Source organism: Magnetospira thiophila (assembly GCF_054657015.1).
In genome coordinates, this window is sequence record NZ_BAAHXF010000001.1 from 907,501 (window position 1) to 963,911 (window position 56,411).

Sequence of the window (56,411 nt, forward strand, 5' to 3'; positions counted from 1 at the left end):
AAATCCTTTACCCAGTTCCCCGATATTCCGGTCCCGACCCGGTCGGACATGGATGTGGAGCGCACCTTGGTGTTTGGCAGTGATGGCGGCTGGTTCGGACGGCTGGTGATGACTTCCCGCCACGGCGTTTCGGCGGCCTTCGATTTCTACAAACAGGAAATGCCCGGCTTTGGCTGGGAAGCGGTGACCATGGTGCGCTCGGCGCAGAGCGTTTTGACTTATTCCCGAGAGGGACGGATCGCCACCATTCAGATTAGCGACGCCACCCTCACCGGCTCGGATATCAGCATCACCGTATCGCCGCGCCAATCCTCCGCCAAACCCGCGCCCCTGGTGACCGATCGTCCCTGAATCCCGTCATCAGGGCGATTCGTGCCGTCGAATCCAGGCCGCTTCGTCCTCTCCGTCGAGCACCGCAACCACCGCCCCGTGCAGTTCCACATGGGCGGTCGGATCGGCTTGATGAATCGTCCGCGCCGCCGCCTGAGCCAGCGCCTGACGCAGGATATTCGCCCGCGCCACCCGTTCCAGATCGGCCGGGATGGGGGCCGCATGGTCCCGGGTTTCGGTGGAGACCTCACAGGCCCGCAAGTCGAGGCTGGTATAACCCCGGCAGGCCAGGGGGCGCACCGGATAGATGGTACAGACCTGTTGCGCCGGGTCCAGAAACAGGCAGGGAATTTGCGCTTCCCAGCGGCGACCGGGGTCCATCTCGCCGACCTGTGCGGCCCGCGTACGCAATGTTTCGATAAACGTTGGATCGGCTTTCCCAAACCGTTGCAGATGGCGCGCAATGGCGAAAGCCTCCGGGGCCTCAATCCCCACATGGGCACAGCAACAACTGCCGCACCCGGCGTGACAGGCCAGGTGATCCGTGGGCAGGTTGGCCACGTTGGCCTCGTACAAACCCTGCGCCTCCTCGGCCGCCAGAGCCAGACGGTGCCGCTTCGGGGCGGCCCGCATGCGCTTGCGTATCCGGTTGACCAGCCATGTCGTCGGATCGCTCATCGCCGCCACCGCTCACAAATGTTTCAGAGATCCTCCACCTGATAGGCCGACATGGCGAGACCCATGTCGATGCCGATCAGGCGGGTCAAGACCAGGGTCAGATCCCGACAGTGGGCGGATTTCTTCGCGTGGCTGCGATATAGGGCCTCGATCATGCGGTTGAGAAAGAATATGTAGCCGCTGACATACCATTCGGGTTCGAGACCGATCTGGCTGTGCACTTCGCCGACCCGCCGAACGCTTTCTTCGTAATCGGGGGAAAATTCGAAACTGAACAGCTTTCGCCAATGGTTTTTCTGCGCCGCCTGGAGTCGGGGAATGTTCATCTGATCGAATTCCCGAGATTCGGTGAAATGCTCCAGCCGGGCGTAAAAATCTTCCAAGATGGTGTCGATTTCCGGCTCGATGGCGGCCCAGAGATCGGCGATATCCGCCGGATCAATTTTACGCAGCCCGGTGAACAGCAACTGTTCTTTCAGCGCCTTGGTGATATCGTTTCTGCCGAAGATTTTTTTCATGGTAGATCCCCCTCTAGGTACACCTGATCCGGCGTGATCTTGATTTTTTGATTTGCCGTTCATGGTACCCTTATGCGTCTCTGATAGAAAGCCCTCCCACCACAGCAAAAGGCCCGACCGAATGGCCGGGCCTGTGAGGCTGCAAGATCAACCTAAATTGGAGCGGGCGATGAGATTCGAACTCACGACTTCAACCTTGGCAAGGTTGCGCTCTACCCCTGAGCTACGCCCGCAGGACGCCTCGCGCTAACGAGGAGGCGCATATTACCCAAAGCGGACGGCAATTCAAGCCCCAAATGGCATCCCTTGACCTTTCCGGCCAAATGGCAAAAAAAGAACCCGCGTCATGGGGTTGCAGGCGGCGGCGCAACCGTCCATCTTTGCATCAACCTGGATACCTATGCCAAAGGAACGACCATGAACCCGCTGCTCAATGAAGACGGAAGCCCCACCCTGGGGGCCGCGACCCCTGGCGATCTGATCAAGGACTCCGACATCAAGGGCTTTACCGCCGACGTACTGGATGCCTCCATGTCGGTGCCGGTGATCGTCGATTTCTGGGCGCCCTGGTGCCAGCCCTGCAAGACGCTCGGCCCGACGCTGGAAAAGCTGGTGCGCGAAATGGCCGGTGCGGTGCGCATGGTCAAGATCAATGTTGATGAGAATCAGCAACTGGCGGCCCAGCTTCGCGTGCAGTCGGTGCCGACGGTTTACGCCTTCAAGGACGGCCAGCCGGTGGATGCCTTTCAGGGGGCCTTGCCGGAAAGCCAGCTGCGAACCTTTATCGACCGACTGACCGGCGGCGCTCAATCCCCCCTCGAAGCGGCCCTGGCCCAGGCCCAGGAACTGCTCGACGGCGGCGACCCACAGAACGCCGGTGCCCTGTTCAATCAGGTTCTGCACAGCGAGCCGGAACATGCGGTCGCCCTGGCCGGGATCGCACGTTGTCTGATTGCCAGCGGAGACACCGAGGCCGCCGAAAGATTTCTCGACGGCCTGTCCGACAAACTGAAGATGAAAAGCGAGATTCAGGCCGCCCGCTCGGCTCTCGATCTGGCCGGTGCGGCGCGCGGCGATCGGGCGGCATTGGAAGCCCGTCTGACCGGCAACCCCGATGACCACGAGGCGCGCTTCGACTTGGCCAACAGTCTGTATGCCGTCGGCGACAGCAACGGGGCTTTGGAACAGCTGCTGGAACTGGTGCGCCGCGACCGGACCTGGAACGACGAGGCCGGACGCAAACAGTTGATCAAGCTGTTCGAGACCCTTGGTCATACCCATCCGGCCACCGTCGCCGCCCGCAAGCGGCTTTCCACCTTGTTGTTTTCCTGAGCGGAGAGGGCCGATGGGCGATTCGCCGTTTCAAGTCAATTTCAATGACCTGCCCCGGGTGCTGCCGCTGTTTCCCCTGAGCGGTGTCCTATTGCTGCCGCGCGGCGAGTTGCCGCTCAATATTTTCGAGCCGCGTTACCTGTCCATGGTGTTCGACAGCCTGGGCCAGGACCGGCTGATCGGGATGCTGCAACCGGCCCGACCGGCAAGCGACCCCATCGCCGACGACGCGCGTCTGCTGCCGGTCGGCTGCGTCGGGCGGATCACCGCCTATCAGGAAACCACCGACCGGCGGCTGCTGATCACCCTGACCGGCGTCTGTCGCTTCCGCCTCGGGCAGGAAGTGGAATCCACAGGGGGCTATCGCCGGGCGGTGGTCGATTATACGTCGTTCCGCGCCGACATGATCGACGACGGTCGCCCACAGATCGTGGATCGTAATCACCTGTTGCTGGCCCTCAAAACCTATGGCGCGGCGCGGGCCATGCATGTGGAATGGGAGACCCTGGACGGGGTTGACGACGAGGTGCTGGTGCACCAACTGGCCATGGGACTGCCCTTTGCTCCCAACGACAAGCAGGCCCTGCTGGAAGCCGCCGATCTGACCGAGCGCGGACGGATTCTCACCGGATTGCTGGACATGGCCGCCTTGCAGAGCGACAACGATACGGAACAGGCGAGCACCCGCCATTGAAACCGGGGCACGACACCCCAAATGAGGAGGCAGACATGGCCGAACGCACCGTCGATCCGAAACTCCTGGAAATCTTGGTCTGTCCCTTGACCAAGGAAACCTTGAGATACGACGCCGAACGGCAGGAATTGATCAGCGAGGGAGCCCGCCTGGCTTACCCCATTCGGGACGGCATACCGATCATGCTGCCCGATGAAGCCCGCGCGCTCGACGAAAAGGAATGAACATGAGCCATAATTTTACTTCCGCCCACGTGCCCACCGAGATCCGCGTCAAGCGGGAGGAAAAAGTCCTCGAAGTGGATTTCGACAACGGCAAGACCTTCAGACTGCCGGCGGAACTGCTGCGCGTCGAGAGCCCCTCGGCGGAGGTGCAAGGCCACAGCCCGGAGGAAAAGAAACTCGTCGCCGGGCGCAAACATGTGGGCATCATGAACGTGACGCCGATCGGCAATTATGCCATCTCCATCAAGTTTGACGACCTGCACGACACCGGGATCTACTCCTGGGATACCCTGTACGACTTCGGCATGCGCCAGGACGAGATCTGGACCGGCTATCTCCAGGCTTTGGAAGCGGCGGGACTCAGCCGCGAGCCCTGATCGAACGCAGGGGTCCACACCATATGTTTCCGGCGAGTGGATAAAGTATGTCTATCCGCTTGTTATAACTTTTGAATAGTGTATTATTGAGGGTCAGTATCAGTCCAGCTTGATAAAAAAATCATTGTACATGGCGGGAGACGGATATGACTCTGAAGAGCAGAATCTTTCTCCCCTTCATGGTTGGATTGTTGCTGATGCTCGCCACGCATCTGGCGGGGCTCTATATCTTCGAGAAGCAGGAAACCGCCCTGCATGTGGAAACAGTTCAGCGGTTGGCCGACGATATGCTATCCAGCGACCTGGAGAAACGGGCTGCCGCCCTGCACGGGATGCTCTTTCTTCTGGCGCAGCGGGACGACCTGATGGAAATCTGGGCACGGGGCGACCGGGAGCGGCTCCGGGAAATGGCGGCACCCTTATTTGAGGAGTTGCGCCAGCAAAGCGGGGTCGCTCATTTTTATTTTCATGACGCCGACAGACGGGTCTTCCTGCGAATGCACAAACCGGACCAGTGGGGCGACCTGATCGACCGGCACTCCCTGGTCGAAGCTGCGCGCACCGACCAACCTTTCCACGGCATCGAATTCGGCCCCATCGGCGGCTTCATGCTGCGGGCCGTGCATCCCGTCCAGTGGGGCGGGCAACGCCTGGGTTTCCTGGAACTGGGCGTGCCGGGCGAGGTCCTGGTTAAAGAACTGGCGGAAACCCTGGGTGCGGAAATCCTGCTCGCCGTCGACACCGCCCATGTCCCCGGCCTTGCGAGCGGTGACACCGGCGGGCAGCGGATCATTCTGAGCACCCTGCCCCGCCTTCCGGCTTTTGTCACTGACAGACTGGCCGAACAGGGGATCACCGGTGACCTGCCGGTGGATCAGAAAATCGACCAGGCCTTGGCGCCTGATTTCAATCTGGCGACAGCCCCGCTGTACGATCATGACAAACATCCCATCGGCAGCGTGACCGCCCTGTTCGACCGCAGCCCCGAACGCAATCTGGGAATCAGGGTGCTGGGCGGATCGCTGCTGGCCTCGGTGGCGGTGCTGATCCTGTTGGGCCTATTCTACTTTCGCCATGTGTCGCGGGTGGAACATGACATCGAGTCCACGTCCCGCGACCTCAACGAATATCACCGAATGCTCGATACCTATGTGATTTCCTCGACCACCGACCTGGATGGCAAAATCACCTGGGTCAGCAAGGCCTTTTGCGATGTGACCGGCTTCGCGGAACCAGAACTGTTGGGGATGAACCACAACATCGTGCGCCACCCCGACACGCCCGCCGCGTTGTTTCAGGAGATGTGGCAGACCCTGCGCTCGGGCGAGGACTGGACGGGGGAGATTCTCAATCGGACTAAAAATGGCACGGATCTCTGGCTGAAATCCCACATCTCGCCCATGAAGAACGCGCGGGGGGATCTGGTCGGCTACAAATCGGTGCGCCAGAACATCTCGGAGCGCAAACTGGTCGAGACCATGGCCCTCACCGACCAGTTGACCGGCCTGTACAATCGGCGCCACTTCGACAATCAATTGGAATTATTCATCCGCACGGCCCGTCGGCACCGGACGCCGTTGATTCTGGCGATGCTCGATGTGGATCATTTCAAGCTGTTCAACGACCGCTTCGGACACCAGGAGGGAGACCGGGCGTTGCGAACGGTGGCCGACATTCTGCGCACCAACCTGCGCCGCCCGGACGATCAGGTCTTTCGCACCGGCGGCGAGGAATTCTGCATCATTCTGGCCAACATGACGGTCAAATCGGCGCGCGAGCAGTTGGAGCATATCCGCATCGCCGTCCATGCGGCCCGGATTGCGCATCCAGACAATCCGGCCGACGGTCGGCTGACCGTCTCCATTGGATTCGTCGCCGAATGTCCAGACAGCACCATGGCCGCCCCGGAACGTCTGTACAGGGAAGCCGACCGCGCCCTGTACCGGGCCAAGGCGCTGGGACGCAACCGCCTGGAGGGACCGGACAAGGACTGCGCGCCGGTGACCCCCGTTTGATCATATTTCTGTCCTATTTCCTGTTGCCCTCCCTCTTCAAAGGAGTAGTGTGCCGCACAGGGGAATGATCCTTTTGCACTACTCGAATCAGGAGGGACATCGTGCCAAACAAGAAGCACCGGTCTGGCCCACGCGCGGCCGCCATCGTCGGACCTTACACCAGCGGCAAGACCACCTTGCTGGAAGCCCTGTTGGCCAGCGCCGGGATCATCCATCGGCGCGGCCGGGTCACCGAGGGCAGCACGGTGGGGGATACCACGCCGGAATCCCGTGACCGGCAAATGAGCACCGAACTCAACATCGCCTCCGGGGAATACCTGGACGAATCCTGGACCTTCATCGACTGTCCGGGCAACGTGGAACTATCCCAGGACGCCCTCAACGCCCTGATGGTGGTCGATGCCGCCGTCGTGGTCTGCGAACCCGGTCAGGACAAGGCATTGGCCATGGGCCCGCTGCTCAAGTTCCTCGACGATCATTCGATCCCCCATTTCGTGTTCATCAACAAGATGGACAATGCCTCGGTCGGCGTGCAGGCCACCCTGGAGGCTCTGCAAGCGGTTTCGGCGCGGCCCCTGGTGCTGCGCGAATTGCCGATCCGCGACGGCGATCAGATCACCGGTTTCGTCGATCTGGTCAGCGAGCGGGCCTACGAATACCGCGACGGCAAGCCGTCCAAGCTGTCTTCCATGCCCGACAGTCTGAAGGACCGGGAGCATGAGGAGCGCGAGCATATGCTCGAAGCCCTGGCCGATTTCGACGACAGGCTGATGGAAGAGCTGCTTGAGGAAGTCGTGCCCCAGGCCGACGAGGTCTACGACACGATGGCCAAGGACGTGCAGCAGGATCTGGTGGTGCCGGTATTTTTCGGTTCGGCCCTGCAAAGCAACGGCATCACCCGGCTGCTCAAGGCCCTGCGCCATGAAGTACCCGACGTCGCCAGCACCGCCGAGCGGCTTGGTTTCGAGGCCGAGGGCGAACCGCTGGCCCAGGTCTTCAAGACCCTGCACGCGGCCCATACGGGCAAGCTGTCCATTGCCCGCGTCTGGCGCGGACCGGTAGGCGACGGCATGAGCCTCGGCGCGCACAAGGTCTCGGGCCTGTTCGGATTCGCCGCCGGCAAGACCACCAAGCTTTCCCAGGCGGAAGCCGGAGACGTGGTCGGGCTGGGCCGCATGGATGACGTGGCGACCGGCGCGGTGCTTTCCGCATCGGGAGAGGCGGAAGCCCTGGAATGGCCGGCCCCGCTGACGCCGCTGTTTTCGCTGGCTATCAGCACCGAGAGACGCGAAGACGAAGTGAAGCTTTCCGGGGCCCTGGCCAAACTGGCCGAGGAAGATCCCTCGCTCAGTTTCGGTCATGATCCAGACACCCATGAATTCCTGCTTTGGGGTCAGGGCGGCGTGCATTTGCAGGTGGCCGTGGCCCGCCTGCGCCATCGGTTCAACATCACCGCGCTGACCGACCGCCCGCAGGTGGCCTATCGCGAATCCATCCGCAAGGGCGTGACCAAACATGCCCGCCACAAAAAACAATCCGGCGGTCACGGCGAATTCGGCGATGTGCATGTGGAGATCAAGCCGTTGCCCCGGGGCTCCGGCATCCAGTTCCGCGACACCATTACCGGCGGCGCGGTGCCCAAGCAATACATCCCCGCCGTGGAAGCCGGGGTGCGGGACCATTGCGCCTCCGCCGGGCCGCTCGGCTTTCCCATCGTCGATGTGGAAGTGGTGCTCACCGACGGCCAGTTCCATACGGTCGACAGTTCCGAAATGGCCTTCCGCAAGGCGGCGCAATTGGCCATGCGCGAAGGCATGCCCGAATGCGATCCGGTGCTGCTGGAGCCCATTTGCATGGTCGAGATTGCCGTGCCCAACGACTTCACCTCGCGGGTGCAGCGTCTGGTCAGCGGGCGTCGGGGTCAGATTCTCGGCTATCAGGCCAAGGCCGACTGGACCGGCTGGGACGAGGTGCAGGCCTATCTCCCGCAGGCGGAAATGCACGACATGATCGTCGAGTTGCGCTCCATGACCCTGGGGGTCGGCACCTTCTCCTGGCGCTTCGACCACTTGCAGGAACTCATGGGGCGGGTGGCCGATCAGGTCGTTGCCGCCCAGGCCAAGGCGGACTGAGATCAATGACAAGCTGAGATCGCTATAGTATAATATTTCTCTTTGGTGCCATCCGTTTGGCATTTCATTGGAGAATGGCGACGAAACAGGGACAAGCCAGATATCCGGGTGTGCACAGTCGGCCCGATGGTGTTGAGAAACTGCTGCTCCCTTTCCTGATTTTGTTGGGATTCAGCGTTGCGGTGGTCTTGAGTCTGGCGGGTTGGCGGCTGTTTGAGTCGCAACGTCAGGCCGAGGGGGATGCGTTGCATCACGTCGGCCACCTTTCGGTTACCCTGGAAGGGGCGGTAGATCATCTTTATTCCCTGAACAGCCTGATCGTACGGCAAATTCTGGCCCGCCTGGGTCCCGTGCGCTGGGATGATCCGCTGTTTCATGCCCACGCCCAAAGCACCCTGGCCGATATGGCCGACGATACGTCGCCTTTTTCCAGCATCGCCCTGAGCGATTCCCTGGGCAACATTCATCTGGTCCATGGAAATCCCGAGGATTGGCCGGACTCCCTGGCCGGGATGGATATTTTCCAGGCCCAGCGGGACAATCCGGAATGTGGTGTGATCTACGCCCGCCCGCCCCATCTGGAAGCACCACTGTTTGTTTCCCAATGCATACGTGATGACCAGGGACGCTTCTCAGGAGTCGTGGCCCTGCGAACCGCGCCCCTTTTTTATGATCATATCGAACGGCTGCTTGACCTGACGTCGCTTGGCCAGTTCGGCCTGTCCTATGTGGACGGCACGGAAATTTTGCGGCGGCCGTTGAGTTCAGCCCCGCTGCCCCTCGACCTTCTCAGCCGGGGGGATTCCAGACCCTTTCGGGAGGATGGCGTAGGCACTTTCTACGCCATCCGCGCCCTTTCAGGCTTCCCCCTGGTGGCCTGGGTGGCGCTTGACGAGCAGACGGCTCTCGTCCATTTCCATCAACAGGCTAGGCAACTGGCCTTTGTGATTTCGGCCCTCATGGTGGTTGTCGCCCTGGTCACTTTGAAATTGCGCGCCCAGGTCACACGGGTTGCCCAGGCACAGAATGATCTGGCCGAGAACCGCGCCTGGCTTGATGAAATTCTCAATTGCGTCGCCGATGGCATTTTCGGCTCCGATGCCCGGGGTCGGACGGTTTTCATCAATCAGGCGGCCTGTCGCATGATTGGCTGGACCCCGGATGAGATTTTGGGCACCGAAATTCATTCCAAAATTCACCATACATCGGAGGACGGCACCCCCCTCCCCCCGGAGAAATGCCCCACCCATCAGGTCCTTCGTAGCGGAAAAACCATCACTTCCGACAAGGCTGTTTTCTGGCACCGGAGTGGGCGGCTGTTTCCGGTGGAGATGGTTTGCGCACCTCTGCTTCATGACGGAGAACCCGTGGGTTCCGTCACCGTGTTCCGCGACGTCACCGAACGCCAACGCCAGCAACGCGAGATGGAGATCAAGACCCGCTCGCTGGAGCGCTCCAACGCCGACCTGCAACAGTTCGCCTATGTGGTCTCCCATGATCTTCAGGAGCCTCTGCGCATGGTCAGCAGCTATATGGAGCTGGTCCGTCAGCGTTATGAGCCGCTGTTGGACGTGGAAGGGCGTGAATTCGTCGGCTACGCGGTGGAAGGGGCACAGCGCATGGTCGGTCTGGTCCGCGGACTGCTCGACTACTCGCGGGTCGGTACCCAGGGACAGAACTTGGTGCCGGTGGATATCGGCGACGTGCTGACTCGGGCGCTGGCCAATCTATCGCTGCTGATCCGCGAATCCGAAGCCCGGATCGACGTGGGCGAACTGCCCCAGGTTCTGGGCGATGCCAACCAACTGGTCAGCCTGTTCCAGAACCTGTTGACCAATGCCATCCGCTATCGGGACCCGGAGCGCACGCCCCATATCCACGTCTCCGCCCGGCAGGAGGCGGGATTCTGGAGATTCAGTCTGCGCGACAACGGCATCGGCATCGAAATCGAACACCGGGAACGCATTTTCAAGATTTTCCAGCGCCTGCACGGTCACGACGGCCCGCCCGGGCTGGGCGTCGGGCTGGCTATCTGCAAACGCATCCTCGAACGTCACGACGGGGCGATCTGGGTCGAGTCCGAGCCCGGCAAGGGCAGTGACTTCCAGTTCACCCTGCGCGCTATTTCCCCTGGAGCGCGGTAATCCTGGCCTCCGCCTCCGCCGCCTTGGCAGTCTCGCCGAGCACCCGATAGGCATTGGCCAGTCGCTGCCAGCCGCCGATATCATCGGGATTTTCCGCCAGCTTCTGGGCCAACCGGGCGACCATGGAGCGGATCATCTCCATGCGCTCCTCGGGCGTCATGTCGGCGGCGTCGCGCATCTGTTCCTGGGTCGGCCCGGGGGCCGCCGGGGTCGCTGCCGTTTGTTCGGCTTCGCGGGCCTTGACCAGTTCGAGAATGCCCGGCGACGGGGTGACGATGCCGGGGTCCACCCCCGCGTCGGCGGCAGCGTCGGCGATGCTTTTCTCGACAAGGGGCATCCAACTGGCGTCCGGCGGGCCGAGCACCTTCATATCGACAAAGCCCTGCAAGGCGCCCTTCATGTCCCCCATCTGTGCCCGCATATTCGCTAGATAGAAGCGCGGCTTGGGATGGTAGGGGCTGGCCTCCAAACCCTTCTGAAACAGCATTGAGGCCTGCATGCCGACCTGACCATCATCGACCATCACCAGGGCCTCGGCCAGATCAATGCCGGTCTCGATTTTATCCAGGCCCTCCAACCGCTCATAGGCCTCACGGTAGGCGTCGGCGGCCTCCTGATAGCGCTCCTCGGACAAATAGGACCGCCCGAGCAGCAGCCAGCCGCCCGGATCGTCCGGGTTGGCCTTGAGGCGCTCCGCCAGCTTGGCCAGCATGGTCGCCATGTCGCCCGCCGGACCCTGTTCCCGATGGCCGACCCGCGCCTGATCGGCGGCGCTCTGGGCCTGCGGCGTGCCCCGTTCGGACGCCGGGAAGTCGCGCAGGTTGGGCGATCCCATATCGAAATACAGCAGCACGGCAGCCAGCGGCACGAACCCGCCGATGAGAATGGCCACCGGTCCGATGCTTCCGGTTTTCAGGCCCCCGGCGTCGCTGGCGGTGGCGGCGGAATCGGCGACCTCAAGCATTCGCCGCTGAATCTCGGTGCGCACCGCCGCCGCCTGATCGGCGGACAGCAGCCCCCGCTCCTGATCACGATCGACCTCGGTCAACTGATCCTTGAACACGTTCAGGTCATAGTCGGCCCGCTGCATGGGAACGGCCCGCTGACGCAACAACGGCAGCAACAAAAAACCCAGCGTGACGGCCAGAAGAACCGCCACGACAATCCATAGTCCAGTCACTTGTCGGTGTCCTCCAGAAGCGCCCGCAGGCGTTGTTGTTCGGTCTCGCTGAGTCCGGCTGTAGTGCCGCCTTCGATGGGCCCGCCCGTCGCCGCGTCCCCTTTCCGGCGATAGAACGACCACACGGCCAGCACACCCAGAATCATGAACAGAAACGGCCCGCCCCACAGCAACAGGGTTTGCAATTTCATCGGCGGATTGAGCAGTACGTAATCGCCGTAGCGCGAGACCACATAGTCGATCACCTGCTTGTTGCTGTCCCCGGCATCGACCCGCTCACGGACCAGCACCCGCAGATCCCCGGCCAATTCGGCGTTGGAATCCTCAATGGATTCATTTTGACATACCAGACAACGCAATCCTTTGCCGATATCACGGGCCCGTTGTTCCAGTTTCGGGTCCTTCAGCATTTCGGAAGGGTCCACCGCCAGCGCCGGGGAGGCCACGAAAACCCAGCCCAACAGGGCCAAGAGCAGCAAACGACTCATTGTTTCTTCAACTCCTCGATCATCGGCTTGAGGGTGTCCCGCCACACCACCGCATCAATGGGACCGATCTGCTTGTAGCGGATGATGCCCTTTTTATCGACGATGAAACTCTCCGGTGCCCCCGTCACCCCGAAGGCAATGGACGCCTTGGAGTCCGGGTCGTCGCCGACCAGCGTATAGGGATTGCCATGGCGGGCCAGCCAGGCCGGACCGGAGGTCCGATCCTTTTCGCGCCAGTCGATGCCATAAATGGGCAAGCCGCTGGTCGCCTGAATGCGCACCAGATAGCGATGCTCAGCCTGACAGGCGATGCACCAGGACCCGAAAATATTGACCAGCGACACCTGTCCCAGCAGGTCCTTGGAGGAAAATCCCCGCGTTTGGCCTTCCAACGGTGGCAGGTCAAAAACCGGCACTTCTTGATTAAGCAGTACCGATTCAATGCGCTTGGGGTCCTTGCCCAATTGCGACATGAAAAGCCAGGCCAGGGCCAGGACGACAACAAGCGGCACCGAATAGATCCAACGGTTCATGATGAATCTCCTCCTTATTCCGCAGCTTGGGCCGAAGAACGCAGACGGCTGCGGGTTGGTGCGCCAATCCGGAAGCGTCGGTCGGTGAGACTGAGAATGCCGCCCAGAACCATGACCAGTCCGCCGACCCACATCCAGGGCACCAGCGGATTCCAATACAGCCGCGTCACATAGCCGTCGCCTTGCGGATCGCCGATGACGGCATACAGATCGCCGGTGACCATGGTGTAAATGTCAGCCTCGCTGGTCGGTCGCCCTTCGACCGGATAGATGCGCTTCTCTGGATAGAGCGTCACCACTTTGTCACCGTCGCGGCGCACGGTGAAAGTGCCCTGAGTAGCGGTATAGTTGGGACCGGGCACCGTGCGCGCCCCGTCGAGGGTGAATTCATAACCGCCAACCATGGCCACGTCGCCCGGCTGCATGGCCTGGATGCTTTCTTCCTTCCACAATCCGGCACCGGTCATCCCGGCAATGGTGATGGCAAGCCCAAAGTGGGTTACCGTCATGCCCCAGGCGGAACGCGGCATATGGATCATTTTCTTCACTTGCAGGCCGGTTCGATTGACGAATTCGATGATCGTGCCAACCGCCAGCCAGGCCGCCATGCCCAGACCGAGCATGGACATCAGGGTATCATCGCCGACCATCACTCCGGTGACGGCAACCACGATCACGGTAACGACCAGGGCCAGCCGCAATCGCTTCAAGGCGGGCATCAGATCGCCCCGCTTCCACGACAACATCGGCCCGATTCCCATGGCGGCGACCATCGGCACCATCAGCGGAATGAACACCGCGTTGAAGAACGGCGGTCCCACCGAGACCTTGTAGTCGAACACCTGGGCCATCAGCGGGAACAGGGTACCCAACAGCACCGCTCCGGCGGCGACGCTCATCAGCAGATTATTGAGCAACAGGCTTCCCTCGCGGGAAATGGGCTGGAACAGACCGCCCGCCTTCATGCCCGGTCCGCGCCAGGCAAACAGGGCCAGCGACCCGGCGACCGTGATCAGCAGCAGCCCGAGAATGAACACCCCGCGTTCCGGGTCGCTGGCAAAGGCATGCACCGAGGACAGCACGCCCGAGCGCACCAGGAAGGTACCGAGCAGACTGAAGCCGAAAGTAATGATGGCCAGGAAAATGGTCCAGGCCTTCAGGCCGTCGCGTTTCTCCACCACCATGGAGGAATGCAGCAGCGCAGTGCCCGCCAACCAGGGCATAAAGGACGCATTCTCCACCGGGTCCCAATACCACCAGCCGCCCCAGCCCAGTTCATAGTAGGCCCACCAGGAGCCCAGGCCGATGCCGATGGTCAGGAAAATCCAGGCAGCCAGGGTCCAAGGACGCACCCAGCGCGCCCAGGCGGCATCCACCCGGCCCTCGATCAGCGCCGCAATGGCGAACGAGAAGGCCATGGAAAAACCCACGTAGCCCAGATAGAGAAACGGCGGATGGAAAGCCAGCCCCGGGTCCTGCAACAGCGGGTTCAATCCCTGACCGTTGAACGGCGGCGGTACCAGCCGCTCGAAGGGATTGGAGGTGAACAGGATGAAGGCCAGAAAACCGACCGAGACCATGGCCTGCACCGACAGCGCCCGGGCCTTCAGTCCCGGCGGCAGGGCACGGCCAAAGGCGGCCACCGCCCCGCCGAACAGCGCCAGAATGGTCACCCAGAGCAGCATGGAGCCTTCGTGATTGCCCCACACACCGCTGATCTTGTACAGCATCGGCTTGTCCGTATGGGAGTTCTGGGCCACGTTGAGCACCGAGAAATCCGAGGTCACATAGGCATGGGTCAGGGCGGCAAAAGACACCAGGACCAACAGCAACTGGGTCAGCGCCGCCGGGGCGGCGATGGCCATCCAAGTGGCATTATTACGCTGCGCCCCGATCAGCGGCAGACTACCCTGCACCACGGCGACACAAAGGGCGAGAATCAGAGCGAAGTGACCGATTTCGGTAATCATGAATGGGACCCTTCAAGGTTTTCCAAGCGGACCTGAAACGGATTAATTGGCCGGAACGGCAGGCGGACCTTCGTGCTTCATGGCCCCTTTGATCTTGTCCCACTTGCCCGACGCCTTCAACGCCTCGGCCACTTCCGGCGGCATGTAGTTCTCATCGTGCTTGGCCAACACCTCTTCGGCGGTGAACAGGCCATCGGCCAGATAGCCCTCGGCGACCACGCCCTGACCCTCGCGGAACAGGTCGGGCAGAATGCCGTTATAGACCACCGGAATGGAGGAATTCAGATCGGTGACCCTGAAGGTCACATGGGTCACCCCCTCCTCGCGGACCACGCTGCCTTCCTCGACCAGCCCACCGAGACGCAGGCGGCGGTCACTGGGGAGTTCCTTCTCCGTCATTTGGGTCGGTGAATAGAAATAGACGATGCCGTCCTCGAAGGCCGATAGCATCAAACCGGCGGCGACAGCGACGGCGCTCAACCCGATCAGGACGAATGTCAAACGTTTGTGCTTACGCTTCACCCTCTGACTCTCCTTGTGCTTGAATCCTTACGGTTTGGCGCAGGGTCTCCAGGGTCGTTTCCTGGGTCCGCGCCGTCTTAATGCTCTGAATCAGCACGGCCACCAGAATCACCGCGGCCACCACATAACAGGGCCAGATATAGCCGCCATAGCCGCCCATCGCCGCCCAATCGAGAAATGATTGCATGCTCTTGATCCTCCGGCTTTATCCGTGCACCTGACGCAGGCGCAGCGCGCGCACCTTGCTGGCGGTGATCTCGGCCCGCATGCGCAACAGCAGCACGAACACATAATAGGCCTTGAAGGCCACCGCCATGATGAACAGCGGGATCAACATCGAGCCGTCGATGGCCGGCCCGCCCATTTTTACGACACTGGCGGGCTGATGCATGGTGTTCCACCAATCGACCGAAAACTTGATGATCGGCACGTTGATGATGCCGACCAGGGCCAGCACCGCGCCCGCCTTCATGCCCCGGGTCGGGTCGTCGAAGGCATAAATCAGCGCCATGTAGCCCAGATACAGGAACAGCAGCACCAGCTCGGCGGTCAGCCGGGCATCCCACACCCACCAGACCCCCCACATGGGCTTGCCCCAGAACGATCCGGTGATCAGGGTGATCAGGGTGAAGGCGGCACCGATAGGGGCGGTGGCCTTGGCCGCCACATCGCCCACCGGATGCTTCCAGATCGCCCCGACACCCGCCGAAACAGCCATCACCACATAGCAAAACAGCGACATCCAGGCGGCGGGCACATGCAGATACATGATTCGCACCGTTTCTCCCTGCTGATAATCGGGCGGAGAATCGATCAGCGCGTACCAGATCCCGGCAAGGGTGGTGAGCACGGCCACGACCGCCGTCCAGGGCAGCAAGACCTTGGACAGCTTCATGAACTGGTTGGGATTGGCGTACTTGTACATATGTCCTTCCTGTCGTCCGACCCGCCGGGGGCTTGGCGCGGGTTTCGAGTCATAGCCTCTTTGGGCCTTTGGTACCAGTCTTAGCCGACCAGGGTTGTTATTCCAATGCCTGACGCAAGGCCGCCGAGGCGGCGAACGGGGCCAGGGGAATGGAGACCACCAGCATGCCGGCCAGGATCAGCAATTGGGTCTTGGCTGCGAAACCGCCGACCACTGCATCAACCGCGCTGACACCAAAAATCAGCACCGGAATATACAACGGCAGCACCAACAGCGACAACAAGACCCCGCCCCGTCGCGCCCCGAGAATGAGCGCCGCGCCGATCGCGCCGATTAGACTGAGGGTCGGGGTGCCCAGCGCCAGGGCGGCCACCAGCACCCAGAATCCGGCTTCGTGCATGTTCAGCAAAACGGCCAGCAGCGGCGTGGCGATGATCAGCGGCAGGCCGGTGGTCAGCCAATGGGCGGTGATCTTGGCCAGGACGATGAATTCCAACGGAAGGGGCGAGGTGCCCAGCAATTCCAGTGAGCCGTCCTCGTAGTCGGTGAGGAACAGGCGCTCCAGGGACAACATGGAGGCCAGCAGCGCCGCCACCCAGATCACGCCGGGGGCGATGCGCGCCAGGATGTTGGGTTCCGGGCCGACGCCGAACGGAAACAGGATGCAGGTGAGGACAAAAAACATCACCACCATCATGCTGTCGGAGCCCTGACGCAGGGCCAGCCGCAGATCGCGTCGGACGATGATCCAGAATCCGCTCATGCCTCGGCTAACTCCTCGTCGTCCAGGTCCATGTGCCAGCCCGGGGCCAGACGGGCCGAAAACCGCGCCATATCGAGCACCGTGGCGTTTTCGAGTCCAATATCCTGATGGGTTGAGACGATGACGATACCGCCGCCCGCCCGATGGCTGGCGATGGATTTTTCCAGTTTGGCGATGGAGGCCTTGTCCAGGGCCGTGGTCGGTTCGTCGAGCAGCCACAGGGGGGCCGGCGCGGCGATGATGCGCGCTAGATTGGCCCGGCGCCGCTGTCCGGCCGATAGATAGCGTCCCGGCACATCGCGCAGATGGCCGATGTCGAACATGTCGAAGGCCATTTCGATGCGCGTTTCCACATCCCCAGGCGCGTTGCGCAAGGAGGCCCAGAAGGCGATATTCTCGCGCACCGTCAGCACCGGCTTGATGCAGTCGTGATGGCCCACATAGTGCAGGCGCCCATGATGCTCGTCCGGCTCGTCGTGCACCGACTCGCCGTTCCAGGCCAACATCCCGGCCGCCGGTTTGAGCAATCCGGCCAGCACCCGCAACAGGCTGGACTTGCCCGAGCCGTTGGGACCGATGAGCAGCAACCCGTCCCCCGCTTGCACGGCAAAGCGCAATTTGGCGAACACCAGGTTCTCGCCACGTATGCAGGTCAGGTCGGTGCCGGAAAACAGGGACATAGGGTCTCCAGGGATGGGCTGTCCGTCCGTATAGCAAAGGCCCCTCATTCCCCCAACTGAAAAAGCATAAAAACGAACGGCGACCGAGGCGGGGGGAACCTCGGCCGCCGAATAACTGGCAAAATAGCCAGCTTGGGGGCATGAGAGGAAGGGAACCTCCCAGAGGTAGGGTGGGAGGAGGATCTCTCAGTTCCCAATTCAAGCAGTTAAATGTGGCGGAAATGAGGAAGGATCGGGGCCAGACCGGGGCACCGTCATCATTAATTTCCCTTGTCAGGGAATTTTACTGCGCAATAATCACCTCCCGAGCCCCGCCTGACTCCGACCAACATCGAGAACCAGATGCTCAGAATATTCCTGCTGTCCGCCGTTTTGTTGATCCTGGCCGCCGCCCCCACCCGGGCAGGCGTGGACGATTTGATCGAGACCTTCAAGGCCTGGAGCGTCTTCGCCAGTGGCAGCGGCAAGGAAAAAGTCTGCTACATGGGCTCGGTGCCGAGCAAATCCGAAGGCGATTATGAAAAACGCGGCGATGTCCATGCCTGGGTGGCGCAACAGCCGGGGGACGACCAGTATGACGTGGTGCAGTTCGTGGCGGGCTACACCTTCAAGACCCGCAGCGAAGTGACGGTCACCATCGGCAACGATACCTTCACTTTGTTCACCGCCGACGATTCCGCCTGGGCGCGGGACGTCAAAACCGACCAGTCGCTGGTCCGGGCCATGCGCGCCGGGACCGAAATGGTGGTGCGCGGCATCTCCTCGCGCGGCACCGAGACGGTGGATACCTACTCCCTCAATGGCTTTACGGCGGCCCATATCGCCTCCAGGAAGGCCTGTGGATTGTAGGCTAGCGCTCCCTTTCTTCTTTTGACTCCTGCTGATCGGACGGCTTGCGCGCACGCGCCTCCCTGCCCTGCACAAAGAACCAGGCCAAGACGGAAACGACACCACTCAGGGCGACGGCTTCCAGATACTGCCCCTTGACGATGGGGACGGCCACGAGCCCGACCGCCACGGCGACGAGCAACAGGATCAGTGCCCGGCCTATCCACAACCTGTTCATATGCCCCCCCAATGCACAATGTGTCAGGTTGAGCTTTCAAGCAACAGGTGCTCCAATTGATCGGCAGGCATTGGTCGGGCGAGGTGGTACCCTTGCGCCGCCAGACACCCCGTCGCCTTGAGAAAGGCTTCCTGTTCCGCGGTTTCAACCCCTTCCGCCACCACATCCAGACGTAGGCTCTTGGCCAGGGTCACGATGGAACAGCAAATGGCCGCATCCTCGGTGGTGGTGGTCAGGTCGTAGACGAACGAGCGGTCGATCTTCAGGGTATTGATCGGGAAGCGCTTCAGGTAGTTGAACGAGGAATAGCCCGTCCCAAAGTCGTCGATGGCGATGGAAATGCCTTGTTGCTGCAAGCGCTGCATCACCGTGATGGCCTGTTCCACATCATGCATCAATATGCCTTCGGTGACCTCCAGCTCCAGCAAGTGGGGCGGCCAATCCCGGGCCGCGAGGGTTTCGAGAATCTGTGCGACGAGGCCGGGTTCGTACAACTGCTTGGCCGATAAATTAATGGAGAGCTTCAAATCCCGACCGAACCGGCTCCGCCACCCGCTGGCCTGACGGCAGGCTTCATCCAAGACCCATTGCCCGATGGCATGGATCAGCCCGGCCTCCTCCGCATGGGGGATGAATGCCGACGGCGGCGTCATCTCCTTGCCGAACCTCGGCCAACGAATCAGCGCCTCCATGCCGATCATGCCCCCGTCAGCGAGCCGGAAAATCGGCTGATAGTGGATTTGGAAGGTCTGCGATTCCAGGGCATCGTGAAGATCTCGAATCAGCGCCAGCCGATTCAAGGCGCTGGCGTTCATGTCCGGATGGAAAAATTTGAAGGTATTGCGGCCCGCCTGTTTCGCCTGATACATGGCAATATCGGCATGTTTGAAAATCGCGTCGACGCTGTCGCCGTCATTGGGATAGAAGGCGACGCCGATACTGCCGCCGATTCGAATCTCGCTGCCGTCAATGAACACCGGTTCTCTCAGGGCGGTCAGGATTTCCTCGGCCAGGGAGCCCACCTGATCCGGGTTGGCGATATCGCCCACCAGCATGGTGAACTCATCGCCACCCAACCGGGCGACGGTATCCGAGTTGCGGACCCGCTGCCGAAGACGGTTGGCCACCTCCATCAACAGGAGATCCCCACCGGCATGGCCCAGCAAGTCGTTGACGTCCTTGAACCCGTCCAGATCGAGATACAGAACGGCAAACGCCTGCCCGCGCCGCTTATCCTGGTTCAATTTTTGACGGATTTGATCGCGGAAGTGGACCCGGTTCGCCAGACCGGTCAGTTGATCGAAGTTGGCCTGGTTCCAGATGATCTGTTCGGCTCTTTTGCGCTCGGTGATATCGGAAAATACCGACACATACTGTTTGATCGCCCCTGAATCGTCCAAGATCGTATTGATGCTCATCCATTTCAGATAGGCCGCGCCGTCCTTGCGCCGATCCCAGATCTCGCCCTCCCAGCGCCCGGTTTCGGTCAACGACGTCCACATCTCCCGATAAAATGTCTTGTCATGGCGACCCGAGGAGAAAATTTTCGGGTTCTTGCCCACCACGTCCTCGAAGCTATAGCCGGTGATGCGGGTGGCCGCCGGATTGATTGAGATGATTCGATTGTCGGCATCGGAAACGACAACCGCCTGCTCGATGGAATCGAACACCAACTCTGACAGTTTCCGCTGATTTTCCTGGTGCAGTTTTTCGCTGATATCCTCGAAAAACACGAAAAACCGACCCCCATGAACCGGCGAATAGGAGGTCACCACCTCGACCGGCCACAGGCTGCCGTCCTTGCGCCGTTGCAGCTTACGGAAACGGTCGTAGCCAACGGTTTTGACATGCTCGATGCGTTGACGGGTTTCCTCCGGCGTTTCCATCGGATCCAGGTCAGGAATTGCCATGCCGCGCAGTTCCTCGCGGCTGTAGCCCGATTGTCGCGCGTAGGCGTCGTTGGCCTCCAACAGGTTGCCCTGCATGTCGAGCACCCAGAATCCCATGGCTGGCGTATTGATCGCCGCCTCGTAGGTCTGAAAACTTTCCCGGAGCTGGCTTTCCAGTTTCTTGCGTTCGGTCAAGTCGCGAACAATGGCGAAAAACACCGTATCACCGCCGACCTGGCAATGATGGCTGGTCAGTTCGACCGGCATCACCGTGCCGTCCTTGCGATAGTGGGCGGTCTCGAAGGTGGCCTGCCCGTTGGCGAGAATCTGGGCGAATCTCTGGGGCACCAGGGCGGCGTACTCCGGGGGATCCAGATCGGTGACCCGATATCCGATCATTTCTTCCCGCGTATAGCCCAGACGAAGATGAAAGGCCGGATTGCAGTCGAGAATCACCCCCTTGTCGTTGGCGACCATGACCCCATCCGCCATGGCATTGAACAGCACGTCGCGCAGTTCAGCATGGGAGTCCAGGATAAGCGGATGGGAAACAGACAGCACGCGGTGTCCCCCGGCGGGTAGACGTGGCCCACATTCATGAAAAGATTTCTGAGACTAAATATAGGTAAATCATGCCAATTGACAAGGCCTCGCAACTCCGGTCGCACGCGCAGCCCCTCAGCAAACCGTCAATACGCGCTCCAGATCCATATGCGCCTCCAGGTGGTCGGCCAGGGAATCCAGGGCCGTCTCGATGCTGTCGTCGAAGGACAGGGGCGAGGTTCGCCCGGGGTGCAGGTCGCCCAGGAAGGCGCGGCGATAGTCATCCTGGTTGAACAGACCATGCAGATAGCAGCCCGCCACCCGGCCATCGGCGGATTGCGCCCCTTCCGCCCGCCCGTCGTCGAGGGTCAGCAGGGGCCGCGCGGTATCCGGGCCGATGGTTTGGCCCAGATGCATCTCATAGCCGGAGAGCGCCGCGCCGTTCGGCGTGCGGCCACGCACCGAACGCAGCGCCTTGTCGCCGCCGATAACCGTCGTCACGTCGAGCCAACCCAACCCGTCGATTTCCCGCATCTCCCCTTCGCGCCCCTCCGGGTCGGTGATGCGTTTGCCCAGCATCTGATAGCCGCCGCAGATGCCGAGCAGCCGCCCGCCGCGCCGCAGATGGGCCGATATGTCGATATCCCAGCCCTGGGCGCGCAGAAACTGAAGGTCGGCAATGGTCGCCTTGGTGCCGGGCAGGATGATCAAATCCGCATCCCCGGGCAGTGCTTCGCCGGGGGCGATCAGACTCAGCCGAACGTCAGGCTCCGCCGCCAGCGGATCGAAATCATCGAAATTGGCAATACGCGACAGCCGTGGGATGGCGATATGAATCGTTCCTGCGCTCCGGGACGGCGGGGCATTGTCCAGCGCCATGGCATCTTCCTTGGGCAGCCGCGCCGCCGCGTGGAGAAAAGGCACGACGCCAAAACAGTCCAAGCCGGTCCGTTGGGCCATGATCTCGATAGCCGGGGTGAACAGACTCACATCGCCGCGAAAGCGGTTGATCACGTAACCCTTCAACAGGCGGCGTTCGGCCTCGGACAACAGAGCATGGGTACCGACTACCGAGGCAATCACTCCGCCTCGGTCGATATCGGCGACCAGCAGCACCGGCACATGTGCGGCCATGGCGAAACCCATATTGGCGATATCCGCCTCGCGCAGGTTGACCTCGGCGGCACTGCCCGCGCCTTCCACCAGCACCAGATCGGCCTCGGCAGACAAGTGGTGGAAGCTCGCCAACACCTGCGGCAGCAATTGCGGTTTCAGGGCGTGATAATCCCGCGCCGTGGCATTGCCCCAGACCTTGCCGTTGACCACCACCTGCGCCCCCACATCGGTTTGCGGCTTCAGCAGCACCGGGTTCATGCGGCTGTGCGGGGCGACGCCGCAAGCCCGCGCCTGCAACGCCTGGGCGCGACCGATCTCGCCGCCGTCGATGGTCACGGCGGCATTGTTGGACATGTTCTGCGGCTTGAACGGACGCACCACCAGACCCCGGCGGGTGAAGGCCCGGCACAGTCCGGCAGTGAGCAGCGACTTGCCCACGTCGGAACCGGTGCCTTGCAGCATCAGCGCCCGCAAGATCAGAATTCCACGCCCTGCTGGGCCTTGATACCCTGCTTGAAGGGATGCTTGATCAGCTTCATCTCGGTCACCAGATCCGCCGCCTCGATCAAGTCGTCGGGAGCACCGCGCCCGGTGATCACCACATGAGTGTCGGCGGGGCGGGCGGCCAGTACCGCCAACACCTCGGCCAGATCCACCAATTCGTATTTCAGCGCCACATTCAGTTCATCCAGCACCACCATGCGATAGGCCGGGTCGGAAATCATCTCCTGGGCCGCCGTCCAGGCCCGCGCCGCCGCCGCCAGATCGCGCTCGCGGTCCTGGGTCTCCCAGGTGAAGCCCTCGCCCATAGCCTTAAAGGTGACCTGCTCGCCGAAACTGTCGAACACCCGTCGTTCGGCGGTGTCCCAGGCGCCCTTGATGAACTGGATCACCCCGGCCTTCATGCCGTGACCGACACAGCGCAGCACCATGCCGAAAGCGGCGGAGGATTTGCCCTTGCCCGGTCCCGTATGGACGATCAGCAGGCCTTTCTCGCCGGTTTTTTTGGCCATCATTTTGTCGCGATTGGCCTTTTTCTTGGCCATCCGTTCGGCGTGTTCGGTCATCAATGTGCCTCCGCCCAAGTGGGCCCGGTGCCCGCATCCACCACCAGCGGCACGCTCAACTGCGCCGCCCCTTCCATCACCCGCCGCACCACCTGGGTGGCGGCTGCGGTTTCCGTCTCGGGCACTTCGAGCACCAACTCGTCATGCACCTGAAGCAGCATCTTGGTTTGTAATCCCGCCTCGGTCAGCGCCCCCGGCAGACGAATCATCGCCCGCTTGATGATATCGGCGGCCCCGCCCTGGATCGGCGCGTTGATCGCCGCCCGTTCGGCGAAGCCCCGGGCATTGGGGTTCTTTTCATTGATCCCGCGCACATGCACCCGGCGCCCGAACAAGGTCTCCACATAGCCATGGGTGGCAGCGAATTTCTTGGTGGCCTCCATATAGGCGCGGATGCCCGGATACTGCTTGAAATAGGCGTCGATATAGTCCTTGGCCTCGCCGTTGGAGATGCCCAACTGACGGGCCAGACCGAACGCCGAGATACCGTAGATAATGCCGAAATTGATCGCCTTGGCATTGCGCCGAATCATCGGGTCCATGCCCGCCACCGGCACCCCGAACACCTGCGAGGCGGTCAGGGCGTGGATATCCGTGCCCTCGTGGAAGGCCTGTTTGAGCGACCCGATATCCGCCACATGGGCCAGCAGCCGCAGTTCGATCTGTGAATAATCCGCCGACAGCAAGACATGGCCCGGCTCGGCGATGAAGGCCTTGCGCAGCTTGCGGCCCTCTTCGGTGCGGATCGGAATGTTCTGCAAATTGGGATCGCTGGACGACAGCCGTCCGGTGGCGGCGCCGGTTTGCAGGAAGCTGGTATGGACCCGCCCGGTGGCCGGATTGATCTGCTCCAACAAGGCGTCGGTGTAGGTGCTTTTCAACTTTGCCAGTTGCCGCCAGTCGAGCACCCGGGCCGGCAGGTCATGCCCGGCGGCGGCCAGATCGTCGAGCACCGAAGCTCCGGTCACATAGGCCCCGGTCTTGCCTTTTTTGCCCCCCGGCAGGCTCATTTCGTCGAACAGGATCTCGCCCAGCTGTTTCGGCGAACCCACATTGAACTCCCGCCCGGCCAGCCGATGGATCTCCAGTTCCAGGTCGCCCAGGCGGGCGCTGAAATCGGCTGACAGTTCCTTGAGCAGCGCCGCATCCACCCGTATCCCCTCGGCCTCCATGGTCCGCAGAACCGGCACCAGGGGCCGCTCCAGGGTCTCATAGACGGTACAGAGCTTTTCCGCCACCAGTCGCGGCTTGAGCAGTTGATGCAGGCGCAGGGTGACGTCGGCATCCTCGGCGGCGTAGTCCAGGGCCTCGTCCAGGGGCACCCGGTCGAAGGTGATCTGCTTCTTGCCGCTTCCCGCCACTTCGGAGAATTTGATGGTTTGCAGCCCCAGATGCAATTGCGCCAGTTCGTCCATGCCGTGGCCGTGCAGGCCGCCTTCGAGCACAAAGGACAGCAGCATGGTATCGTCGAAGGGGGCGATATCCACGCCGTGGCGATGCAGAATCTGCATGTCGTATTTCAGATTCTGGCCGATCTTAAGCACCGCCGGATCTTCCAGCAACGGCTTGAGCAGGGCCAGGGCCTCGGGCAGTGGGATTTGATCGGGCAGGGTCGCCGGACCGCTCTCGCTGAACAAATCGTTCTGATCCTCCGCCGCGCGATGGGCCAGCGGGATGTAGCAGGCGCGACCGGGGGCCAGGGCCAGCGAGACCCCGACCAGTTCGGCACGCAGGGGATCAAGGCCGGTAGTCTCGGTGTCCACCGCCAGAAATCCCTGCATTGTGGCGGTCTCCACCCAGTCGCGCAGATGATCCAGGTCGCGCACCAGTTCGTAATCCCGCGCCGCCTGGGTGGCCTCGGCGGCGGCGTCCCGCTCCATGTCGCCATTGGCGGTCAGACGGCCCTCGATCTTGGCCATCAGGGACTTGAAATTCTGCTCCTGGATGAACCCCAGCAGGCGGTGGGGATCGGGCCGTTTGACCACGAAATCACTCAGCGGCCGGGGCACCGGCACGTCATCGCGCAGGGTCACCAGTTGCCGCGAAATGCGCGCCCGGTCGGCCTGGGTGGTCAATTTTTCCCGGCGCTTGGGTTGCTTGATCTCCCCCGCCCGGTCGAGCAGGGTTTCCAAATCACCATATTCGAGGATCAACTGTGCCGCCGTCTTGATGCCGATGCCTTCGACTCCGGGCACGTTGTCCGAGGAATCCCCGGCCAGGGCCTGCACCTCGACCACCTTTTCCGGACCAACGCCGAACTTTTCGCGCACCTGTTCCGGGCCGATGACGCGGTTTTTCATGGCGTCATACATGGTCACCCGGTCGCCGACCAACTGCATCAGATCCTTGTCCGAGGAGACGATGGTCACGTCGGCCCCCTCGGCCACGGCGAGCCGGGCATAGGTGGCGATGATGTCGTCGGCCTCGAAACCCTCGTGATCGACCGCCGGGACGTTGAACGCCTCGACCAACTGCCGAATCAAATCGAACTGCGGGACCAGTTCCTCGGGCGGCGGCGGGCGATGGGCCTTGTAGTCGGGATAGATGTCGCTGCGAAAGGTCTTGCGGGCCTTATCAAAAATAATCGCGATATGGTCGGCGTCGGTATCGTCGAGCAGCTTCATCAACATGGTGGCGAAGCCGTAGACCGCATTGACCGGCGTGCCGTCGTTGCGAGTCATCATCGGCAGGCCGTGAAAGGCCCGGAAAATGAAGCCGGAGCCGTCGACCAGAAAGACGTGCTTGGGGGGGGAACCGGTCATCGGCGGGATCAATGTCCGCCCGACTTGGCCCCGGCCTTGAGCACGAAATGATGGGAGCAGTAGGGACACACGGCCTGGCCATGCTCATCCAGGTGCAGATAAACGGCGGGATGGCCCAAGGCCCCGCCGCCGCCGTTGCAGGTGGTGACCTGGGATGTGACCTCGGTGGCATGGGTGGCGGTATTGTTGATGCTCATGGGGGATTCCTTCGAACGCGAACGTTGACCGGCGCAATGGCGGGATGATACCGATTGCCGCCCGACAATCAACCGGTTCCGACTCCATGAGCGCTTTTGCCGCCCCACCCGACAACGCCATCGAGACCATTGACCTGTGCAAAACCTATAAGGCCAAGGGCAAAGCCCCCAAGCCTGCGTTGGATCATGTCTCGCTGACCATTCCCCGGGGCTCGTTTTTCGGCCTGTTGGGACCCAACGGGGCGGGCAAATCGACCCTGATCAATATTCTGGCCGGGTTGGTGCTGCGGACCTCCGGCGAGGCGCGCATCTGGGGGCACCATATCGAGACCGAGATGCGCGCCGCCCGGTCGGCCATCGGCATCGTGCCGCAGGAACTGAACATCGACCCGTTTTTCAGCCCCCGCGAGTTGCTCGATCTCTATGCCGGGCTCTATGGGGTGCCGAAGAAGCAGCGCCGCACCCTGGAAATTCTGGAAACCGTGGGCCTCGCCGACAAGGCCGACGCCTATGCCCGCACCCTGTCCGGCGGCATGCGCCGACGGCTATTGGTGGCCAAGGCGATGGTTCACAGCCCGCCGATCCTGGTGCTCGACGAACCCACCGCCGGGGTCGACGTACAACTGCGCCAACAGCTCTGGGCGACCATCAAGCGGCTGAATCAGCAAGGCACCACCATCCTGCTCACCACCCATTATCTGGAAGAGGCGGAAAATCTTTGCGACCGCATCGCGGTGATTGATCGCGGCAAGCTGATCGCCTGCGAATCCACCGCTGATCTGCTCAAGCGCATGGACGCCAAGCAACTGACGGTGACCCTGGCCGACGACCTCGCCACCCTGCCCGACAGTCTGGCCGCGTATCACGTGGAGCAGACCGCCCCCAACCGGCTGTTGTTTTCCTATCCGCCGAGCACCACCAACGGCGGCCAGATCCTGGAATCCATCCGTCAGGCCGGGCTGACGGTGGTCGATCTGTCGACCCACGAGGCGGACCTGGAGGATATTTTCCTCAGCCTCACCGGCGGCGATTGAAATGAAATGGGGCGCGGGCGTGCTGTTGTCCCTGCTGCTCGCCGCCTGCGCGCCGCGCTTGATCCCGCCCGGTGACCCCATGCAACCGCCCCGCCTGAGCGACACCGCCTTCATTGCCTCCGATGGCGCGACTCTGCCGCTGCGCCGTTGGGTCCCCGAGGGACCGCCCCGGGCAGTGGTGCTGGCGCTGCACGGGTTCAACGATTATTCCAACTTCTTCGACGCGCCCGGTGCTTTTTTGGCTGAACGGGGCCTTCTCTGTCTGGCCTATGATCAGCGGGGCTTTGGAGCGACGGCCCGTCCTGGCTCCTGGGCCGGGGTTGCGGCCTATGCCCGGGACCTGCGCGAGGTGATCAAGGCTCTGCGTGCCCCCTATCCCAACTTGCCCCTCTACGTGCTCGGCGAGAGCATGGGCGGGGCGGTGAGCCTAGTTGCCCTGAGTGCCCCCGACGCGCCCCCGGTGGAGGGGGTGATTCTGGCCGCTCCGGCGGTCTGGGCGCGCTCGACCTGGCCGTTCTATCAGCGTTGGGCGTTATGGCTGGGAGCCCATACCCTGCCCTGGCTGCCGGTCAGCGGACGGGGCCTGAATATCTGGCCGTCGGACAATGTGGAGATGCTCAAGGCCCTGGCCCGCGACCCCCTGATCATCAAGGAAACCCGCATCGACGCCATCTGGGGGCTGGCCAACCTGATGGATGCGGCCCTGGATGCCGTGCCGCAGTTCGCCAACCGGGCCTTGATCCTTTATGGCAATCGCGACGAGATCATTCCCGGCAAACCCTTTGCCCGGCTCGCCGCCACGCTGCCCCCGGCGGCGCGGGAGCGGCAGACCATCGCGCTTTACGACAGCGGCTATCACATGTTGCTGCGCGATCTTCAGGCGGCATTGGTGTGGCAGGATATCCTCGCCTGGATCGACGATCCCGCGCAGCCGCTGCCCTCGGCGGCGGACCTGCGGGCGCGGCTCCAGTTGCCGGAATGATTATCGCATCTGCATGGGTCGGACGCCATTGCGGCGCTGGGCGATGAATTCGCGCAGGTCATCCAGGGAATGCCAAGCCTCGCGGCCCCGGTCAATGCAGGTCTCGGCGGGGGCGCTCTCCAGAATGCCGCGCTGGCTGCCGTTGCGTTCGGTGAGCCAGGCAAGCCAGGTCCGATATTCTGGATCGTCGATCAGGCCCGTCTCGGCCATCTGATCAAGCGTCGATCCCAGATCAAAGACCTCGCCGCTGAACAGGCGCAGGTCTTCGGGGCAGGCGGCTTCCTGCGCCAGGGCGGGAGCGGCGGCGAGCAACAGGGCGACAACGAGATATTTCAAGAAGTAACCTCCTGGAAGAACGTCCTGTCGGCAGACTAACCGTTCTGCGGTTGCCCAGGCAAGGGCGACGCCGCTTTCGGATGATGCGGCAGATCAAACAGGAAGCTGCTGCCGACGCCGGGTTCGGACTCGACCCAGATGGTCCCGCCGTGCCGTTCGACAATGCGCTTGCACAGGGACAGACCGATACCGGTTCCCGGATAATGGGCGGGCGAATGCAGCCGCCGGAAGATTTCGAAAATGCGCGTGAAAAAGCGTTCCTCGATGCCGATGCCGTTGTCGGCCACGGTAAACCGCCAGACGTCCGCCAGCCGTTCCACGGACAGGGTAATTATCAACCTCCGCTCCGAATGGCGGTACTTGATGGCATTGCTGATCAGGTTTTGCAGCAACATGCTGATCTGCAAACTGTCGGCCCTGATCTCGGGCAGGTCACCGACGACGATTTCGGCCCCCGACTCGACCAGACTTTCGCGCAAGTTGCGCCGCACGATCTCCAGGACCTCCGCGATCCGTACTGTCCCGAAGGGTTCGGCGCGCGCCGACAGGCGGGAATATTGCAGCAATCCCTGCACCAGGGTGTTCATCCGTTTCGCCCCGTCGGCGATGAAATTCAGGTACTCCTCCGCCTCGCCATCCAGGCAGTCGCCATGTTTCTGAAGCAGCAATTGGGAAAAGCTGACAATGGCGCGCAGCGGTTCTTGAAGATCGTGGGAGGCCACATAGGCGAACCGCTCCAACTCGATATTGGACTGGGTCAATTCCTCGACCGTGCGCAGGATCTTGGCTTCGGCCTCTTTCTGCTGGGTGATGTCATGGGCGATTCCCTCCACTGATATCACCTGTCCGGCCTCGTTGCGGACCGGGCTTTCGGAAACTTCCAGCATGCGGGGGCTGCCGTTGTTGTGCCGAATCTCCACCTCGTAGGCGGGCTGTTTGACCCCGGCCAGGCTTTGACGGGTATGGGCCTTGGCCTGGATATTGATCGGGTTGTCGGTCATGTACTTCGTATAGGGACCGCAAAACGCTTCCTGGGTATAGCCCAGCATCTGGGTAACCGAAGGGCTGACATAATCGGTCACACCCTCCGGGTTGTGCGAATAAAGGAAGTATTCGCTCTCGATCTCTTCCACCAGTCGGCGGTACTTGGCTTCGCTTCTGCGCAGGTCACGCTCCGCCTGTCGCCGCGCCGTCACATCGGTCAGGATGCAGTGGGTCTGACGCACCCCGCCATCGGTCCCGTAGCCGACCTGACCCTCGATGGAGACCGTGCGGATGGCCCCTGCCCGGTTGCGGAAATCGAATTCCACGCCGTGAATCTCCCCCTGTTCCAAAAACAGCGGCAACCGCTCCTTCAAGAGATGATCCTGCTCGGGGGCCAGAAAGTCGAGGATCGGATGACCGATCACCTCGGCCCGGCGATAGCCCAGAAAATTCAGCCAGGCTTCGTTGACTTCGATGATCTGTCCACTCTCATCGAGCGACTGATAGGGCAGAGGGGCCAATTCATACAGGTTGCGAAACCGTTCCTCGCTTTTCTGAAGCCAGGCCGTCCGGTCGGCGATGCGCCGCTCCAGGGTCTCCTTGATCTCCCGCAGTTCCGCCTCGGTGGCCTTGATCAAGGTGAGGTCGGTGACGAAGGCAAAGGCGGCCACCGGATTGTTCGCCGCGTCACGCAGGGTGGTAGCGTTGAACATGGTCGGCAGTTGCGCGCCGTCCTTGCGGGTCAGGGTAACTTCGTAGGTGCGATGATCCGTGTCGCTGATTTTTGCCGTCTGGGACTTGAAAATGGCGGCATTGGCCGCATCGGTGAATTCCAGGGGCGTCCGTCCGAGCATCTCCTCCTTGCCGTAGCCGAGCATGGCGGAGAGGGCGTCGTTGACATCGAGGGTCACCCGGGTCTTTGGATCAATCACCCAGAAACCTTCCGAGGCGACGGCGACCATGGCCCGGACCCGCCGGGCCTCTTCCTGTAAATCCGTGGCCTGACGGCTCAGGCCCCGCAGTTTCCAGAGCAGGGCCAGAACGATTGCCGTCAGCACGGCGCAAAGGATCAAAAGCGGGGAACTGATCATCTGATGCGAGGCTCCCGAGCGATCAAAGGACGCCATTGTCACAAAGTATAATGCACTTTTCTTCTTCCGCCGAGACGTGGAAATTCTTTTTTCCCAAGAAATTCACAATCACGACGATTGACAGCGGGGGGGACGAAAAGGATACTCCGCGTTTTTTCGACGCGGAGCTTGGGGAAAATGGCGAAGATTCCGGTTGTGATGCCGACCTATTCCCGCACCGACATTGTGTTCGAGCGGGGCGAGGGATGCTGGTTGTTCGACACCGATGGGAAACGCTACCTGGATTTCGCCGCCGGGGTGGCGGTGAATGCGCTGGGCCACGCCCATCCCCATATGGTCCAGGCGCTGACCGAGCAGGCGGCCAAGCTGTGGCATTGCTCCAATTTGTACCGAGTCGCCGGACAGGAGAAACTGGCCGCCCGGCTGGTCGAACGGACCTTTGCCGATACCGCCTTCTTCGCCAATTCCGGAGCCGAGGCGGTGGAATGCGCGATCAAGATGGCGCGCAAATACCATTCGGCGACCGGCCATCCGGAAAAATACCGCATCATCTGCTGTAGCGGTGCCTTTCATGGGCGCACCCTGGCCACCATCGCGGCGGGCGGACAACAAAAGATGCTCGACGGCTTCGGTCCGGCGGTGGAGGGCTTCGACCATGTGCCTTTCGGCAACCTGAATGAACTGCGCGCCGCCATCGGGCCGCAAACGGCGGCCATTCTGGTCGAGCCCATCCAGGGCGAGGGCGGCATTCATGCTGCGACCCTGGATTTCCTGCGCGGCCTGCGCGCGGCAGCCGACGAGTTCGGTCTGTTGCTGATGTTCGACGAAGTGCAATGCGGGGTCGGGCGCACCGGGCGGCTGTTCGCCCATGAATGGGCCGACATCGCCCCCGACGTCATGGCGGTGGCCAAGGGGCTGGGTGGCGGATTCCCGGTCGGGGCCTGTCTGGCCAACGAGAAAGCCGCCGTCGGCATGACTCCGGGCTCCCACGGCAGCACCTATGGCGGCAATCCGTTGGCCATGGCGGTGGCCAACGCGGTGCTTGATGTGTTGACCGAAGACGGATTCCTGGCCCGGGTCGAAGCCATGGGAGAAAAACTGGGCCAGGGCTTGGATGCCTTGAAGGCCGCCTATCCCACTGTGCTCGCCGAGACCCGTGGCATGGGGCTGATGCGGGGGCTGCAATGCGTTCCCACGGTGACCCCCGCCGACTTTATCACCAAGGCCCGCGCTCAGGGACTGCTGCTGGTTCCGGCGGGCGACAACGTGGTGCGACTGTTGCCGCCGCTGATCATCGGCGCGGATGAAATCGACGCGGCACTTTCCATACTCGCGACGGTCTGTCGCGGGATTGCAGAGGAGCAAACGGCATGAGCCCGACGCTGAAACACTTTCTCGATCTGGACCAGTTGGACAGCGAAACCTTGCGCACCATTCTGGACATCGGACGCGCCTACAAGACCGGGGCCCGCATGGACCTGCCGCTGGAGGGCCGCACCCTGGCGATGATTTTCGAAAAGCCCTCGACCCGCACCCGGGTTTCGTTCGAGGTGGCGGCCCACCAACTGGGCGGCAACACGGTAATCATGGACGACACCACCACCCAACTGGGGCGCGGCGAAACGGTGGCCGACACGGCACGGGTCCTGTCACGCTATGTGGATGTGATCATGATTCGCACCAACGATCCGGCCAAGCTGATCGAGTTGGCCAGCCATGCCACGGTGCCGGTGATCAACGGCCTGACCGATGCTTCGCACCCCTGCCAGTTGATGGCCGACGTGATGACCATTGAGGAACATCGGGGCGACATCGCCGGGCAGATCGTTGCCTGGTGCGGCGACGGCAACAACGTGGCCGATTCCTTCATCCAGGCGGCGGCCCGGTTCCAATTCACCCTGCGACTGGCCTGCCCGCCGGAGCTTTCGCCCAACCCGAAGGTGGTGCAATGGGCGCGGGCTCAGGGGGCCGAAATCGTCGTCACCGATGATCCGGCCACCGCCGTGCGCGGGGCCGATTGCGTGGTCACCGATACCTGGGTCTCCATGGGCGATGCGGATGAAGATCTGCGTCACCGGCGGCTCAAGCCGTTCCAGGTCAATGAAGACCTGATGACCCTGGCCAAGGCCGATGCCCTGTTCCTGCATTGCCTGCCGGCCCATCGCGGCGAGGAGGTCACCGAGGGGGTGATCGACGGCCCCTGGTCGGTGGTCTGGGACGAGGCGGAAAACCGCCTGCATGCGCAAAAGGGCGTCCTTGCCTGGTGCCTCGACCGATGATTGACGATCTCATTCAGCCGTTCCAGGTCGAACCCTGCGGCCTGCGCGGGCGGCTGGTCCGGCTCGGTCCGGCGGTGCAAGACCTGTTGGCAAAACAACATTACCCGCAAGCGGTCTCCGAATTGGTCGGACAGGCCGCAGCCTTGGCGGCGCTGCTCGCCTCGTCGCTCAAATACGACGGCCTATTCAGCCTGCAAATACGCGGTGACGGCCCGGTTTCCCTGCTCGTGATCGACGTGACCTCCAGTGGCGACCTGCGCGGCTACGCCCGTTTCGATGTGGACCGTCTGTCTTCCCTGCCGCACCTGCCCCAGGGCGAGGAAGTGCCGCGTCTGCTCGGGGCCGGACACATGGCCTTCACCGTCGATCTGGGATCAGACAGTGAGCGCTATCAGGGGCTGATCGAACTGGAAGGCGCCACCCTGGCCGAATGTGCCCAGACCTATTTCCGCAAGTCCGAACAGCTCGAAACGGCCCTGCTGCTGGCCAGCGACGGCCAACGCGCCGGGGGCCTGATGATCCAGCGACTGCCCCTCGCCCCCAAGGAGGACCCGGACGAGGCGGAAGAAAACTGGCGGCGCGGGGTCATCCTGGCCTCCAGCGCCCGCCCGGCGGAACTGCTCGACAGCACGTTGACCGCCCCGGACCTGTTGCTGCGCCTGTATTTCGAAGACGGCGTGCGGGTGTATGACCCTCGCCCGCTGCGGTTTCGCTGCCGCTGTTCGCGGGAAAAGGTGGTGACCACCCTGCGGGCTTTTCCCCAGGACGAAGTGGCCCAGATGGTGGTGGACGGTCACCTGGACGTGACCTGCGAATTCTGCCAGACCGTGTATGACTTCGATGCCCAGGAGGTGGCGGACCTGTTTTCTCCGATCTAGTGGATCGAATTACATAAAATTCATTACGAAATAGCAACAAATGTGACCTAGATCACATATTCAAGTACTATCTGATCGCATAATGAATGCACGCTCACTCAGGAGCGACGCGCGCATTATTGGGAATCAGGAGACGGATATGGCCGAGCGCATGATTGACGATCTGGACCAGGACGACGACGCCCCGCGTCATGGCCCCGGTACCGAAGATCAAGACCCTGCCCTTTGGAACGATATGACCAGCCAGAGTCTGGACGAGGCCGAGGAGCAGGATCTGGTGCGCCAACCCACCGGCGAGGATGAAGACCTCACCACCATGGGCAATGTGCAGTCGACCCAAAGGCAGACCCAGGAAGCCATTGAGCAGGGGGGAGCCGTGGTCGGCGCTGCAGACTCCATTCAGATAGACGGCACCGACATTGGGCCAACCGGCTTCACCGGCCATTTGCTGTCCGATCGACTGGATCAAACCGGCGACGCCCCGGAAGTGCGGGTGCAGGAAATCGCCTTCCAGGGCACCCGGGTGGCATTCGACGAACCGCAGCATGTGCAAACGGATGATCAGGGACGGGAATTCGTTCACATCGAAACCAACAGCGGCCAACTGATTGTCTTCCAGAATGGCGACTACCAATTTCTCCCCGTCGAAGGTGTGACCCTCAACGCTGTGAACGAAGACTTCCAGATCCTGCTATCGGACCTGAATGGCGAAACCACGACGGTCACACTGACCCTCGACGGGGAAAACGACGTGTTGCTCGCCGAAGTGGACGTCAACCACGGCCCGGTGGCGGTTGCCGATACGGGCAGCACCTCCGAGGACAGCAGCGTCACTCTGAACGTTCTGAGCAACGATTCGGACGTGGATGGAGACAGCCTGAGCATCGCTGCGGCGGAAATCACCAACGGCAGCGGAACGGTGACCATCAACGACGACGGCACCCTGAGCTACGATCCGGGCGACGCCTATCAGAGCCTGGGCGATGGCGAAACGGCGCAGGTCGAGATCACCTACACCATCTCCGACGGTCAGGGCGGCACCAGCACGGCCACCGCTAACGTCACGGTCACCGGCAGCAATGACGCCCCGGTGATCGACTCATCCCTGTTCACCAACGGCAACAACAATGTCAATCTGGAAACAGCGGACGCCGACTATGGGGAAAGCAAGATCTATGATGCTCTAGGCGGCCACGATACGGTACAGGGCGGCAGCCTGAACGACACCATTATCGGCGGCGCGGGCAACGACAACCTGTACGGCAACGCCGGGGATGATGTGTTCCTGGTCAATTCCGAGGACGGCTGGGACCGCTTCTCCGGCGGCGACGGCGAGGATACCGTTGTGGCCACCTCCGGCGACGACATCATCACCACCGACCACTTCGGCGACAGCCGCACCGTGGAGACCATTGACGCCGGGGACGGTACCGACACCATCATGGGCTCGTCGGGCAACAACACCCTGGACTTCTCCAACACCACCCTGGTCGGCGTCGAGGCCATCGACGGCGGGGCCGGGCATGACACCATTCGGGGCTCGGCGGATGCCGACACCATTATCGGCGGCGCGGGCAACGACAACCTGTACGGCAACGCCGGGGACGATGTGTTCCTGGTCAATTCCGAGGACGGCTGGGACCGCTTCTCCGGCGGCGACGGCGAGGATACCGTTGTGGCCACCTCCGGCGACGACATCATCACCACCGACCACTTCGGCGACAGCCGCACCGTGGAGACCATCGACGCCGGGGACGGCACCGACACCATCATGGGCTCGTCGGGCAACAACACCCTGGACTTCTCCAATACCACCCTGGTCGGCGTCGAGGCCATCGACGGCGGGGCCGGGCATGACACCATTCGGGGCTCGGCGGATGCCGACACCATCATCGGCGGCGCGGGCAACGACAACCTGTACGGCAACGCCGGGGACGATGTGTTCCTGGTCAATTCCGAGGACGGCTGGGACCGCTTCTCCGGTGGCGACGGCGAGGATACCGTTGTGGCCACCTCCGGCGACGACATCATCACCACCGACCACTTCGGCGACAGCCGCACCGTGGAGACCATCGACGCCGGGGACGGCACCGACACCATCATGGGCTCGTCGGGCAACAACACCCTGGACTTCTCCAACACCACCCTGGTCGGCGTCGAGGCCATCGACGGCGGGGCCGGGCATGACACCATTCGGGGCTCGGCGGATGCCGACACCATTATCGGCGGCGCGGGCAACGACAACCTGTACGGCAACGCCGGGGACGATGTGTTCCTGGTCAATTCCGAGGACGGCTGGGACCGCTTCTCCGGCGGCGACGGCGAGGATACCGTTGTGGCCACCTCCGGCGACGACATCATCACCACCGACCACTTCGGCGACAGCCGCACCGTGGAGACCATCGACGCCGGGGACGGCACCGACACCATCATGGGCTCGTCGGGCAACAACACCCTGGACTTCTCCAACACCACCCTGGTCGGCGTCGAGGCCATCGACGGCGGGGCCGGGCATGACACCATTCGGGGCTCGGCGGATGCCGACACCATTATCGGCGGCGCGGGCAACGACAACCTGTACGGCAACGCCGGGGACGATGTGTTCCTGGTCAATTCCGAGGACGGTTGGGACCGCTTCTCCGGCGGCGACGGCGAGGATACCGTTGTGGCCACCTCCGGCGACGACATCATCACCACCGACCACTTCGGCGACAGCCGCACCGTGGAGACCATTGACGCCGGGGACGGTACCGACACCATCATGGGCTCGTCGGGCAACAACACCCTGGACTTCTCCAACACCACCCTGGTCGGCGTCGAGGCCATCGACGGCGGGGCCGGGCATGACACCATTCGGGGCTCGGCGGATGCCGACACCATTATCGGCGGCGCGGGCAACGACAACCTGTACGGCAACGCCGGGGACGATGTGTTGATTGGCGGCGAAGGGAATGACCGCCTTTATGGTGGCGATGGCGACGATACCTTTATTTGGGGTGCCGGTGGCGGCAACGACTCCGTCTATGGCGGCAGTGATTGGACCGACATCGTCCATCTGGATGCATCGAGCAAGGGCGCCGATGCCAGCGGCTGGGAGATCCAAACCGAGGGCGGCGAGACTTTCACCATCGACCCCAACAACTCGGATCAGGATGTTCATAATTTCACCGCAGGCACCAATGGCACGGTGACCGACCTGGATACCGGCGAGGTCTTGACCTTCAACGGCATTGAAGGAATCGAATGGGGCTGATCTTGTTTCCGGACCACGAACGTGGCACCATGGGTCCATGATCCGGATGACAGCCTTTTCGAGGACCGTGCTCGGCTTCCTTGTGCTCACTGTGGCGGCCTGCGGCACGGCCCCCCCCGAGCGCGCACAACTGTCGCTGCGCTTCACCCAGGAGTCTCCCCTGCAACTGGATGTGACCGGGGTGCGCATCGAATCGCGCTACTACCCACCCATGCAGGCGCCCAACGTGGACCATGAATTTCCGGTGCCGCCTCTCACCGCGTTGCGCAACTGGGCGACTGATCGCCTTGAGGCCCACGGCACCAACGGGCTGGCCGTGATGGTAATCGAGGATGCCAGCGCCATTCAGGAAAACCTGGCCACCGACAAGGGGCTGACCGGCCTGTTCAAGGACGAACAGTCGGACCGCTACCGGGTGCATGTGGCCGCCAGGCTGGAAATCCGCGACACCATGGGCAATGTCAAGGCCACCGCCTCCGCCCAGGCGAGCCGCACGGTGACCACCCCCGAGGGCATCACCCTGGCCAAGCGGGATCGGGTCTGGTTTGAACTGACCGACGAGCTGATGCAGGCCTTCGACGACGAAATGGAACGTCAGATCCGCCTCTATGAGGCCAGCTGGATCAGGTAAATTTGCTCAATGCAGTTCGGCCCGCAGTTGCTGACGCAGCATGTCGATGGGCACCAACTTGCCTTCCACGTCGAAATTCCAGAACTGCCAGCCGTTGCAGCTCGGCGCGTTCTGCACATGCGCCCCGACCTTATGGATGGAGCCCCTGAAATCGGCGGAAATCAGGGTGCCGTCGGCGCGCACCCGGGCCGAATGGCGTTTGCGCGGCCCATAGAGCACCGTCCCCGGTTCCAAGAGTCCGCGCTCCACCAGCCAGCCAAAGGGGATGCGGGGTTCTTCGCGCTTGGAGGGGGTGTTGACCAGTTCCGGGTCCGGGGCCGGTTGCACCTGAGCGATACGCTTGCGGGCCACCTCAATGTATGTTGGATCACGTTCGATGCCCAGGTAGCGCCGACACAGGCGTTTGGCCACCGCGCCGGTGGTGCCGCTGCCGAAAAACGGATCGAGCACCACATCGCCCACTTCCGTCGAGGCCATGATGACCCGATGCAACAGGGCTTCCGGTTTCTGGGTCGGGTGGGCCTTGTCGCCGTTATGGTCCTTGATCCGCTCGCCGCCGGTGCAAATGGGCAGATACCAATCGGAACGCATCTGCAAATCCTCGTTCAGCGCCTTCATGGAGTCGTAGTTGAAGCGGTACTTGGAGTCCTTGGACTTGGCCACCCAGAGCATGGTCTCGTGGGCATTGGTGAAACGCCGCCCACGGAAGTTCGGCATCGGATTGGCCTTGCGCCAGACGATGTCGTTGAGCATCCAGTATTCCAGATCCTGGAGGATCGAGCCGACGCGATAGATGTTGTGATATGAACCGATCACCCACAAGGTGCCATCTGGTTTCAGTACCCGACGAGCCTCCGACAGCCAGCGCCGGGTGAAGCTATCGTAGGCCCCAAATGTGTCGAACTTGTCCCAGGCATCGTCCACCCCATCGACCACCGAATTATTGGGCCGCAGCAATTCCCCATCCAATTGCAGGTTATAGGGCGGGTCGGCAAAGATCATGTCGATGCAGCCCTCGGGCAGCGATTCCAAGGCGGCGATGCTGTCTCCCTGAATGATGCGGTCGGTTTGCAGGAGCGTTTTTTTGCGCGTGGCCACGATTTGGGTCCCCCAAGAGTCGGCGTGAAGGACCCAATTGAATCAAACACATGTTAATAAATGTTTGCGCCTAGATATGGAATCTCAGGACTCTCCGGGACTCAACATCTTGCGGATGGGGGCAAAGGACCTGCGATGGTGGGGGGTGAGACCCAAGCGCGCCAGCCCCGCCTGATGGGCCTTGGTGCCGTATCCGGCATTGGCCGCCCAGCCGTAGCCCGGCCAATCCGCATCCAGTTGTGTCATCAACCGATCCCGGGTCACCTTGGCGATGATGGAGGCCGCCGCAATGCTTAAGGAGCGCCCGTCGCCGCCGACCACCGCCTCGGCGGGACAGGGCAGGGCGGGCGGAATCCTGTTGCCGTCAATCAGGGTCGCCGCCGGGACCTCTGGCAAAGCCGCCACCGCCCTGCACATGGCAAGAAAGGTCGCCTGGAGAATATTCAGCGCGTCGATTTCTTCCACCGTGGCCGCGCCGAGCCCCACTTGTGCCGTGGCCAGGATCGGCTCGAACAGCGCGTCGCGGCGTTTGGCAGTGAGTTTCTTGGAATCGTCGAGTCCCTCGGGGAGCCGGGTCGGGTCCAGAATCACCGCGCAGGCCACCACCGGCCCGGCCCAGGGTCCGCGCCCCACTTCGTCCACCCCGGCCACGGGAGCCCCGAATCGCGCCGCCAGCGCCTGTTCGAACGCCAGGTCAGGCATGGGATGACATTATACATGGTAGCATATTGATATATTCAACAATCTTATATAGTGTGGTCAAGAGTTGGGATGACAGTCTAGACTCTGTCGTCAATGGGGCAAAGGGGGAGCATCATGGAAGAGTCGGTCGCCATCACCGAGGCGGTTGTGCCTGAGCAGAATGAGGGCCTGGATTTCACCGGTCGGCGCGCCCCCCTGTTCGGGCTGTTGCTGAAAAACACCCTTCTGACCCTCATCACCGTCGGCATCTACCGCTTCTGGGCCAAGACCCACCTGCGGCGCTATTTCTGGAATCACCTGCGACTCGGCGACGATCATTTGGAATACCTGGGCACCGGCGGTGAATTGTTCAAAGGCTTCCTGTTCGCTTTGATCATCCTGTTTCCCATCGGCATGTTTTACGGCCTTGTCCTGCAATTCATCGGCAGCCCGGACGAGGCCCTGTATCAGGTGGTCAATGCCAGTCAGTTCCTGGTCTATTTCATGCTGGCTCAGATCGCCATCTTCCGCCTGACCCGCTATCGCCTCAGCCGCACCGCCTGGCGTGGCGTGCGTTTCGGACTGGATGGCAAATCCTTGGAATATCTCAAGATTGCCCTGCTGTGGAGCCTGCTGACCCTGCTCACCCTGGGTGTCGCCTATCCCTGGATGAGGGTGGCGCTGACCCGCTACAAGGCGACCCACGCCCGCTTCGGTGAGGGGTCGTTCGGGTTTGAGCTGGCCCCCGGCGCCGTCAAAACGTTGCTGTTGCCCTGGCTGAGCTATCTCGGTTGTCTGCTGCTCGCCTTTGCCTTGGTTTCCTTCGGTATATTCATGATTATGACCGCCGAGCAGACTGAAACCCCCTTGGACATGGAGATGTTGGGTCTCGGGGGCATTTCCGTGGCGATTCTCATTTTTCTGTCCTTCGTCCCTTACTATTGGTACCGGGTGCGCGAGGCCCGCTTGATTGTCGGGGCACTGGCCTTTGAGCAAGCGCGATTTTTCTCCCATATCCGGTTTGGCATGGTTGCCTTGTTGGGTATCCTGACGGGCTTGGCCAGCATTGCCTTGCTCCTGTTCCTGGTTGTGTCACCCTTGATGGGCCTGTCCGCGACGGACGAGTCTCAGACGGCGGTGGCGTTTGGAATGGCTTACCTGGGACTGATCGGTTTTATTTTTTTGCAGAACATCCTGGTCACCCTGGTGCTGGTCTATCCGTTGTTGCGTCACTTCTGTCAGACCTTCGAGAGTACCGGCCTGGAGCCGCTCAAGGCCGTGGCCCAATCCTCCGCGCCCTATCCTCTGCATGGCGAGGGGCTGGCCGACGGGCTGGACGTGGGGGCGTTCTAGGTTTTGCTTCAGGGAGCCTTCCATGACGGCCAAAGTGCCCAACGCCATGATGTGACGGTGGATCGCGAGGCCGACGCTCTGATCCTGCGCGACGGGGCGGGCAGCCTGCTGGCCCGTTGGCCGCTGACCGAGGTGCGGCGGGTGGACCGACCGGACGGCACCCGCCCGGGGCGTCTCAGCCTGGGCCGGGACGATGCGGCGCGGCTGTTGCTGGAGCAGGCGGCGTACGAGACCGTCGCAGCCTGGTGTCCGACGCTGACCAAACGGGATATCTCCTGGAACAGCCATGGTCGGCCCTTTCTGCTGTGGACCGGCGCGGCGGTACTTTCTGTAACCTTATTGTTCGCTTTTATCATCCCCTGGATGGCGCGGGTGATCGCCCTGTCCCTGCCCAGCCCCTGGGAAGCGGAGTTGGGGAAAGCCAGCGAGGACCTGCTGGTCCGCGTGGTGGCGCGGATCGAACATAAAAGCCCCGAGCAGATGATCTGCGCCGAGGGGCCGGGCCTGGAAATCCTGCAACGCCTGCTCCGGCAAATGGTGGCACAACCGGTCCTGGGGCTAACCCAGCCGCCGACCCTGGCGGTTCTCGATACCGATCTGGTCAACGCGCTGGCCCTGCCCGGCGGACGCATGGTGCTCCTGCGCGGGCTGATCGACGAGGCCAAACATCCCAACGAACTGCTTGGCGTGCTGGCCCACGAAATGGGGCATTTGGCGAAACGTCATCCGACCGAGATGGCGGTACAGACGGTCGGCACATCGGTGCTCTTGTCCCTGCTGATCGGCGATGCGACCGGCGGCACCGGTCTGACCCTGATGGGTGAATCGCTGATCAATGGAGCCTATTCCCGCGACAAGGAACGGGCCGCCGATGCCGTGGCCGTGGAGACGTTGGCGGCGGCAGGCTGGGACCCTCGGCCCTTCGCGCTGTTTTTCGACCGTTTGGCCAAGCAGCAGGGGGGCCTGGAAGAACACCTTTCCTGGATCTCCAGCCATCCCCTGTCCGAAGACCGCGCCGCCGCCATACGCGCCGCCCAGGGACCGTCGGGCATCGCCATGACCGACCTGGAATGGGCGCGGGTGCGGACCATCTGCAAGGGTCAGAACAGCGCCAATTGATCTCCCGGACGCGGCGGCGGGGCGAAGCGGCTGCAATCCAGGTTCGGCGGAGTCAGGGAATCGTCCAGTCCCAGTTTGCGCGCGATGATCTTCATCCGTTGCGACAACAACCGGGCGATGGGTCCACTGCCGCTCATGCGCAGATGAAAGCGCGGGTCGCTCAGATTGCCCTCCCGGCACTGGCGAATGAGCGACAGCACTCGGTCCGCCCGTTTGGGGCGATGCACCCGCAGCCATTCCACGAACAGCGCTTCGAGTTCTTGCGGCAACTTGATGAGCAGATACATGCCATGCGACGCCCCGGCTGCCTTCCCGGCGGTCAAAATGGCTTCCAATTCGTGATCATTCAGCCCCGGGATCATCGGGGCCGCCATCACCCCGGTCGGCACCCCGGCATGGGCCAGCGTCGCAACCGTGCGCAATCGCTTGCCCGGTGTGGCAGCGCGCGGCTCCAGGGCCCGGGCCAAAGGGTCATCCAGGGTGGTGATCGACAGACAGGCCCGCGCCATCCCGGCACGGGCCATCGGTCCAATCAGATCCAGATCCCGCGTGATCAGCCCGGACTTGGTGACAATGGTGAACGGATGTTGGTATTTGACCAATACTTCTAGAATGCTGCGGGTGATGTTCAGGCCCCGCTCGATGGGCTGGTAGGGGTCCGTGTTGGTGCCCAGGGCGATCGGCGCGCAACGGTAGCCGGGCTTGCGCAGTTCCTGTTCCAGCAAGGCCGCCGCTTCGGGCTTGGCCCACAGGCGGGTTTCGAAATCCAGCCCCGGCGACAAACCAAGCCAGGCATGGCTGGGGCGGGCATAGCAATAGACGCAGCCATGCTCACAGCCCCGGTAAGGATTGATGGAGCGGTCGAACGGAATGTCCGGCGAGGTGTTGCGGGTCAGGATGCTGCGCGCGCGCTCCATTTCCACCGTGGTGCGCAGCGGTGGCAGGTCGTCTTCGATGGTGTCCCAGCCGTCATCCAGCGGCCGCCGCTGATGCGGGTCGTAACGTACATCGGGATTGCCGACGGCACCGCGTCCAGGACGCGGACGGGCGGCGGGCCGGGGGTCATCCATGGATCTCTCCGGGCCGGAACAACAAGAACAAACACAGAATATAATTTCCTCCCCTGCTTGTCCATGGGATGCTATAGAGCCTGCATGCTGTCGATCATCATTCCGACCCTGAATGCCGCCGCCACCCTGCCGGGCACCCTGGACTCCTTGAGCGAACCGCCGACGGAGACGGAGATCATCGTGGCCGACGGCGGTTCAGTGGACGGCACGCCTATCCTGGCCAAACGGCGCGGCGTACAAGTGGTCAAATCCGAACCCGGGCGCGGCGTACAGTTGGCTGCCGGGGCGCGCGTGGCCCGAGGTGAATGGCTGCTGTTTCTACATGGGGATACCCGGTTGCGCCCCGAATGGCGGCAGGCGACCCGCGATTTCATCACCGACCCGCTGAACTGGGAGCGGGCGGGCTATTTCCGGTTTGCCCTCGACGACCCGGCCCCGGCGGCGCGACGGCTGGAACGGATGGTCGCCTGGCGTTGTCACACCTTCAACCTGCCCTACGGTGACCAAGGCTTGTTGCTGTCCCGAACCTATTACGACAAAATCGGCGGCTATGCCCCGCTGCCCTTGATGGAAGACGTGGACATTCTGCAACGGGTCGGGCTGACCCGGCTGATCGAACTGGAGGCCGATGCGGTGACCTCCGCCGTGCGCTATCAGCGCGACGGCTATCTGTGGCGTCCCCTGCGCAATCTGTCGCTGCTCACTTTATATCTGCTCGGGGTGCCGCCAGAACAGTTGGTCAAATATTATGGCTGACCATTTGGTCCTGTTCGCCAAGGCACCGCGATTAGGGCGGGTCAAGACCCGTCTCGCCCGGAAAATCGGTGACATTTCCGCCTGGGCCTTTTATCGCCATTGTCTGCGCCAGACCCTGCGCCGCCTGGGTAACGATTCACGTTGGAAATCCTGGCTCGCCGTTACCCCGGACCTTAGCCGTTCGGCCCCCATCTGGCCGCAGGGATGGCGGGTGATCGGTCAGGGGCCGGGAGACCTGGGGGGGCGCATGTTGCGCCCGTTGCGCGACCTGCCGCCGGGGCCGGTGGTCATCGTCGGCAGTGACATTCCTGAGCTTGGCGCGGCCCAGGTCGCCGCCGCGTTCCATAAGTTGGGGGATCATGATGCGGTTTTCGGCCCGGCCCGCGATGGCGGCTATTGGCTGGTGGGACTGCGCCGCCGCCCCCGTCTGCCCCGGGACCTGTTCGCCAACGTGCACTGGTCGAGCCCCCAGGCGCTGGCCGACACCCTGGCCAACCTGCAAGGATATCGGGTGGCATTGCTGGACCCGCTGTCCGACGTGGACGATGGCGCGGATTATGGGGTCTGGCTCAAGTCGCGCAGGATTTCCGGTAGATAGGGCGCGGCCTCGTCCCGGCTCATGCCTGGCCGCAACGAGGGATGGTACAAGGCCCGCAGCAGCAGGAGATCCTGCCAGGCCGCATCGGGGCGGACGCTGGACTCATGCAACAGGGACCCCACAATGAGATCCGAATCGTCGAGCAATCCGAAAGCCTGAAAAATCTCCTCGGCCAGACAATGGTCGATCTGGGCGGCCGACAGGGGGGCAATGTCGATTTCCGCCCGCTGAATCACACCCGCTGCATCATGGGTGACTTCCGTATAACAGGGCGCCGATTGACCGGCGGCCCGATACACGGTGCCCGGCGCCACCAGCCGTACAACGAAATTCGCCGTGCCCTCCCGCTTCACCGCACGGTGGGCCAGCCCGGCAAACCCCTGGATCAACTGCCGGGCCTGATCTTCCAGACGCCGCGGCATGGCCCCCTCGAACCGGGGCACGATGGGGCTTTCCCAGCGCAACAGACGACCGGCCCGCTGCCCGCCGAATCGCTCGCTGGAGAAGGCGACCCGTTCGAACTGGGCGACCAGCAGCGCCTGTTGGGCGGTCAGGGGAACCTCATCGGTTTCCTGGCAGCCCGAAAGGAGCAGAAAAACCAGAACCATCGAGAAGCGGCGCACGTTTCAGAGATGCTCTTTGAGGCGCGGCATCAGTTCGACGAAATTGCACGGCATGTGGCGGGCATCCAGTTGGTGCACCAGGATGTCGTCCCAGCCGTCCTTGCAGGCCCCGTTGGAGCCGGGCAGCGCGAACAGATAGGTGCCGTTGGCGATTCCCGCCGTGGCCCGGGATTGTACGGTGGAGGTCTTGATCTTCTGGAAACTGATCCAGCGGAACAGTTCGCCGAATCCTGGGATTTCCTTTTCGCAGACTTTGGCAAAAGCCTCGGGAGTCACGTCGCGACCGGTCAGGCCGGTGCCGCCGGTGGAGATGATCACATCAATCAACGGATTGGAAATCCAGCGATTCAACAGCGCGACCAGATCCGCCACGTCGTCCTTGACGATAGCCCGCTCCAGCACCACATGCCCCGCCGCCTCGGCGCGATCCACCAGAACTTGGCCGGAGGTGTCCGTTTCAAGGGTGCGGCTGTCCGAGACGGTCAAAATACCGATATTGACCGGCACAAAGTCACGCTTACCTTCGATTTTCGCCATTTTTCGCCACCACCGTTGGATTGGAATCCAGGGCAATGTAACTGGGCCAGCGCCCGGCGGCAATGGCGGTCAACGACGGCAGGTCCTGACCCAGGCGATGCCGATAAATCCACAGGTTGGTCAACACCCGTTCGACAAAGCTGCGGGTTTCACGCAACGGGATGCTTTCCATGAACAGCAACGGGTCGTCGTTATGGCGGTTATGGCGCATCCATTTGGACAGATTGCCCGGCCCACCGTTCCAGGCAGCAATCAAACGCATCACATCACCGCCCACCGCCGGTTCGTCGAGCAGCATCTGGATGTATTTTTGCCCCAATTCCAAATTGACGTCCGGGTCATGCAAGGTCTTGCGGTTGGTGCCGTGCAGCTTGCGGTCCCCGGCGACGAAGCTGGCAGTACGGGGCATGAGCTGTAACAAGCCGCGCGCCCCCATGTGGCTCTTGGCATCGGCATTGAAGGCCGATTCCTGTCGCATGATGGCGAACAACAGCGCTCGGTCGATGCTGTATCCCTCCTTGGGATTGAGCGCCGGAAGCGGAAAGGCAAAGGATTCGGGAGCCTCCCGGCCATACAGCGCGCGGGCCAGACGCAGCGCCGCCTCGGCCAACCCGGCCCGGTCGGCGAGGATCAGGGCCTGTTGCGCCGCGTCCTTGCCGCCCCGTCGGGCCAGCAGTCGTATCTCTTGTTCCGCATCATCCTGTCGGCCCACCTGCATCAGCGCCAGCACCCGCTGTCCGGACAGACTGTCGCGGACTTCCAGCAACGCCGCATCTTCCAGATCGCCGCCGCGCCATTGGAACGGCAGGTCCTCGCCCAACAGGCCCAGGGCCAGCAGCCCGTAAAAGCTGCGCGGATGCTCGGCCGCCTGACGCAGCCGCTCATTGACCTTTTCCGGCGCCCCACCGACCAGGGCGGCACGGGCGGCCCAGAAGGCGGCGGCGGATTTCAGGCTGTCGTCGGCGTAGCGCGAGTCGATCACTGATGCGAAATGATCCGCCGCCAGATCCAGTTTTCCCAGATGCCAGGCGGCCAGCCCGGCGATCCAGTGGGCGCTGGGCACCCGCTTGCCGGAGCGCCCGGCCGCCTTGCTGGCCCAGTCGTAGGCCCATTGCTCGCGGCCGTCGCCCAGATAGGCCATGCCCAGCGCGGCGGCCAGGGAATCGTATTCGGCGTTGGACAGCAATTTGCGAGCTTCGTCCGTATCGAGCAGCCGCTTGGCCGATTTGGTATAGCCGTGGCGCAGCCGGTTCTTGGTCAGCCGCTCGATCTGCCCGGCCCGTTGACGATCCTTGTCGGACAGTCCAGAACGCCGGGGCAGCGGCTTATCGGCGTCGCTGCGGGTGATCTGAACCCCATCCAGGCGCGATTCCCCAAGCGGCTTCGACGGCCATTTCCAATTCTTGGGACGACGCTGAACGGCCAATTTGTAGATGGTCTTGGCTTGCGGCAGATCTGCGTAGCGATCCATCCAGTCCGACAGTTCCTGAAACTTGGAACGATAGCCGGTGGGATGCAGGTAACGCTGGGCCAGCACATGCCCCATCAGCACGGGATTTTCCAGCTCGGCAATGCGCTTGTCGGCGGCGGACCAGCGGGCGGTTTTCTGCAATTGAAAGATTTCCCGATAGCGGGTGACGTCGGCCTCTCCGAGCACCGACGGCATGGCGGTCGGATTGGCGTCCAACAGACCGTCGGGCAGGGTAGCGATCAGAGACTCGGCCAATGCGCTGAAAGTTGTTCCAGCAACTCCCAGGCCTATCACCAAGGCGACAAGAACGCCTTTACTCAATCTCCGAATTGGATCTTTAGTCACGATTTTCACCCCAACCCTTTATCGTCAACAACTTATAGATCAACAAGCGGAAATGTGACAACAAAAATCCGCAGTTCCACTGTTGATTCCTTGGTGAGCACGTCGGCATGTCGGAAATTCACCGCCCCTGTTGCAGCCGCTCCCGGATCGACAGCAGGTCCCGCCAGGCATCCCGCTTGGCCCCCGGGGAACGCAGCAGATAGGCCGGATGATACAGCGCCACCGCCGCCACCGGACGGGCCAGCCCAGGGGTGGCATAGGTGGCCCATTGGCCGCGCAGGCGGGTGATTCCCTGGGTTTTGGCCAGCAGGGTCTTGGCCGCCGGGCCGCCCAGGGCGACCAGGATTTCCGGGTCAACCATCTCGATCAGCCGCTCCAGAAACGGCAGGCAGGCCCCGATTTCCGAGCTGTTGGGGCTGCGGTTGCCGGGCGGACGCCAGAACACCGTGTTGGAGATGACCACCTGCGTCCGGTCCAGGCCGATGGAGGCCAGCATGCGATCGAGCAGTTGGCCGCTGGGGCCGACGAAGGGCAGACCACGGCGGTCTTCCTCGGCCCCCGGGGCCTCGCCGACCAGCATCACCCGGGCCTCGTCCGGCGCGCCGTCGAAAAACACCGTGTTGGTGGCGGTCTTGCGCAACGGACAGCCGTCAAAATCATCCAGGGCGGCGCGCAGTTCATCCACCGTGCGGGCGGCCCGGGCCATCTCCACTGCCGCCTTGACCGTCTCTCCGCCATTGCGCGGGGAGGCGGTCTCCACAACGGGCGCGGCTTTTTCAACAACCGGCGGCGGCGCGAAATGGTCGATGGGCTGGTCGGCGATGGTTTCATCGACGCCCATGGCCAAATACCAGCGCATCAGGGCGGCGGTCTCAAGCGGGGCAATGTTCTCGGTCATCATGGACGGAGAGTAGCACGCCGGAACGCTGCGGCAAGAGTTCGAATCGGGGCTGGCTCGCCTCACCGTTCATGATATATTGCGCCGCACTGCGAACGGTGGAGCCGAGACATGGAACGGGAAAGCATGGAATTCGACGTGGTCATCGTGGGAGCCGGTCCGTCCGGGTTATCCGCGGCGATCCGCCTGATGCAGTTGGCCCGCGAGGCCGGTCGCGAAACGTCCGTCTGCGTGGTCGAAAAGGGCTCCGAGGTGGGAGCGCATATCCTCTCCGGCGCGGTCATCGAGACCCGGTCGCTGGACGAGTTGATTCCGGACTGGAAAGCCAAGGGAGCCCCCCTGACCACGCCGGTCACCCACGACCGTTTCGAATTTCTGTCGTCTGGGGCCTGCACCCGTCTGATGACCCCGCCGCAGATGCATAATCAGGGCAACTATATCGTCTCCCTGGGCAATCTTTGTCGCTGGCTGGGCCAACAGGCGGAAGAGTTGGGGGTGGAGATCTTTCCCGGATTCACCGCCGCCCACCTGTTGTTCGACGATAACGCGGTGGTCGGCGTCGGCACCGGCGACATGGGGCGGCTCAAGGATGGCTCCGAAGGCCCCAATTTCGAGCCGGGCGTCGACCTGAAAGCCACCTACACCTTTTTCGCCGAGGGCTGTCGGGGCCATTTGGGCAAGCAACTGATGGACAAATTCGCCCTGCGCGCCGAGTGCGATGTGCAGACTTACGGCCTAGGCATCAAGGAATTGTGGGAAGTGGAGTCCGACCTGCACAAGCCAGGCACGGTGCGCCACACGGTCGGCTGGCCGCTCGACAGTCGCACCTATGGCGGTTCCTTTCTGTATCACCTGGACAACAAGCAGGTGGCGGTCGGCTTCGTCGCCGGGCTGGATTACCCCAACCCGCATTTTTCACCCTACGACGCCTTTCAGCAGTTCAAGACCCATCCGGCGGTTGCGCCGCTGTTCGAAGGGGGGCGGCGCATCGCCTATGGGGCGCGGGCGCTCAACGAGGGCGGCTTCCAGTCGATTCCCGAACTGACCTTTCCCGGTGGCCTGCTGATCGGCTGCGACGCCGGATTCCTCAACGTGCCCAAGATCAAGGGCACCCACACGGCGATGAAAACCGGTATGCTGGCCGCCGAATCAGCCTTCGCGGCGCTGGCCTCGGAGACCCCGCCGCGCGACCTGGGGACCTATGGGGCGGCGGTGCGGGCCTCGTGGATCTGGGACGAACTGTACCGGGCACGCAATATCCGTCCGTCGTTCGCCAAATGGGGCCTGTGGGGAGGCATCGCCTATTCGGCCCTCGATACCTATCTGTGGCGCGGCAAGGCCCCTTGGACGTTCGCCCATCACGCCGATCACGAGGCCCTGCAACCGGCGGCCGGACAGCGCCCGATTGCCTATCCCAAGCCGGACGGCAAGCTGACCTTCGACAAGCTGACCAATGTTGCCTTTTCCAGCACCAATCATGAGGAAGATCAGCCCTGCCATCTGCATCTGCGCAACGACGAAGTGCCGACGGAGGTCAATCTGGCCCGTTTCGCCGGGCCGGAGGTGCGCTATTGCCCAGCGGGTGTCTACGAATTCCTGGAAGACGACGGCGTGCCCCGTTTGCAGATCAACGCCCAGAATTGCCTGCACTGCAAGACCTGCGACATCAAGGACCCGACGCAAAACATCACCTGGGTCACCCCCGAGGGCGGCGGCGGCCCCAATTATCCCAACATGTAATACCTTCGGTTACTTCGATTCAGCGCACAACTCCCCCCTTGGTCCCCCCTGTCAGGCGGGCTATGATGCGCCACCTGTTCCCGGCCCGGCTTAGCGAAAGGGGTTCGCGTGTCTGACAATTTCACTTTCCGTTTTCCATCTGCGTCACGGTTATTCACTGCGGCCACCTTGGCCTTCGTGCTGGCTGCCTGCGCTTCCGGCACCGCCAATTCGGAAATGGACCCCATCGAGCCGGGTCCGTCGCTTTTCGGCAACTATCTGTCGGCGCGCCATGCTCAGACCAATCGGCGGCCCGATATCGCCAGCCGCTTCTTTGAGGCTGTGCTCCAGGAAGATCCAGAAGTGGCCAGTCTGCGCAACCGCACCTTCGTGCTCAAATCCATGGAGGGGGATTTCGCCACTTCCCTGCCGCTGGCCCGCCAACTGGTCGAATCCGATGAGTCTTCGCCGCTGGCCGAGTTGGCCCTGGTCATCGAAGACCTGCGTCTGGGTCACAACTCTGTCGCTTTGGAACGTCTGGAGAAGGTCACCGACAAGGGGGTCAACGCCTTCATGTTGCCGCTGATCAAGGCCTGGGCCTTGACCGGCATCGGCGACGGCAAGGCCGCCCGCGCCGAACTCGACACCCTGGCTGAGCGCAATGGCTTCAAGGCCCTGGCTAATCTTCATCAGGCCCTGATCGAAGCCTACCTGGGCCACCCCAAGGAGGCCGAGGCGAGCTTCAGGGAGGCTCTGGGCTCCGGGGATGCGGTCTCTTCCCGACTGTTGCAGTTGTTCGGTGATTTTTACGAGCGCAATGGGCAACTGGATGAGGCACGAAAACTGTATGCGGACTATCTGCAACAGCATCCGGACAACCGCCAGTTCACAATGGCCCTTAAACGCCTGGATGAGGGCAAGCCGATTTCCGGCTCACCGCCCGGACCGGCGGCGGGAGTCGCCGAGGCGCTGTTCGACGTGGGCAATTCCCTGCGCCAGCGCAATGCGCACGATACCGCCATGTTGCTGGTGCGTCTGGCTTTGTACCTGGAGCCCGATTTTCCGCTGGCTCAGATCATCGTCGCCGACCTGCTGGAAGCCGATGACCGTCTGGCTGCGGCCAACGACGTTTACCGAAACATCAATCCGCAATCCTACGCCGCCTGGACGGCACAGATGGCTCTGGCTTCCAACCTGGACCGTCTGGACCGCACGGACGAGGCGGTGGCAACTTTGCGCGCCATGGCCCGGGAATACCCGACCGAGGCCGATCCTCTGATCAGTCTTGGCGATATCCTGCGCGGGCGGGAGCGGTTCGCCGAAGCGGTGACCGCGTACAACGACGCCATGAGCCGCATCACCACCATTCATGCGGACCATTGGTCGTTGTTCTATACCCGCGGCATCGCCCTGGAACAGTCCGACCGCTGGGATCAGGCGGAACAGGATTTCCTCAAGGCTTTGGAATTGCGGCCCGACCAACCCTACGTGCTCAATTACCTGGGCTATTCCTGGGTCGAACGCCATCGCAACCTGGAACGGGCCCGCGCCATGATCGAAAAAGCCGTCGAGGCCGAGCCCACCGATGGCTACATCGTCGACAGCCTGGGCTGGGTCCTGTATCGCTTCAAGGATTATGATGGAGCAGTCAAAAACCTCGAAAGGGCTGTCGTGTTGCGGCCCCAGGACCCGGTGATCAACGATCATCTGGGCGATGCCTATTGGCAGGTAGGCCGTAAAAAGGAAGCACGATTCCAATGGCGGCGAGCGCGCAGTCTCGATCCGGACCCGGAGGTGCTGGCCCGTCTTGAAGACAAACTGAAAAACGGCTTGGTTCTCACACAGGCAGACTGATCATGGCGGAATATCGTGCTGGCGCGGCGGCCAAGCTGAATCTTTATCTGCACGTCACCGGTCAACGGGAGGACGGCTATCATACGCTGAACAGTCTGGTCGCCTTTGCCCGTGTCGGGGACCGGATTACCGCCCGCACCTCCGGCACGTTCTCGTTGACTCTCAGCGGCCCCATGGCCAAGGGGCTGTCCAAGGAAGACAACAATCTGGTCCTGCGCGCCGCCCTGCTGCTGGCCAAGGCGGCGAAACTCAAGCCCACCGCCGCGCTCAATCTGCACAAGGTGCTGCCGATCGCTTCGGGAATCGGTGGCGGCTCGGCGGATGCGGCGGCCACCCTGCGCGTGCTCTCGAAACTGTGGAACCTGAATTTCTCCGATCGGGAACTGACCGCCCTGGGCCTGCGCCTGGGAGCCGATCTGCCGGTTTGTCTGGCCGCCCGTCCGATGTTCATGGACGGCATCGGGGATCGCCTGGTTCCGGCCCCCCCTCTGCCGCCGGCCAGTGTGGTGCTGGTCAATCCGGGCTTGCCCCTGTCCACGCCAGCGGTGTTTCACGCCCGTCAGGGCGCGTTTTCCGAACCGGCCCCCTTCGTCCAGTCCCCCACCACGGCCCTGGAACTGGCCCAGTTGCTGAAACAACGGCGCAACGATTTGGAGAAGCCCGCCCTGCTCCTGGCCCCGGTGATCGCCGACGTGCTGGCCCTCCTCGATAGCCAGCCGGATTGCCTGTTGGCCCGCATGTCGGGGAGCGGTGCAACCTGTTTCGGCCTGTTCGCAACGATCAAATCGGCGCAGGCCGCTGCCGCCCGCATCGCGGCGGCAAAGCCCCGTTGGTGGACTGCGGCCGCTCCCCTGATGAGTCCTCTGGAGCCCTTCGACGGCACGACGGTATGACCCCTCGGCGCCTGTTGCAGAACCCCTGGTTTCCGGCGCTGTTGTTTGCCGCAGCACTTTGTCTGCTCGGCCCCTGGTGGGGGGTCTATGAGATGGACACGGACGAGGGTCTCAATCTTATGAAGGCCTTCCTGGTCGCCGAGGGTCATCATCTCTATGGCGAAATCTGGAGCGACCAGCCGCCGGTTCTGACCCTGGTGCTGGCCGCCGTGCAGCAGTTGTTTGGACCCTCGGTGATCGCTGCCCGGGCGACGATTCTGCTGTTTTCCGTGCTGTTGCTTGGGGCGCTCTTTCGCATTGTTCAGCGCGAGGAAGGCACCGTGGCGGCCTGGGTCGCGGTCGCCTGTCTGGTCTCGACCGCGCTCTATCAGCGGCTCAGTGTGTCGGTGATGATCGGTCTCCCGGCGCTGGCCCTGGCCCTGCTGGCGCTGGATCAGGCCCTGGGGGCCGCCGGACGCTGGCAACGCCAGGCCCTGTCCGGCTTTTTGATGGCCCTGTCCCTGCAAACCAAGTTCTTTACTCTGGTCCTGCTGCCTGCGCTGCTGCTGGCTTTTTGGATCGACTGGCGACGGAGAGATGCCTTGCCCGGACGCCGTGCCGGTTTTGCATGGATCATCGCCTTCTGCCTCACCTTCGGCGGCCTGACACTGCTCGCCGGTCCGGCGTTCGTCAGCCAGTTGATCGCACCCCACGTGCAGCCCGGACTGGCCGAAGCCTTTCCCTATGACCAAGGATCGAACCGGTTTTGGCCTATGTTGTTGGAGCAACCCTATCTGTTGACCCTGGCCGTTCTCGGGCTGCTGCTGGCCTGGCCCTGGCGGCGGCCCAGCCGCTGGATTCCGGGGCTGTGGGTCGGGATGGCCGGCGTGGTCCTGTACCGTCATGCCCCCCTGTGGAACCATCAACTGCTGTTGATCCTGATTCCCCTGAGTTGGCTTGCCGGGATGGCCGGAGGAGCCTTGCACTCGCGGCTTCGGGATGTTGTGGCCGGGCGGCGCTGGGCGGCGCGCGCCCTGGCCCTGGCCCTACTCGGCGGCGGTCTCTGGCAATTCATGGTCCAAGGCCAACAAACCGTTGCCTTGTTTCATCGCCCCACCGACGCCAACGACCGCAACGCCGTGGCGGCCCTATCGGAGCGGGCCGGGCGCACCCGCTGGCTGATCACCGACCGCCCCATGGATGCCTACTATGCCCGTTTGCCGGTGGTGCCGCCGTTGGCGGTCTATTCCCTGAAGCGGGTCCGGGGCGGCCTGCTGACGCCGGAACAGGTGGTGGAGATTCTCAAAACCTATCAGCCCGAACAGGTCAGCTACCGGCGGTTTTACATGGGCCGGGCGGTGCAGGACTACCTCTCCGGCCCGTACGAGAAATTGCCCGGGCTGACGGGCCAGCTTCTGTATATCCGCAAGGACTTGCTGACAACCCGATGATTCCCGTTGCCCCGACAGGAAACCCGCATTATGTTTCCGGCAACCTGTCAGTTGGGGCGTGGCCAAGCGGTTAAGGCGCTGGTTTTTGGTATCAGTATTCCCAGGTTCGAATCCTGGCGCCCCAGCCAATTTTCATTTTTTGCGGAATTTCCGCCGTCATTGCCTCCCGAACGGCATGCGATGACTATTTTTATTCCAATAAATCAAAGGGTTGCCGAGATCGAGACGCCCTCCTTCTGCATCCCCTTCGAAGAGACGCGGGCATAGATCACCGCTTGCTTGCGGGCGGGATCAGTGGCGGGTATGGGAGTCGTTGTTTCGACCATATTGTTTTGCGTGAACTGCACATGCTTAAGACGCAAACGGACGGTGCTAGAGCGCTCTCAGATAATTCGGCTGTCATAGGCCCAATGCAAGAGCGCTTGGCGCTGGCGCGGCCTGCAAAAAAGATCGCCCGGGTCGCAATTCCGCTTGATCTGCGCGATATGCCGACGGATCGCCTTCCAACGCCTGATCTGGCGGGCGTCTTCTTCAGCCGATCGTCGGCCCATATAGTAACGGCAGTACCATTGAAACCAGCCACGCGGATCGTCGGGATGTATCCAGCCCTTCCTCCGCCATTCCGACAGCGGTTGGCTGGCATCCACGCCGAAGTAATTGAGCGAACAGTCGCGGCGGGCTGGCGACAGCTTCGCCCGCACGAACCAGCTCGCCGGATATTCCTTGTGGCAGTCTGTCATGTATTTGCCGCCGAAAACCCCGAGTTCCAGCATCTGCTTGGGCGTCAATTCGGGACGGAACTCGGGGTCGAAATTGCGCCCCACCGGTTCCGTCAGGAAATACCGATAGCCCTGCTGCATCTTGTCGTTGACGGTAACCAGCCGCTGGCGCATCTGTCTCCCGATCAGTTCAGCACATGGATTGCGCCATTGAGCACCGATGCGAACGCCACCCAGGAGGCGGCGACTTGGTAGAGTACGTCGTCATCGCTTTCTGAGCCCCCATAGGTGTCACCTTCTGTTAGGCCACGCCGCATGTCAACGATCACTTTAACACGCTTCCAAAGTGGGTTTTTGGACCTATTAACGTTGTAAGCAGTGAAAAAATCACCCAAGAAAAATCAATATTTACATTATTAATCAACAGGTTATGCGCCATCAAATTTGCCTGAACTCAGCCAATCTGGTATAATTCACCCTCAAAAACTGAGGGGATTTCTTATGCAGAATGCCAAAGGAAGGGGCTTCTCGGCCAGCCGCTGTCTACTCAATGAAGAGCATCAGAATATTAATCGTTTACTGGAAGAAGCGGAGACTTCCGATGACCGGGCCAAAATTCTGATGTCAGTTGGCATCGAGTGCGAGCGCCGGGAAGATTGGATGACTGCCGTAGACTACTATGCCAAAGTTCTTGAGGAGGCCCCCGTCAGGGAAAAATTCCGATATTTTGGCAACAATAATCTCGCATATTCTCTCGTACAGATGGGCAGATTTGACGAAGCCGAACCCTATTGTCTTGCCGCAATCGCCGTGACCCCTGAGAGGCATAATGCCCACAAAAACCTTGGGCTGGTACGACAAGGTCAGGAAAGGTGGCACGATGCCGCGACCTGTTTCGCCGAGGCATTTCGCTTGTGTCCAGGCGATCCTCGGTCCCGGCATCTTTTGAACAGCGTGTTGGACAGCCATCCCGACCTGCTTGCGGAATCGGCAGACCTGAGAAAACTGCTGACCGGCCTGTCGCAGGACGGTTGTGCTAGCGCGCCAAACTGATCGGCGTCTTGGCCACCTGATCAGGCCGCCTCAGAAGCCGATACGTCCACCATGCCCTCGGCCACCGACAGGGCCTTGATCAGATCGAGCAACCGCTTGCGGGAGTCGGCATCGGGAATGCGGTAATAGGCATGGACCAGCCGCAACGTCTCCAGCCGCTCGAACAGCGCCTCGGTGCCGCTGCCGTCGGGCAAAATCGGTTGACCGGCCGGGATTTGACCGGCGTCGCTGGACACGTCGTCGCTCATCGCCTCGAAGAAATAAGACACCGGCACGTCGAGAATGCGGCTGAATTCATAGAGTCGGCTGGCGCCGATTCGATTGGCCCCACGCTCGTATTTCTGAATCTGCTGAAAAGTCAGGCCGACGGTTTCACCAAGTTTTTCCTGACTCATGCCGACGAATACCCGGCGTTTGCGCAGGCGGCTGCCCACATGTACGTCAACTGGACGATAACCACCGATGAGTCTTTGTTTGCGTTGTTTCTTTGCCATCTGCGTCCTCGATTTATTATATTGTTCTCCCAGGAGGGGGGAGGAAAGCCCTTCCGCAGCATGATTACACCGCCAAATGGGCTATAC

General features: G+C 62.2%; 53 protein-coding genes and 2 tRNA genes (1 of these 55 running past the window's edge). 26 read left to right on the top strand and 29 right to left on the bottom strand.

What is annotated here, in order from left to right:
* Nucleotides 1–351: the 3' portion of a hypothetical protein gene (locus ACYQ1P_RS04440; protein ID WP_460019139.1), read on the top strand. 147 nt of this gene lie to the left of the window's left edge; 351 of the gene's 498 nt are visible here — the last part of the coding sequence; its start codon lies beyond the left edge, outside the window; its stop codon occupies nt 349–351.
* 9 nt (nt 352–360) lie between these two features.
* Here ACYQ1P_RS04440 and ACYQ1P_RS04445 read toward each other — a convergent pair whose 3' ends face one another.
* The 3 genes from ACYQ1P_RS04445 to ACYQ1P_RS04455 form a co-directional block, all read right to left on the bottom strand.
* Complete coding sequence (locus ACYQ1P_RS04445; RefSeq protein WP_460019140.1) at nt 361–1,008, bottom strand: YkgJ family cysteine cluster protein; 648 nt, start codon at nt 1,006–1,008, stop codon at nt 361–363.
* A gap of 23 nt (nt 1,009–1,031) precedes the next feature.
* On the bottom strand, nt 1,032–1,526 hold the full coding sequence (locus tag ACYQ1P_RS04450; RefSeq protein WP_460019141.1) for a protoglobin domain-containing protein: 495 nt from the start codon (nt 1,524–1,526) through the stop codon (nt 1,032–1,034).
* A gap of 158 nt (nt 1,527–1,684) precedes the next feature.
* Nucleotides 1,685–1,759: transfer RNA gene (locus ACYQ1P_RS04455), tRNA-Gly, on the bottom strand.
* Between the two features lie 184 nt (nt 1,760–1,943).
* On the opposite strand from ACYQ1P_RS04455, the gene trxA reads away from it, so the two are divergent.
* From trxA to ACYQ1P_RS04490, 7 genes are all read left to right on the top strand, one after another.
* The gene (trxA, locus tag ACYQ1P_RS04460; protein WP_460019142.1) at nt 1,944–2,858 is read left to right on the top strand and encodes a thioredoxin; all 915 of its coding nucleotides are present in this window, start codon (nt 1,944–1,946) and stop codon (nt 2,856–2,858) included.
* 13 nt (nt 2,859–2,871) lie between these two features.
* Nucleotides 2,872–3,552, top strand: coding sequence for an LON peptidase substrate-binding domain-containing protein (locus ACYQ1P_RS04465; protein ID WP_460019143.1), 681 nt, complete (start codon nt 2,872–2,874; stop codon nt 3,550–3,552).
* Nucleotides 3,553–3,587: 35 nt separating this feature from the next.
* Nucleotides 3,588–3,776: a Trm112 family protein gene (locus tag ACYQ1P_RS04470; protein WP_460019144.1), complete on the top strand. Its 189-nt coding sequence runs from the start codon at nt 3,588–3,590 to the stop codon at nt 3,774–3,776.
* Nucleotides 3,777–3,778: 2 nt separating this feature from the next.
* Complete coding sequence (locus ACYQ1P_RS04475; protein ID WP_460019145.1) at nt 3,779–4,153, top strand: gamma-butyrobetaine hydroxylase family protein; 375 nt, start codon at nt 3,779–3,781, stop codon at nt 4,151–4,153.
* 146 nt (nt 4,154–4,299) lie between these two features.
* Nucleotides 4,300–6,168, top strand: coding sequence for a diguanylate cyclase (locus tag ACYQ1P_RS04480; RefSeq protein WP_460019146.1), 1,869 nt, complete (start codon nt 4,300–4,302; stop codon nt 6,166–6,168).
* Nucleotides 6,169–6,269: 101 nt separating this feature from the next.
* Nucleotides 6,270–8,300: an elongation factor G gene (locus tag ACYQ1P_RS04485; RefSeq protein ID WP_460019147.1), complete on the top strand. Its 2,031-nt coding sequence runs from the start codon at nt 6,270–6,272 to the stop codon at nt 8,298–8,300.
* Between the two features lie 74 nt (nt 8,301–8,374).
* Nucleotides 8,375–10,444, top strand: a complete 2,070-nt coding sequence (locus tag ACYQ1P_RS04490) for an ATP-binding protein (RefSeq protein WP_460019148.1) — start codon at nt 8,375–8,377, stop codon at nt 10,442–10,444.
* On the opposite strand, the gene ccmI is transcribed toward ACYQ1P_RS04490, so the two are convergent.
* From ccmI to ccmA, 9 genes are all read right to left on the bottom strand, one after another.
* Entirely contained in the window at nt 10,422–11,624 is a 1,203-nt protein-coding gene (ccmI, locus tag ACYQ1P_RS04495; protein ID WP_460019149.1) for a c-type cytochrome biogenesis protein CcmI, read from the bottom strand. The genes ACYQ1P_RS04490 and ccmI overlap by 23 nt on opposite strands.
* Nucleotides 11,621–12,112, bottom strand: coding sequence for a cytochrome c-type biogenesis protein (locus ACYQ1P_RS04500; protein WP_460019150.1), 492 nt, complete (start codon nt 12,110–12,112; stop codon nt 11,621–11,623). Before ACYQ1P_RS04500 ends, ccmI begins: the two co-directional genes overlap by 4 nt.
* The gene (locus ACYQ1P_RS04505) at nt 12,109–12,645 is read right to left on the bottom strand and encodes a DsbE family thiol:disulfide interchange protein (protein ID WP_460019151.1); all 537 of its coding nucleotides are present in this window, start codon (nt 12,643–12,645) and stop codon (nt 12,109–12,111) included. The genes ACYQ1P_RS04500 and ACYQ1P_RS04505 overlap by 4 nt, the downstream gene beginning before the upstream one ends.
* A 14-nt stretch (nt 12,646–12,659) precedes the next feature.
* Nucleotides 12,660–14,615 carry a heme lyase CcmF/NrfE family subunit gene (locus tag ACYQ1P_RS04510; protein ID WP_460019152.1) on the bottom strand — a complete coding sequence of 652 codons (1,956 nt, stop codon included), beginning with the start codon at nt 14,613–14,615 and terminating at the stop codon, nt 12,660–12,662.
* Nucleotides 14,616–14,657: 42 nt separating this feature from the next.
* Complete coding sequence (gene ccmE / locus ACYQ1P_RS04515) at nt 14,658–15,137, bottom strand: cytochrome c maturation protein CcmE (RefSeq protein ID WP_460019153.1); 480 nt, start codon at nt 15,135–15,137, stop codon at nt 14,658–14,660.
* Nucleotides 15,127–15,324: a heme exporter protein CcmD gene (gene ccmD, locus ACYQ1P_RS04520; RefSeq protein WP_460019154.1), complete on the bottom strand. Its 198-nt coding sequence runs from the start codon at nt 15,322–15,324 to the stop codon at nt 15,127–15,129. The genes ccmE and ccmD overlap by 11 nt, the downstream gene beginning before the upstream one ends.
* Before the next feature lie 18 nt (nt 15,325–15,342).
* Nucleotides 15,343–16,062 (bottom strand): heme ABC transporter permease, encoded by a 720-nt coding sequence (locus tag ACYQ1P_RS04525; RefSeq protein WP_460019155.1) that lies wholly within the window; start codon nt 16,060–16,062, stop codon nt 15,343–15,345.
* Nucleotides 16,063–16,159: 97 nt separating this feature from the next.
* Entirely contained in the window at nt 16,160–16,825 is a 666-nt protein-coding gene (gene ccmB / locus ACYQ1P_RS04530) for a heme exporter protein CcmB (protein ID WP_460019156.1), read from the bottom strand.
* The gene (gene ccmA / locus ACYQ1P_RS04535) at nt 16,822–17,553 is read right to left on the bottom strand and encodes a heme ABC exporter ATP-binding protein CcmA (protein WP_460019157.1); all 732 of its coding nucleotides are present in this window, start codon (nt 17,551–17,553) and stop codon (nt 16,822–16,824) included. Before ccmA ends, ccmB begins: the two co-directional genes overlap by 4 nt.
* 294 nt (nt 17,554–17,847) lie before the next feature.
* On the opposite strand from ccmA, the gene ACYQ1P_RS04540 reads away from it, so the two are divergent.
* A complete protein-coding gene (locus ACYQ1P_RS04540; RefSeq protein WP_460019158.1) occupies nt 17,848–18,354 on the top strand; it encodes an invasion associated locus B family protein in 507 nt (168 codons plus the stop codon).
* Nucleotide 18,355: 1 nt separating this feature from the next.
* Here the strand turns inward: ACYQ1P_RS04540 and ACYQ1P_RS04545 are convergent, their stop codons facing one another.
* The 6 genes from ACYQ1P_RS04545 to ACYQ1P_RS04570 form a co-directional block, all read right to left on the bottom strand.
* Nucleotides 18,356–18,571, bottom strand: coding sequence for a hypothetical protein (locus ACYQ1P_RS04545; protein ID WP_460019159.1), 216 nt, complete (start codon nt 18,569–18,571; stop codon nt 18,356–18,358).
* Nucleotides 18,572–18,594: 23 nt separating this feature from the next.
* Nucleotides 18,595–21,021: a sensor domain-containing protein gene (locus ACYQ1P_RS04550; protein ID WP_460019160.1), complete on the bottom strand. Its 2,427-nt coding sequence runs from the start codon at nt 21,019–21,021 to the stop codon at nt 18,595–18,597.
* Nucleotides 21,022–21,138: 117 nt separating this feature from the next.
* Nucleotides 21,139–22,581 carry a cobyric acid synthase gene (locus ACYQ1P_RS04555; RefSeq protein ID WP_460020132.1) on the bottom strand — a complete coding sequence of 481 codons (1,443 nt, stop codon included), beginning with the start codon at nt 22,579–22,581 and terminating at the stop codon, nt 21,139–21,141.
* Nucleotides 22,582–22,595: 14 nt separating this feature from the next.
* Entirely contained in the window at nt 22,596–23,186 is a 591-nt protein-coding gene (cobO, locus tag ACYQ1P_RS04560; RefSeq protein WP_460019161.1) for a cob(I)yrinic acid a,c-diamide adenosyltransferase, read from the bottom strand.
* Entirely contained in the window at nt 23,186–25,948 is a 2,763-nt protein-coding gene (gene polA / locus ACYQ1P_RS04565; protein WP_460019162.1) for a DNA polymerase I, read from the bottom strand. The genes cobO and polA overlap by 1 nt, the downstream gene beginning before the upstream one ends.
* Before the next feature lie 8 nt (nt 25,949–25,956).
* Entirely contained in the window at nt 25,957–26,145 is a 189-nt protein-coding gene (locus ACYQ1P_RS04570) for a zinc-finger domain-containing protein (RefSeq protein ID WP_460019163.1), read from the bottom strand.
* Between the two features lie 86 nt (nt 26,146–26,231).
* Here ACYQ1P_RS04570 and ACYQ1P_RS04575 point away from each other — a divergent pair, with 86 nt between their 5' ends.
* Together ACYQ1P_RS04575 and ACYQ1P_RS04580 are read left to right on the top strand one after the other, a co-directional pair.
* Complete coding sequence (locus ACYQ1P_RS04575) at nt 26,232–27,179, top strand: ABC transporter ATP-binding protein (protein ID WP_460019164.1); 948 nt, start codon at nt 26,232–26,234, stop codon at nt 27,177–27,179.
* A 1-nt stretch (nt 27,180) separates the two neighbouring features.
* Nucleotides 27,181–28,161: an alpha/beta hydrolase gene (locus ACYQ1P_RS04580; protein WP_460019165.1), complete on the top strand. Its 981-nt coding sequence runs from the start codon at nt 27,181–27,183 to the stop codon at nt 28,159–28,161.
* Here ACYQ1P_RS04580 and ACYQ1P_RS04585 read toward each other — a convergent pair whose 3' ends face one another.
* Both ACYQ1P_RS04585 and ACYQ1P_RS04590 read right to left on the bottom strand, forming a co-directional pair.
* Entirely contained in the window at nt 28,162–28,497 is a 336-nt protein-coding gene (locus tag ACYQ1P_RS04585; protein WP_460019166.1) for a hypothetical protein, read from the bottom strand.
* Between the two features lie 35 nt (nt 28,498–28,532).
* Entirely contained in the window at nt 28,533–30,572 is a 2,040-nt protein-coding gene (locus ACYQ1P_RS04590; protein WP_460019167.1) for a PAS domain-containing sensor histidine kinase, read from the bottom strand.
* 177 nt (nt 30,573–30,749) lie between these two features.
* Here ACYQ1P_RS04590 and ACYQ1P_RS04595 point away from each other — a divergent pair, with 177 nt between their 5' ends.
* The 5 genes from ACYQ1P_RS04595 to ACYQ1P_RS04615 all read left to right on the top strand — a co-directional run bounded on the left by ACYQ1P_RS04595 (nt 30,750) and on the right by ACYQ1P_RS04615 (nt 37,613).
* On the top strand, nt 30,750–31,946 hold the full coding sequence (locus ACYQ1P_RS04595; RefSeq protein ID WP_460019168.1) for an aspartate aminotransferase family protein: 1,197 nt from the start codon (nt 30,750–30,752) through the stop codon (nt 31,944–31,946).
* Nucleotides 31,943–32,851: an ornithine carbamoyltransferase gene (argF, locus tag ACYQ1P_RS04600; RefSeq protein ID WP_460019169.1), complete on the top strand. Its 909-nt coding sequence runs from the start codon at nt 31,943–31,945 to the stop codon at nt 32,849–32,851. Before ACYQ1P_RS04595 ends, argF begins: the two co-directional genes overlap by 4 nt.
* Nucleotides 32,848–33,729 carry an Hsp33 family molecular chaperone HslO gene (gene hslO / locus ACYQ1P_RS04605; protein ID WP_460019170.1) on the top strand — a complete coding sequence of 294 codons (882 nt, stop codon included), beginning with the start codon at nt 32,848–32,850 and terminating at the stop codon, nt 33,727–33,729. Before argF ends, hslO begins: the two co-directional genes overlap by 4 nt.
* A gap of 139 nt (nt 33,730–33,868) precedes the next feature.
* Entirely contained in the window at nt 33,869–36,982 is a 3,114-nt protein-coding gene (locus tag ACYQ1P_RS04610; RefSeq protein ID WP_460019171.1) for an Ig-like domain-containing protein, read from the top strand.
* A gap of 37 nt (nt 36,983–37,019) precedes the next feature.
* Complete coding sequence (locus tag ACYQ1P_RS04615; RefSeq protein WP_460019172.1) at nt 37,020–37,613, top strand: hypothetical protein; 594 nt, start codon at nt 37,020–37,022, stop codon at nt 37,611–37,613.
* Nucleotides 37,614–37,619: 6 nt separating this feature from the next.
* Here the strand turns inward: ACYQ1P_RS04615 and ACYQ1P_RS04620 are convergent, their stop codons facing one another.
* Nucleotides 37,620–38,711 (bottom strand): site-specific DNA-methyltransferase, encoded by a 1,092-nt coding sequence (locus tag ACYQ1P_RS04620; RefSeq protein ID WP_460019173.1) that lies wholly within the window; start codon nt 38,709–38,711, stop codon nt 37,620–37,622.
* A gap of 84 nt (nt 38,712–38,795) precedes the next feature.
* Nucleotides 38,796–39,413 (bottom strand): ribonuclease HII, encoded by a 618-nt coding sequence (locus ACYQ1P_RS04625; protein ID WP_460019174.1) that lies wholly within the window; start codon nt 39,411–39,413, stop codon nt 38,796–38,798.
* Nucleotides 39,414–39,527: 114 nt separating this feature from the next.
* On the opposite strand from ACYQ1P_RS04625, the gene ACYQ1P_RS04630 reads away from it, so the two are divergent.
* Together ACYQ1P_RS04630 and ACYQ1P_RS04635 are read left to right on the top strand one after the other, a co-directional pair.
* Nucleotides 39,528–40,745 (top strand): DUF898 family protein, encoded by a 1,218-nt coding sequence (locus tag ACYQ1P_RS04630; RefSeq protein WP_460019175.1) that lies wholly within the window; start codon nt 39,528–39,530, stop codon nt 40,743–40,745.
* Between the two features lie 3 nt (nt 40,746–40,748).
* Entirely contained in the window at nt 40,749–41,864 is a 1,116-nt protein-coding gene (locus tag ACYQ1P_RS04635) for a M48 family metallopeptidase (RefSeq protein WP_460019176.1), read from the top strand.
* Here ACYQ1P_RS04635 and ACYQ1P_RS04640 read toward each other — a convergent pair.
* Nucleotides 41,846–42,934, bottom strand: coding sequence for a PA0069 family radical SAM protein (locus ACYQ1P_RS04640; protein ID WP_460019177.1), 1,089 nt, complete (start codon nt 42,932–42,934; stop codon nt 41,846–41,848). The genes ACYQ1P_RS04635 and ACYQ1P_RS04640 overlap by 19 nt on opposite strands.
* 84 nt (nt 42,935–43,018) lie before the next feature.
* Here ACYQ1P_RS04640 and ACYQ1P_RS04645 point away from each other — a divergent pair, with 84 nt between their 5' ends.
* The gene (locus ACYQ1P_RS04645) at nt 43,019–43,690 is read left to right on the top strand and encodes a TIGR04283 family arsenosugar biosynthesis glycosyltransferase (RefSeq protein ID WP_460019178.1); all 672 of its coding nucleotides are present in this window, start codon (nt 43,019–43,021) and stop codon (nt 43,688–43,690) included.
* A complete protein-coding gene (locus ACYQ1P_RS04650; protein ID WP_460019179.1) occupies nt 43,683–44,288 on the top strand; it encodes a TIGR04282 family arsenosugar biosynthesis glycosyltransferase in 606 nt (201 codons plus the stop codon). The genes ACYQ1P_RS04645 and ACYQ1P_RS04650 overlap by 8 nt, the downstream gene beginning before the upstream one ends.
* On the opposite strand, the gene ACYQ1P_RS04655 is transcribed toward ACYQ1P_RS04650, so the two are convergent.
* The 4 genes from ACYQ1P_RS04655 to ACYQ1P_RS04670 form a co-directional block, all read right to left on the bottom strand.
* The gene (locus tag ACYQ1P_RS04655; RefSeq protein WP_460019180.1) at nt 44,246–44,911 is read right to left on the bottom strand and encodes a DUF2927 domain-containing protein; all 666 of its coding nucleotides are present in this window, start codon (nt 44,909–44,911) and stop codon (nt 44,246–44,248) included. The two genes, ACYQ1P_RS04650 and ACYQ1P_RS04655, sit on opposite strands and share 43 nt — an antisense overlap.
* Nucleotides 44,912–44,914: 3 nt before the next feature.
* Nucleotides 44,915–45,448: a molybdenum cofactor biosynthesis protein B gene (moaB, locus tag ACYQ1P_RS04660; RefSeq protein WP_460019181.1), complete on the bottom strand. Its 534-nt coding sequence runs from the start codon at nt 45,446–45,448 to the stop codon at nt 44,915–44,917.
* Entirely contained in the window at nt 45,429–47,174 is a 1,746-nt protein-coding gene (locus ACYQ1P_RS04665; RefSeq protein WP_460019182.1) for a lytic transglycosylase domain-containing protein, read from the bottom strand. The genes moaB and ACYQ1P_RS04665 overlap by 20 nt, the downstream gene beginning before the upstream one ends.
* A 208-nt stretch (nt 47,175–47,382) precedes the next feature.
* Nucleotides 47,383–48,165 (bottom strand): uracil-DNA glycosylase, encoded by a 783-nt coding sequence (locus tag ACYQ1P_RS04670; RefSeq protein ID WP_460019183.1) that lies wholly within the window; start codon nt 48,163–48,165, stop codon nt 47,383–47,385.
* Between the two features lie 108 nt (nt 48,166–48,273).
* Between ACYQ1P_RS04670 and ACYQ1P_RS04675 the strand changes: the two genes are divergently transcribed.
* The 5 genes from ACYQ1P_RS04675 (at nt 48,274) to ACYQ1P_RS04695 (ending at nt 54,186) form a co-directional block, all read left to right on the top strand.
* Complete coding sequence (locus tag ACYQ1P_RS04675) at nt 48,274–49,902, top strand: electron transfer flavoprotein-ubiquinone oxidoreductase (RefSeq protein WP_460019184.1); 1,629 nt, start codon at nt 48,274–48,276, stop codon at nt 49,900–49,902.
* Nucleotides 49,903–50,010: 108 nt separating this feature from the next.
* A complete protein-coding gene (locus ACYQ1P_RS04680; RefSeq protein ID WP_460019185.1) occupies nt 50,011–51,735 on the top strand; it encodes a tetratricopeptide repeat protein in 1,725 nt (574 codons plus the stop codon).
* Nucleotides 51,736–51,737: 2 nt separating this feature from the next.
* Nucleotides 51,738–52,628: a 4-(cytidine 5'-diphospho)-2-C-methyl-D-erythritol kinase gene (locus ACYQ1P_RS04685; RefSeq protein WP_460019186.1), complete on the top strand. Its 891-nt coding sequence runs from the start codon at nt 51,738–51,740 to the stop codon at nt 52,626–52,628.
* A complete protein-coding gene (locus ACYQ1P_RS04690; RefSeq protein ID WP_460019187.1) occupies nt 52,625–54,058 on the top strand; it encodes an ArnT family glycosyltransferase in 1,434 nt (477 codons plus the stop codon). Before ACYQ1P_RS04685 ends, ACYQ1P_RS04690 begins: the two co-directional genes overlap by 4 nt.
* 52 nt (nt 54,059–54,110) lie before the next feature.
* A tRNA-Gln gene (locus ACYQ1P_RS04695) sits at nt 54,111–54,186 on the top strand.
* Between the two features lie 255 nt (nt 54,187–54,441).
* Here the strand turns inward: ACYQ1P_RS04695 and ACYQ1P_RS04700 are convergent.
* Nucleotides 54,442–54,951: a hypothetical protein gene (locus tag ACYQ1P_RS04700; protein ID WP_460019188.1), complete on the bottom strand. Its 510-nt coding sequence runs from the start codon at nt 54,949–54,951 to the stop codon at nt 54,442–54,444.
* A 327-nt stretch (nt 54,952–55,278) separates the two neighbouring features.
* On the opposite strand from ACYQ1P_RS04700, the gene ACYQ1P_RS04705 reads away from it, so the two are divergent.
* Complete coding sequence (locus ACYQ1P_RS04705; RefSeq protein WP_460019189.1) at nt 55,279–55,830, top strand: tetratricopeptide repeat protein; 552 nt, start codon at nt 55,279–55,281, stop codon at nt 55,828–55,830.
* A 20-nt stretch (nt 55,831–55,850) separates the two neighbouring features.
* Here ACYQ1P_RS04705 and ACYQ1P_RS04710 read toward each other — a convergent pair whose 3' ends face one another.
* Nucleotides 55,851–56,324, bottom strand: a complete 474-nt coding sequence (locus ACYQ1P_RS04710; protein ID WP_460019190.1) for a helix-turn-helix domain-containing protein — start codon at nt 56,322–56,324, stop codon at nt 55,851–55,853.
* Nucleotides 56,325–56,411 lie beyond the last annotated feature (87 nt).

Bases quoted from the DNA above. Each gene is read 5' to 3' on its own strand.
- ACYQ1P_RS04500 (WP_460019150.1), bottom strand. From the start codon at position 12,112: ATGAGTCGTTTGCTGCTCTTGGCCCTGTTGGGCTGGGTTTTCGTGGCC.
- ACYQ1P_RS04610 (WP_460019171.1), top strand. From the start codon at position 33,869: ATGGCCGAGCGCATGATTGACGATCTGGACCAGGACGACGACGCCCCG.
- polA (WP_460019162.1), bottom strand. From the start codon at position 25,948: ATGACCGGTTCCCCCCCCAAGCACGTCTTTCTGGTCGACGGCTCCGGC.
- ACYQ1P_RS04690 (WP_460019187.1), top strand. From the start codon at position 52,625: ATGACCCCTCGGCGCCTGTTGCAGAACCCCTGGTTTCCGGCGCTGTTG.
- ACYQ1P_RS04480 (WP_460019146.1), top strand. From the start codon at position 4,300: ATGACTCTGAAGAGCAGAATCTTTCTCCCCTTCATGGTTGGATTGTTG.
- ACYQ1P_RS04490 (WP_460019148.1), top strand. From the start codon at position 8,375: ATGGCGACGAAACAGGGACAAGCCAGATATCCGGGTGTGCACAGTCGG.
- ACYQ1P_RS04580 (WP_460019165.1), top strand. From the start codon at position 27,181: ATGAAATGGGGCGCGGGCGTGCTGTTGTCCCTGCTGCTCGCCGCCTGC.
- ACYQ1P_RS04470 (WP_460019144.1), top strand. From the start codon at position 3,588: ATGGCCGAACGCACCGTCGATCCGAAACTCCTGGAAATCTTGGTCTGT.
- ACYQ1P_RS04650 (WP_460019179.1), top strand. From the start codon at position 43,683: ATGGCTGACCATTTGGTCCTGTTCGCCAAGGCACCGCGATTAGGGCGG.
- ACYQ1P_RS04675 (WP_460019184.1), top strand. From the start codon at position 48,274: ATGGAACGGGAAAGCATGGAATTCGACGTGGTCATCGTGGGAGCCGGT.
- hslO (WP_460019170.1), top strand. From the start codon at position 32,848: ATGATTGACGATCTCATTCAGCCGTTCCAGGTCGAACCCTGCGGCCTG.
- ACYQ1P_RS04570 (WP_460019163.1), bottom strand. From the start codon at position 26,145: ATGAGCATCAACAATACCGCCACCCATGCCACCGAGGTCACATCCCAG.
- ACYQ1P_RS04575 (WP_460019164.1), top strand. From the start codon at position 26,232: ATGAGCGCTTTTGCCGCCCCACCCGACAACGCCATCGAGACCATTGAC.
- ACYQ1P_RS04640 (WP_460019177.1), bottom strand. From the start codon at position 42,934: ATGGATGACCCCCGGCCCGCCGCCCGTCCGCGTCCTGGACGCGGTGCC.
- ccmA (WP_460019157.1), bottom strand. From the start codon at position 17,553: ATGAGGGGCCTTTGCTATACGGACGGACAGCCCATCCCTGGAGACCCT.
- ccmB (WP_460019156.1), bottom strand. From the start codon at position 16,825: ATGAGCGGATTCTGGATCATCGTCCGACGCGATCTGCGGCTGGCCCTG.
- ACYQ1P_RS04625 (WP_460019174.1), bottom strand. From the start codon at position 39,413: ATGCCTGACCTGGCGTTCGAACAGGCGCTGGCGGCGCGATTCGGGGCT.
- ACYQ1P_RS04710 (WP_460019190.1), bottom strand. From the start codon at position 56,324: ATGGCAAAGAAACAACGCAAACAAAGACTCATCGGTGGTTATCGTCCA.
- ACYQ1P_RS04445 (WP_460019140.1), bottom strand. From the start codon at position 1,008: ATGAGCGATCCGACGACATGGCTGGTCAACCGGATACGCAAGCGCATG.
- ACYQ1P_RS04545 (WP_460019159.1), bottom strand. From the start codon at position 18,571: ATGAACAGGTTGTGGATAGGCCGGGCACTGATCCTGTTGCTCGTCGCC.
- ACYQ1P_RS04700 (WP_460019188.1), bottom strand. From the start codon at position 54,951: ATGCGCCAGCGGCTGGTTACCGTCAACGACAAGATGCAGCAGGGCTAT.
- ACYQ1P_RS04590 (WP_460019167.1), bottom strand. From the start codon at position 30,572: ATGATCAGTTCCCCGCTTTTGATCCTTTGCGCCGTGCTGACGGCAATC.
- moaB (WP_460019181.1), bottom strand. From the start codon at position 45,448: ATGGCGAAAATCGAAGGTAAGCGTGACTTTGTGCCGGTCAATATCGGT.
- ACYQ1P_RS04450 (WP_460019141.1), bottom strand. From the start codon at position 1,526: ATGAAAAAAATCTTCGGCAGAAACGATATCACCAAGGCGCTGAAAGAA.
- trxA (WP_460019142.1), top strand. From the start codon at position 1,944: ATGAACCCGCTGCTCAATGAAGACGGAAGCCCCACCCTGGGGGCCGCG.
- ACYQ1P_RS04505 (WP_460019151.1), bottom strand. From the start codon at position 12,645: ATGAACCGTTGGATCTATTCGGTGCCGCTTGTTGTCGTCCTGGCCCTG.
- ACYQ1P_RS04465 (WP_460019143.1), top strand. From the start codon at position 2,872: ATGGGCGATTCGCCGTTTCAAGTCAATTTCAATGACCTGCCCCGGGTG.
- ccmD (WP_460019154.1), bottom strand. From the start codon at position 15,324: ATGCAATCATTTCTCGATTGGGCGGCGATGGGCGGCTATGGCGGCTAT.
- ACYQ1P_RS04510 (WP_460019152.1), bottom strand. From the start codon at position 14,615: ATGATTACCGAAATCGGTCACTTCGCTCTGATTCTCGCCCTTTGTGTC.
- ACYQ1P_RS04555 (WP_460020132.1), bottom strand. From the start codon at position 22,581: ATGCTGCAAGGCACCGGTTCCGACGTGGGCAAGTCGCTGCTCACTGCC.
- ACYQ1P_RS04615 (WP_460019172.1), top strand. From the start codon at position 37,020: ATGATCCGGATGACAGCCTTTTCGAGGACCGTGCTCGGCTTCCTTGTG.
- cobO (WP_460019161.1), bottom strand. From the start codon at position 23,186: ATGACCGAACACGCCGAACGGATGGCCAAGAAAAAGGCCAATCGCGAC.
- ACYQ1P_RS04630 (WP_460019175.1), top strand. From the start codon at position 39,528: ATGGAAGAGTCGGTCGCCATCACCGAGGCGGTTGTGCCTGAGCAGAAT.
- ACYQ1P_RS04525 (WP_460019155.1), bottom strand. From the start codon at position 16,062: ATGTACAAGTACGCCAATCCCAACCAGTTCATGAAGCTGTCCAAGGTC.
- ACYQ1P_RS04645 (WP_460019178.1), top strand. From the start codon at position 43,019: ATGCTGTCGATCATCATTCCGACCCTGAATGCCGCCGCCACCCTGCCG.
- ACYQ1P_RS04540 (WP_460019158.1), top strand. From the start codon at position 17,848: ATGCTCAGAATATTCCTGCTGTCCGCCGTTTTGTTGATCCTGGCCGCC.
- ACYQ1P_RS04685 (WP_460019186.1), top strand. From the start codon at position 51,738: ATGGCGGAATATCGTGCTGGCGCGGCGGCCAAGCTGAATCTTTATCTG.
- ACYQ1P_RS04475 (WP_460019145.1), top strand. From the start codon at position 3,779: ATGAGCCATAATTTTACTTCCGCCCACGTGCCCACCGAGATCCGCGTC.
- ACYQ1P_RS04595 (WP_460019168.1), top strand. From the start codon at position 30,750: ATGGCGAAGATTCCGGTTGTGATGCCGACCTATTCCCGCACCGACATT.
- ACYQ1P_RS04705 (WP_460019189.1), top strand. From the start codon at position 55,279: ATGCAGAATGCCAAAGGAAGGGGCTTCTCGGCCAGCCGCTGTCTACTC.
- ACYQ1P_RS04670 (WP_460019183.1), bottom strand. From the start codon at position 48,165: ATGATGACCGAGAACATTGCCCCGCTTGAGACCGCCGCCCTGATGCGC.
- argF (WP_460019169.1), top strand. From the start codon at position 31,943: ATGAGCCCGACGCTGAAACACTTTCTCGATCTGGACCAGTTGGACAGC.